Consider the following 57,671-nt stretch of genomic DNA (forward strand, 5'->3'; position numbering starts at 1 on the left):
GGCATTATTGCTATGACTGGGGCTTTACTAATACCAACGGATAACTACCAAAAGATTTATAAGCTATGGTTGGTCGTTGCATTTGTGCTTTTGATTGCAGTATTAATTCCACATATTGGACGTGAAGTGAATGGTTCAAGGCGTTGGATTCCCTTGTTTGTCATTAATGTTCAGGTATCAGAGCTTGTAAAGCTATGTGCAATTATGTATTTTTCTTCTTACTTGGTTCGTTTTGGTGATTTGGCCAGGGACACTTTAAAAGGTGTAATCAAGCCACTTATTATCTTAGCAGCTATTGCTGGATTATTATTAAGAGAGCCAGATTTTGGTGCTTGTGTTGTGATGTTTACCTGTGTGTTTGGCATTATGTTTATGGCTGGTGTTAAACTTAGGTGGTTCATTATTTTGATTGTATTAGGTGGCGTTGCTGCAACTTTTTTAGTGCTATTTGAACCCTATCGCTTGGCACGTTTAAATGGGTTTTTAGATCCGTGGGCAGATGCTAATAACACAGGCTATCAATTGGTTCAGGCGTTGATTGCCTATGGGCGAGGGGGGTGGCTTGGAGACGGACTAGGCAGTGGGATCCAAAAGCAGTTTTTCTTACCAGAGGCACATACCGATTTTATTGTCTCAGTCATCGCGGAAGAATTAGGTGTGGTGGGCGTTATAGTATTGTTAGCCGTTTATACTTACCTTATATGGAAAGGCATGAGAATTGCGAGTTTTGCCTATCAGCTGCAACGTTACTTTCAAAGCTATATTGCCTATGGCATTAGCTTTTGGGTTGCATTTCAGGTAATCGTTAATATTGGTGTTAATATTGGTGTTTTGCCAACTAAAGGTTTGACCTTACCATTAATTAGTTATGGTGGTAGTAGCTTATTGATTATGTGCTTTGCTCTAGGGATTTTGCTTAGGATTGACTTTGAAAATAAAGTTATTGCAGATGAGATTTCACCAAGATATGTTTATAAAAAAGTAAGAGGGAGTAGACAAGTTGATAGAGATATATGACAAAACAGATAACATACGCATTAAAGACAAGCGCAACTTGGTACCTTCTGGTGTCATCCATGACGAACATCCGATCACCAAGGAGGCAATTACAACAGTAATTGCAGCAAGAAAAGCCGTTTCAAATGTTTTGCACGATAAAGATGACCGACTTGTTGTGGTGGTAGGACCTTGCTCTGTACATGATGTGAAAGCAGCTAAAGAATACGCACAGTTATTGCTTAAAGAGGCTAAAAAACACAGTAATGAACTTGTGATTATCATGCGTGTATATTTTGAAAAACCTCGCACAACAGTTGGTTGGAAAGGGTTAATCAATGATCCTGATTTGGACAATAGTTTTAAAATCAATAAAGGTTTGCGTATGGCACGCCAATTGCTTTTGGATATTTCTGACATGGGATTGCCTTGTGCAACCGAGTTTTTAGATGTGATTAGTCCGCAATATATTTCTGATTTAATTGCATGGGGTGCAATTGGCGCGCGTACAACAGAAAGCCAAATACATCGTGAGTTAGCCTCTGGATTATCATGTCCAATAGGATTTAAAAATGGCACTAAAGGTAGTATTGGCATTGCAGTGGATGCAGTACGTGCAGCTAAATCCAAACATCACTTTTTGGGTGTGACAAAACAAGGTACCACAGCGATTTTTGAAACAACAGGTAACAGTGATGCACATATCATTTTAAGAGGTGGCAACGATGGTCCAAACTATGAGAAGGTACATGTGGACTATGCAGCAGAAGCCTTAAAACCTCATAATTTGCCACATAAGGTGATGATTGATTGTAGTCATGGCAATAGCAGTAAAGATTATAAGAAGCAAACGGTTGTTATTGAAGATATTTGTCAACAAGTCAATGCGGGTAGTGATAATATTTTTGGCGTGATGATTGAAAGCAATTTAAAAGAAGGCAACCAATCGATATTCGTTACACCTCTAGAATATGGTAAAAGCATTACCGATGCTTGTGTTGGTTGGCAAGAAACAGTAGAAATGTTGGACAAGCTTGCTCAAGCGGTTAAAGCACAACGTCATTTAGGATAAGTTTTATAAATCGTGAAAACCATCGCTCAAATTATCAATTTTTTTTCTAAGCAAGGACTTTTATCACAAGTGCACTTTAATCAACAAAATGCATATGTTCTTATAGAAAATTTATGCCAAGATCATAAAGGATGTCAAAAGGGTGATATTTTTATTGCATTAAAGGGTCAGCGTCATGATGGACACCAATATGTGTCAGCTGCATTAGAAAAAGACGCAAACCTCATTGTTGTAGAAGACATTCATTTAGTCCCTGATAGTGTCAATAAAGACGACTTATTAGAGGTTAGAGAAATAAAGCATCATTTATCTGAATTTGCTGGTTGGTTTTATGATTTTCCATCACAACACCTTCAAATTTATGCTGTGACTGGAACTAATGGCAAAAGCACTATTGCTCATTTTATTGGTCAGTTATTGACTAAGCTGGGATATAAATCAGGTGTGTTAGGCACAATTGGTAATGGTATTTACCCTAAGCTTTATGCTTCTTCCCTTACAACTTTGGACACAGTAAACTTAAATAAAGTATTGAAGGACTTTGTGCGAACTAAAGTAAAATCTGTCGCAATGGAAGTTTCATCACATGCAATTGACCAGAATCGGATTAAGGGAATCAACATTGAAATCGCAATTTTCAGTAATTTAGATGTTGATCACTTGGATTATCACCAATCGATGGTTGACTATTTTGAGGTCAAAGCACGCTTGTTTAGAATGCAAAACGTGCAAAAATGTATTATTAATATTGATAATGAATATGGTGTGAAACTCTACCAAGATCTTCTTTCGTTAAAAACTAAACAAGTGCTTACTTTCAGTATTCAAAATAAAAAGGCAGATTGTTTTATTGCAATTGAACGTTATCTGCAAACTGGTTTTGAAGTCAGTATTTACTGGAAAGAAGTTAAAATAACACAGATGTTATTGCCGATTATGGGAGAATATAATCTAAGTAATATCGCTGCTGCGATAACCGCATTATTGGCAAATGGTTATTCATTGGAAAGTGTGAAACACGCATTACCTTTTATTCAAAATGCTAAAGGACGTTTAGAGCAGCTAAAGTTCCGTAACAAAGCATTGGTTGTTATTGACTATGCACATACGCCTGATGCGTTACAAAAAGCTTTACAAGCCTTGCAATCACAGCTAAAAGGTAGACTTTATTGTGTTTTTGGCTGTGGTGGTGAACGTGAAACAAGCAAGCGACCGCTCATGGCAAAAGTCGCTCAAATTCATGCGGATTTTTGTATCATCACTGAAGATAATAGCCGTACAGAACCAATAGATAATATTATGGCGGATATTTTAAGAGGTTTTGATAAACAATTTAGCAAATATATCGTGATAAAGGATCGTAAAAAAGCAATTGAATATGTGCTTACACATACTACAGCAGACGATATTATTTTGCTTGCTGGTAAAGGGCATGAAACCTATTTAGATAAAAACAATTTTAAAATACATTTTGATGAACGTGAAGTTGTCATGAATTTATGGAGTAAAGATGCTTGACTCATTAAAAACTTTAGTAAGTGAAATATCAGGAGAGTACATCGGAGCAGATGTAAGTATTACAGGTGTACATATCAATTCAAGAGAAATTGAAAAAGGTCAATTGTTTGTTGCGATTAAAGCTGATCGTGATGGTCATGATTTTGTTCAAAATGCAATTGAAAATGGTGCATGTGCAGTTTTGGTTAGTGATAAACAACATAATCTAGCTGTACCACAAATCGTTGTTGGTGACACGCGTAAAGCATTGTTTGATTTAGCGCAAGCGTATAGAAGTAAGCTTAATATGCCGGTTTTATCACTAACAGGAAGTTGTGGCAAAACAACAACAAAAGAAATGCTGGTGTGTACATTGTCCGCTTTTGGTAAAGTTCACTATAGCAAAGGTAATTTCAATAATGACCTAGGTGTGCCCATCACGATTTTATCTACGCCAAACGATGCTGATTTTTTAGTTGTTGAAGCTGGAACCAATGCGAAGGGTGAAATTCCATATTTAGCAACCTTAATTCAGCCAGATATAGCAGGTATTACGAATGTATCAGCTTCACACCTAGAAAAGCTTCAATCATTAGAGGGAGTGATGTTGGAAAAAGGTGCTTTATTACAAGCATTGGTTAACAAAAATGGTTGCGCAATTATTAATCTAGATGACGGTAGAATCGTGCAATATGCTACAAGCCTTGCTGTTCAAAAAGTTAGTTTTTCTATGCAGCAGCAAGCTGATGTGCAATTAGTTAGCTATAAAGCAAGCAGTAATAAGTTGGATTATGAAGTTAGAGTTGATGATATTATTTACAGTGGTCAACTTAAAATAGTAGGAAAGCATAATATTCAAAATGCTTTAATGACATTAGCTTATATCAAGGCGTTAAAACTTGACATCCAAAAGTCTTGTATAGCGCTTTGTAATTTTAAACCCTATAAAGGACGTTTCTCTTTACATCAAGTAAATTCCTATTTATCTGTCATTGATGATACCTATAATGCAAGTGTACAATCGGTTAAAGCAGCGATTGAGGATTTGTCTTCTTTTGATGGCGTGAAATATATTGTACTTAGTAATATGGGTGAGCTTGGTGAGCATGCGGAGTTTTATCATCAACAAGTAGGAAGATGGATAAAGGAAGCCAGAATAGATCACGTTTATTTATATGGACATAAAGAGTGGATGGAAATTATGAAAGCAGAAGTTGATAGTCATGTGCAATATTTTGCAGCAAAGGAAAGCTTAATTTCGACTTTAATAACTCAACTAAAAAATATGATTAAGCAAAACACGCGTGTACTGATTAAAGGTTCAAATGCCAATAAAATGGGAGAAGTTGTAGTGGCAGTTTTGGAGCAATATCCTGCTATTCTATGACAACAAAAATTACATGTGACCCAAAATTGATGTTGTCACAAAATTTGCGTACGGTCATAGTATACTTTTGGTATGTACTCATGTATCGTTACATTTTTATTGAACTATGGAGGCTTTTGTATGCAAAAATCATTAGGTGGTGCATTTTTAGTAGTAGGGACTACAATTGGTGCAGGGATGTTGTCGTTACCACTTATCACCGCCGCATGTGGTTTATTGGTGTCAATTATATTAGTAATTATTTCATGGTCGGTGATGTATTTTACGGCTATACGCCTAATTCATGTTTGCTCTAGTCAACCTTTAGGTGTCAATTTTACAACACTCATTAAAGAACAAATGCCAAAAAGCTTACAAGCTATTTTTACCTTGATTTACCTATTATTGTTATACGCATTAATGGCTGCTTATACTACACAAGGAGCATCCCTTGTAAATTTAGTATCGCAAGCTGAACTACCAATCATCAGCGTAGATGCTATTGTATTTGTTATAATTTTTGGCTTAGTTATTTTAAGTACCCGATTAAGCGATTATGTTAATCGATCGTTTGTTTCAGTTAAGCTTGTGTTTTATGTTTTATGCGTAGTTAGCATGTTATTTGTCTTAAAGTGGGCAAATATGTTTAAAATGCCACTTTCGTTTTATGCACTTGTGTTCGCGTGGCCGACTTTATTACCATCATTTGGTTTTCAGAATATTATTCCTGTGTTGTATGAATATCAAAAAGGCGATGTGAAAGCGGTTAAGCGTAGTGTATTTATTGGTAGCAGTGTGGTGCTTGTGATTTATATTATTTGGTTGATAGTTTGTTTGACCATTTTGCCTCAAACAGGTATCCATAGTTATGAGACCATATTTAAAAACGGTAATACCTTAACGGCGCTTATCAATGCAATAAAAGAAGCAACACAGAGTGTAATGATCAATACTTTTTTATCGGTGTTTATTAATATCTCAATTATTACATCTTTTATTTGCGTTGGATTATCACTTTATCACTACATAAAAGACACTTTTAAGCGATTTGGTATTGAAATTAATAAAATAATTGGTTTTCTATTAACCTTTATTCCACCGTTTATATTTACTGTGTTTTACCCAAAAGGATTTATTCTTGCTTTGCAATATGCAGCTATTTTTGCTGTTATTATTTTTGTATTTACCCCCATTTACCTCGATAAAGACCATAGAAAAAAGGTTATCAATTGGTATCCATTGATTTTAGGTTCACTGGTGATTGTGGCTCAAATACTCAATTTGTTAGGAATAAGCGTACCATTTTAAAAGATTTTTTGAGTATTACCCTTAACATATAAACTGCGCTACTGAATCTACCTTATCTTTAAATAAGTAATTTGGCGCTAAGTTGAAATTGAAATTAACGAGGAGACTCAAGTAAGCAACAGCAAGTCAGGAAAACATCCATGTGAATTACGCTAGGGGGAGTGCGCTACTGCTTGTTCTGTCGCTTACTGGTTGTGAATAGTATAGTGTTTATGCTTGTAATGCAAGTTGTTGATCTCTAATTAGGTTGCAGATATTTCAGCGTGTGGGTGAGATATTTGCTCGTCATAGCTTGGGTTATTTCTATATAGATTTGCCAGCGATACTGATAAAAGTAATGATGATCTAAATCTTTAGATTTTTTAAAAAAACGATTTATGATAAACTTCTGAGTTTGTGTTAACAAACTAACAATAAAAGCAAAATGCTTATCGTTGCCTTATTTAGTTTATTAATGTTACAAATGCTTGGCGTGATGCTGCCTGGACCTGATTTCTTTATGGTGTTGCGATCATCGATTAAGTACGGGCGTAATTCTGCCGTTCTTGTTGCATTAGGTATTGCAATGGGTGTACTTACTTACGCAACCGTGGTTGTACTGTTACTAGATTCCCTTAGTGATAATTTTCTAATGATCGTGCATTGGGTATCATTCTTTGGTGGCTGTTATTTGCTTTATATTGCTTATAATTGTTATCGCTCTTCAAAAGGCAAGCACTCATTGGCTGAGGTAGATGTACAAATTGCGGTTGCATCTAAAAAACATTTATTTTTGTTGGGACTTTTTTGTAATTTATCCAATCCCAAGGTGATTATATTTTTTGTGAGTCTATTACCACTATTTGTTTTAAAATCAACCGCACTTTGGTACCATCTAGCTATTATTTCAATTATGTTCTTAAGTACATTTATTTGGTTTGGTTTTGTGGCTTATGTGATGGGATCACAACATATTCGAGGGCTTTTTATAAAGCATATGGCAAAGCTTGAAATTGTATTTTCAATTATCCTGACAATTTTTGCGTTATTATTGATTTACTCATTTTTTTCTACTTTATTTATTTTTAATTACGTTATTTGACGTAATTTTGACGTAAAAAAACTTTTACGTTTTGATTACAGTCATTTCAATCAAAGGTGTATAACTCCTAACTTTAATTGAAAATATAAAAATGTCCTAGTGCGTTAGGTGTGCTGATGTTATACAAAAGATTTGAAGCAAGTTGATGCAATTATTGTCGATAGCAAATTTCACTATACTAAAAATTGGAATCAATTAATCTTTCATGCAAGATAAAAAGAATTTACGTTATTTTGACGGGTTTTGGTGCTAAGTAGACATGTGAAAAGAGTTGAAATATTTTGGTTGCCCACGAGACCATAAACCAAAACAAATAAGAGATTTACTTGCACAGTTTGATAAAGTTCTTTATATTTTGGTCTCATTTAGTCTTATAGCAATATAAACAGGAAAATATGAATCAACAGGATAATGACATTATTACTATCAGTGACTTGCTGGTGACATTAGCAAAATATTTTAAATTATGGTTAGCACTAACCATCATTGGTGTCATAATGAGTATTGCGTATGCAGTCTATCATAAAAATAATTACCAATATAGTGCAAATATTGTTGGACCAAGCTACATTCAGAATGGGAGTTTGCATGAGATCATTCCTCAAAATCAATTATCTCAGTTAGTAAATATTTATTATCAGCAATTTCGACAACTTGAACAAAAGCAAAATACGTTAGTAGATCATCTTAATTATGAAAAAGAAAAGTCGATGCTAACAACTAATGCTAAAGGAGAGAATATGTCGCAGGTAGTATCTTTATTTTATAATTTTATTCAGTATGTGCAAAAGCAAGAACAGTATATTAATAGAATTCAAAATTGGCAAAACAGCGTACAATTTAACCTTGAGAAATTAGAAGAGCAAAACAAAATTTATGAGCAAAACGTGAAACAATTTCAGCATAATATCGACAGTCTAACTACAGCCAATGACTTGGCAAGCTTAAATGGTCAGGCATTACTGAATAATTTATCAAACATGATTACATCGTATCAACATCAAATGTTTACCAATAATATTCAGATTCAGAATTACCAATCGCAACTACAATCGCTAAACAAGAATATTACGATGTTGGGTGGAGTTTTAAAATCAATTAATCCGGTTGGGTTGACATCGGTTGTTATTATTATTTTGGGTATGATTTTAACGATTATTTTAGTAACAATTGTTGTGTTTATTATTGAGTTTATTCGTAACACAACGTTCGAAGTCAGGCAAAAGCTTAAAACTTATGACAGATAATTTTAACTTAATGGCGCAAACAAACTCATCAATTCGGTTTCACTTAGTTTAAATTCTGCTTGACCTTGTTTGTCATATAATCCACTAGCAAGTGTTGCTTTTTTCTCTTGTAGTTTTAAGATTTTTTCTTCGACACTGTCTTTGGCAATGAGTTTATAAACATTGACAGGTTTATTTTGACCTATGCGATAAGCGCGATCAGTTGCTTGCGCTTCAATTGCAGGATTCCACCACGGATCATAGTGAATAACTGTATCGGCAGCAACTAAGTTAAGCCCAGTACCACCTGCTTTTAAGCTAATAAGAAAGATATTGATTGTAGGATTGTGACTGAATTTGTCGATGAGTTGTTGACGGTTTTTAGTTTGACCAGTGAGTTGAACATAGTTGATTTTATGATTGTTAAGAGACTCAGCAATGATGTCAAGCATTTCAGCAAATTGAGAAAATACTAGGACTTTTCTATCTTCAGAGACAAGTAAATCAAGCATTTCAAGCAGATAATGTAATTTAGCAGATTCGTTGACCTTTTGCGCATTTTCAAGTTTAACAAGTTGTGGATGACAACAAGCCTGCCTTAACTTAAGAAGCGCATCAAGGATGTGGATATGGCTTTTTGCTAAACCTTGTGATTTCAAAATTTCACGTACTTTTTTCTCCATTCCCATGCGCACACTTTCGTAGAGTTGCTTTTGACCGGTTGGAAGTTCAATAAGTTCAATAGACTCAGTCTTTTCAGGTAAATCCTTAGCAACAAGTGCCTTTGTACGCCTTAACATAAAGGGTGCAATGCGACTTCTTAATAGCTTTAAACGTTCCGTATCTTGGGCACCTTCAATTGGATTTTTAAAGTATTTACGAAACTGCGCATCATTACCTAGAAAACCCGGCATCAAGAAATTAAATTGTGACCACAATTCACCTAGATGGTTTTCGATTGGCGTACCAGTTAGACAAAAGCGTTGTTTGGTAGCAAGGGAGAAAATTGTTTGTGCTTGTTTGCTTTTAGCGTTCTTAATTGTTTGTGCTTCATCTAGAATAATAGCGCTATAGCTATTTTGATTATGTATCTCTTCGTCTTTTAAAATTAATGGATAACTCGTGACGACAATATCGTATTGAAGTAATGTGTCATAGTTTTTAGCTCGATCGTTACCATGCAAAAGTAATATTTTTAAGTTGGGGGTGAATTTTTCTGCTTCACGCAACCAATTACCAATGACCGAAGTTGGGGTAATAATTAAGGCAGTTGTGAAATCTTTATTATTTTCTTTTTGTAGTTGTAACCAAGCTAAAGTTTGTAAGGTCTTTCCTAGTCCCATATCATCAGCAAGGAGCCCACCCATGCCATGAGTGGATAAAAATTGCATCCAACTAACTCCATGCTGTTGATAATCACGAAGCGTGGCCTTGACGTTTTTAGACACAGGGAGAGATGGTAGGTTTTGAATGTTTTTAAGTGAGTCAACGAAGGATTTAAGTGCTTTGGCTTTGCTGTAATTTATCGCACCACTCTTACCTAGCTGCTCTTCTAAGCTCATAAGTGAGCCAATCTGCCATTTTGGAAGTCTAAGTCTTGTGCCCCTATTATCGGATAATTCTAATAATGAATTAATTACAGGCTCAATGAGCTTATAATAGTCAAGTTTAAGTTTGTATTTGTTATCAAGTACGACCAATAAGTCGCTTTTGTTTTTGTCACCAGATCGCTGTAAATATTTGACAATAATCGGTTGTAAATCAATTGCTTGACCATTGTGATTTACACTTAAATGAACGTTAAACCAGTTGTTTTGTGGACCGTCTTCAATATCAATATGAATTTCATTTGGATGGATATAGTGACTATTAAAGTCATCGGCAAACGTTACCTGCCAGCCGAGAAGCTTTAGCTCTTCTAAATCATTTAAATAAAAATCTTGCCATTGATCTTCAGGTGTTTTAGGTGGCAATGATTCAAGCACATAACTAGCTATAGGTCGCGTGCGTTGACGTACAGATTGGGAATAAACAGGTTTTTGTTTTTTAAAGCCAAAGTTTGACAGGGTAAGTAATTTAATGTATTCAAACTCAATGTCTTTCTCAATAAGCTGACCTTTTAAATCTATCAAAGGACTGCTGCCATCATGTGGGGAAAAGAGTTGTCCTTCATAATTGAAACTGACATCACCAAAATAACCATAGTATGGCCATTCCATGCTAGCAGCACGATGAAACTCAATCATTGCAATAGGTGTCACCTTGTGTGGTTTGATCTGTTGAATATTTTTTGGAAAAGTAATGTTTTTGGCAAGTGGAGAATATTCAATTAGATTACGAACAAATAACATATCTTCTTTTGATATGTCATGTAGTTGAGATAACAACAATAATTGTGTTCCTGCAATATCACTTTTGAGCTGACCAATATTGTTGTAACTAATGTAAAAGGCAGGTGAAGTTGGGATGACCTTAATTTGGTCTTTACCATTTATTGTGATGTTAAAGCGAAATCGATTATTGATTTCTTGCCAATGAAATTCAGGAACTAGCTCTTCAGCGCGTATTAATTCACTAGTAGGTGAAACTTCAGCTTTATATAGGCGCTTTGTATCGATAAGAAGAGATAAGAGTTTAGAACCATTTTCACCCTCGAGTTTAAGGTTTTGTTTAGTTATATAATACCTATTATAATCCGCACTTTGGCGGATATGGCTTAAAATGATATGATCATCAGTAGTTGCACATTCTGGATATCGGGTATAGCCTAAAATGAGGTTGAGTAAATTAAGTTTTTGTGGTTTAGCAAGGCTATTATTTTTTAATATGCGTACGGTACTTGCATGTAGCTCATACCATGTTTGCCCTGATTGAGTGACTTCTTTAATCTGATAAGCAATAAACGTATCATGGATGTTTTGTTTTTCTTGAACTAGTTGATGTGTTACTTTACGTAAACTTTCTGCAAACTCACGTTCGAATTGATTACGATTAAAATGCGCAACAGAAAAAGTATCTTTATTTTTTATGCTTATGTTATTAATAGGAAAAGTGGTGGTTGTATCAGTAGGGTCTACTGTTTGCGGAGACGTTTCGAGCTTTTTAAGTTCTTCAAATAATGTTTTATTGAACATAAAGATAATGGCATAAGTATGCTTACAGAAATCGCCAAAAGGACAAGAGCACTCAGCATCCAGTACTTCTGTCAGTGTGTTTGTATTTTTATCAAACGCAAGTAGAATAGATTGTGAGTAAATATTTGTTCCTGAGCCAAAGACTTCACCTTCTACAGCAATAGCATTGTTGATGCTATCAGAACGTCTGGGTTTGATTGAGCGAATTGAGTGCTGGTTACAGTAAGTATGAGCTCGTGAAATCGTAGCCGATGTGAACTGTTTTGTAATAGTCTTCGGTAAAAGGCTTGACGAGTGTGTCATTTTCTAAAAATGCAATAAAAGTAAATCCGTCTAGTTTAGCATTTAATATGTGGAGTGGTTAAGTTAAATTTTCTATTGTTGGATAATAGTCTGGTACCTACTGAGCATGTGCCATGACTTTCTCGATAGCTTTGTCTTTTAATTTGATACTGGTTAATCCTTTTATCATGGTTTGTTTAGCAACAGCTGTGCTGACAATTTTGAGGTAACGCTTGATGGTCGTTAAAAGTAAGATGCGTCTTGGAATTTTAGTAAATAGATATTTATGGATGAGATGGATTGCTTAAGGTCAATAAGGTGTAAAAAAATTAATGGATAGTGAGAGAATTATTCAATAAATACTCTAAACCATAATCGTCATCAGTCATAAAATCACGATTTTGATTGGCTATAGTCATATCAAGTACCCATATAAACTGCTCGATTGTAATAGACTGGGTGCTAAGCATCATAATTTGATTGATCACAAACTCAAACTCATAGGCGTTGATATCACCACTAAGATAGAGCTCATTTAGAATCATTAATCCATTATCAGGAATAATCACTTTTTCGACATTGCTAAAAACTCGTATGGTACCTTTTTGATAGTCAAATGGGTCAACTTCATTCAGTTTGGCAAAGCCTTCAAGCCATAGCAGTGTGTTTTCAAGTGTAGACTCATCTAGACCTGCTTTTTTTAATTCACAAAAGAGTTCGTGTGAGTTGGTCATTTTAACAACATCCTCTTCTATTTGAGTCATGTTGTTAAATAAAGACATTAAAACTTGTAAAATGACAGGTTTACTACTCATATTGCCTTAATTAAATTCGTTGATAACCTCCAGGAACAGCACAAATAAGTGCCTCCATCTCAAGTTCAAATAGTATGCCAGTAATTTCCGCATATGTTAAGTTAGTATTTTCTATTATTTTATCTATGGTTGTGCAAGCTGAACCGATTGCGTCAAATACTCTTTGCTGGCACTCATTAAGTAAAAGTGATTGTTGATAAAATGGTTGCTTAAGTGTGAATTGTTGTGGAAGATTAAGTTCGGTAGCGATATCTAAAGCATTCCAGACTAACTTAGCACCCATCTGGATAAGCTTATTACAGCCTTGGCTTTCTGTGTGAAAAATGTTACCAGGGATTGCAAAAACTTCGCGATTTTGCTCAAGAGCATGCATAGCCGTGATTAAAGAGCCACTTTTTTCAGCAGCTTCAATTACAAGTACACCTAAACTTAGACCACTGATGACTCTATTTCTTTGTGGAAAGTGATAGCGCTTTGGTGCTTGACCAAGGAGAAACTCAGAGATAATTAAACCATTTTGTTGGATTTGTTGATATAGGTTACGATTTTGATTGGGGTAGCAAATATCAACACCTGTACCTAGAACAGCAATGGTTTTGCTTTGCAGGGCTAATGCCTTTTGATGGACTAGGGTATCAATACCTAATGCCATGCCACTGGTAATAGTGAGTTTAAGATCAATCAGTTTAGGTAAAAGTGCATCAACCACCTTTATTCCATAGTGACTCAATTTGCGCGTACCAACAACAGCAAGTTGTAGCGTTTGTAGTAGGTTAATATCACCTATACAGTACAATGCAAGTGGTGGGTCAGAAATTTGTTTTAGTTGCGGTGGATAAGCTTCATCATCAAAGCAAATTAACTGGTGGTTTGAACTTGATTTAAGCCATTGATCAATCTTTTTCAAGTAAGGCTGATAATTTGCATGAGTAATAAAATCAATTGTAGTTTCGCTAAGTCGAAGCATAGTTGCAAATTTATGTGGCTGGCTAATAAATAAGCCAAGATCAATATTAGAAGCAATCAATTGTTGATAATGCTTAAATTGAAAGTTAGGTATGTAATGCAAAATAGCGATATTACTGTTCATGATTTTTAGACAAGCAGGTGGATACTAGGCTTTCACTGGTGATTTCTTGTTTGGCATCTGTTATTAGCGCAATTGCATTATGGCTTGCCAAGCGATAAACAAAACCCTTCCCAATGTATTGTCCAGGAATAGCATAACCTTTTACTTTCATTTGTGGTGATTGAAAATAAACACGCATACCCATTTTAAGTCCATTGGCTTCGCCAATATTAATGAGTACAGATTGATAAGTGCCAGCAAAGTCTGCTTTAGTTTCCATGTGTGTAACAACACCTTCAATGTTTCTATCAGCAACGATTTCTTCTTCTGGGAGTTGATTATTGATTAAATCAAATGCCACAACGTGATCACCTATGTTAATCTCTTGCGTGGAATTTACTACATGCATGATCAAGGTGTTTTGATAAGTATTATTAAGCTGTGCTTCGCCTAAACGCCTAAAGACATAATTAAATTTGTTTTTAGCGTAGGGAGTGGGGATGCTGTTTACGTAAGAAAAGATATAATATTTAGAGCTTTCTTTTGTTTTAGAAACAAAAATGGTATTCGCCGTTGAAATAAGCGATGCTTTATTAGAGGAAGCGATGATTTTACCAGCTTCTGTCAAAGGAATGTCCAATAGGTAATAATTACTGAAAAAAATATCATATTGTTTTTCTAGAGTTTGCGCGTAAAGTTTGTGCCCAGACCACCCATTCAGTGTTAATAAAACAGTTAGAGATGCCCAAAAAAAACGGCATGGGTTATGTATCTGTGCTATAAACGAATGTTTGTACATTTTTTATAAATCTCGTAGAATATGCGTGTTAGTAACCTTAAAAACTCTAGCTGAATTGTTAGAGAAAAGCAAAAAAGACAACCTAGGATTTACATGAAAATAAAAGCAGATAGCTTTATAAAAATGCATTTTAAAATTCGACTTAAAGATGGTTCGATTGCAGAAGATACCAACACTTATGATCGTCCCTATATTTTTCAAATGGGAAAAGGTGTTTTTTCCGAGCGTGTCGAAAAAGAGCTTTGCGGACTTCAAATAGGTGCTAATCGCAAAATGATGTTAATGCCAGAAGATGCCTTTGGTGATAAGAATCCGGCAATGATTTATGAGGTACCTAAAAAAAGATTTCCTTCTGATATGGAGCTTGAAGAAGGTCTTATTGTTGCATTTTCACAAAAAGATGGTACCGAATTACCAGGTGTCATTACTTTGATTCAAGAGAATGATGTAACAGTTGATTTTAATCACCCACTTTCTGGGCAAGTGATTTTATTTGATGTTGATATTTTAGATGTTTCAGATAAGGATTTTGGATAATGAAAATCATTTTGGCGAATCCACGTGGTTTTTGTGCAGGAGTTTCTCGTGCAGTGGATGTTGTTGAGCGTGTGTTAGCGCTTGAACCTCATCCAATATATGTTCGTCATGAGGTTGTACATAATCGTGCAGTGGTTGAGAGTTTGAAGCAAAAGGGTGCTATTTTTGTCAAAGAGTTGGACGAAGTTCCAGATCATGCAGTTTGTATTTTCAGTGCGCATGGGGTATCTCAAAGAGTGAAAGAAGAAGCACAATGCAAATCTTTAAAAATTTATGATGCAACCTGTCCTTTGGTGACTAAGGTGCATAGAGAAGTACAAAAAGCAAGTAACACTGGAGTTGAATGTATATTGATCGGTCATAAAGGGCATCCTGAAGTGGAAGGAACTTTAGGTCAATATCAGAGTAGTTATGCACAAATTTATTTGGTTGAGAATCTTCAAAACGTGAAAGATTTGCAAGTTAAAAACCCAAATAAATTGGTATATGCTACCCAAACGACACTTTCGGTAGATGAAACGAAAGACATTATTCAGGCACTCAAAGAAAAGTATCCTAATGCAGGATCTCCCAAGAAAGAAGATATCTGTTATGCCACTCAAAATAGGCAAAATGCAGTAAGAGAATTAGCAAAAAAAGTCGACATCTTATTAGTTGTGGGTTCCAAAAATAGCTCTAACTCAAACCGGTTACGTGAACTTGCAGAGAATCATGGAGTGAATGCTTACCTTATTGATAATAAAGATGATATTGATTTAATGTGGTTTGAGAATAAGGCAAGTTGTGGTATTACAGCAGGTGCTTCTGCTCCCGAATATTTAGTGCAGGAAGTGATAGAGTTTTTAAAAAATCATTTTGAACATGCGCAACTAGAGGACTTTGAAGGAGTGAAAGAAGAGGTTACCTTTCCATTGCCAAAACTATTAAAGCAGATGCAGTTTGTTGATAAAGTGATACAACCGTAGGAAACGTTCAGGAATTTACATAATGAAAAATGAGCAATTACCCAATATACAGCGCAGTAAAGGTATTTATATTTTGCCTAATTTATTTACTTCAGCAAGTTTATTTGCAGGATTTTATTCAATTATTGCCGCTTTTAATAGTCACTTTGTGTTGGCATCTGTTTGTATTTATTTAGCAGCGATGATGGATTCACTAGATGGACGTGTAGCAAGATTAACCAACACACAAAGTGCATTTGGTGCTGAATATGATTCATTGGCTGATATTGTTTCATTTGGCGTGGCACCTGCATTAATTATTTATTTCTGGGCGGTGAAACATTTAGGTCAATTTGGCTGGGCAGTGGCATTTATTTATTTGGCATGTGTTGGATTGCGTCTGGCACGTTTTAATACCCAATTAGATGATAATTCACCAGAGAGTAAGCGTTATTTTACTGGGTTACCATGTCCTGCATCTGCAGCAACAGTTGCCGGTTTTGTATGGTTTTGTAATAGCTTAGGGCATACAATTGCAGAAGGTTGGGTGACGTTTTTTGCAACGATTATTACACTTTATCTATCTGCAATGATGGTGAGTAACATTAAGTTTAGAAGCTTCAAAGATTATGATTTAAAAGGTAAGTTTCTATTTACCCAAGCCGTCTTTGTTGTGTTTATAATCGCAATTATCTTTATCGATCCATCGATTACTTTATTTGTGTTGTTCATGATGTACGCGCTTTCAGGAACATGTACACGCTTATTTTTTAAAGGAAAAACTAAACATCAAGCTAATTCTTAAGTGTACGTATCTTCAGTTTGGAAAAGTGCGATAAAACTTGTTTTTGGCTGTTATTCATCATTCGATACTTGACAGTCGCAGTTCTAATACTTGAAAATGCTTTGTTTTGAAATTTACCACAAAACTATTTTGCAATTTTTTGAAAGTAAAAAAGTTGAATATTAAGTAAAAAAATAAAAAGCTGGAGTTAAAGAATGCCTGTTATTACTTTGCCAGATGGCTCAAAACGCACGTTTGATGGGCCAGTTTCTGTTTATAACATTGCTTTAGATATTGGTAGTGCCCTTGCGAAAGCAACCTTAGCGGGTATCGTTGATGGCAAAGAAGTTGATACAAGTTTTATTATTGAGAATGATGCAACGCTTACGCTTATTACGGCAAAAGATGAAAAGGGTTTAGAAATTCTACGCCATTCTTGTGCGCATTTGTTAGCACAGGCAGTTAAACAGCTTTACCCAACAGCACAAGTAACCATAGGACCTGTTATTGAGAATGGTTTTTATTACGATTTTTCTTATGAACGAGCGTTTACTCCTGAAGACTTAGAAATAATTGAAAAACGCATGACTGAGCTTACTGCTTTGTCACAACCTGTTACAAGATCAGTTAAGTCACGCGATGATGCAATTACTTATTTTGAAGCAATCGGTGAGAAATATAAGGCTGAAATTATTGCAGATTTATCAGAAGACGAAGTTTTAAGTTTATATAGTCAAGGTGATTTTACTGATTTATGCCGAGGTCCTCATGTACCAAATACGTCATATTTGAAAGCTTTTAAACTCATGCGGGTTGCAGGAGCTTATTGGCGTGGAGATTCTAATAATGAGACGTTGACGCGCATATATGGTACTTGCTGGGCAGATAAGAAGCAGTTAAAAGAATATTTAATACGTTTAGAGGAAGCTGAGAAGCGTGATCACCGTAAAATTGGCAAAGCATTAGATTTGTTTCACTTTCAAGAAGAATCTCCTGGAATTGCTTTTTGGCATCCAAAAGGGACAGCTATTTGGCGTGTGGTTGAGGACTATATGCGTGCATCAAATACAAAATTTGGTTGTAGTGAAATTAGAACGCCATTGATTGCCGATATCTCAATGTGGGAGAAATCAGGACATGCTGCGAAGTATTCCGAGAACATGTTTATGACTCACTCAGAAAACCGTCAATATGCAATTCGACCTATGAACTGTCCAACGTGTGTCCAAGTTTATAATCACAGTTTGCATAGTTATCGTGATTTACCCATTCGCATGGCTGAGTTTGGTGCGGTACATCGAAATGAGGCATCAGGAGCATTGCATGGGCTTTTACGTGTAAGAAGTTTCACCCAGGATGATGGTCATATTTTCTGTAGCGAAGCACAAATTGAGTCAGAAGTCACGCAAATGGTTGAGCAGTGTTTTGAGGTGTATCGCGATTTTGGTTTTACTGAATTTGATGTCAAACTTGCGCTTCGCCCAGATAATCGTGTCGGTTCCGATGAGATATGGGATAAGTCAGAAAAAGCATTGGCAGAAGCACTGAATAATCATGGAGTAAAATTTGATTATCTACCTGGTGAAGGCGCGTTTTATGGACCTAAAATTGAATTTCATTTAAAAGATGCAATTGGTCGTAGTTGGCAGTGTGGTACAATTCAATTGGATTTATCTATGCCAATGCGTCTTGGAGCAACTTATGTTGATGAAAACAGCGAAAAACAAGTCCCAGTTATGCTACATAGAGCGATCGTTGGTTCACTTGAACGTTTTATTGGGGTGCTGATTGAGCATTATGCAGGTAAACTTCCTGTGTGGTTGGCACCTATTCAGATCGTAGTAGTTGGAATCAGTAATAAGCAGGATGAATACCTACAAGAAGTCGAGCAAAAACTCATAAAATTTGGCATTCGCACACAAATTGACTTGAGAAATGAAAAAATTGGGTTTAAAATTCGCGAGCACACATTAGCACGCGTGCCATTTATTGGCATTGCTGGCGAGAAGGAACAATCTTTAGGGCAGATTACTGTAAGAAAACAAGACGGTACTGATCTAGGTGCATTGAGTATTGATGCATTATGTAAATTGTTGTTGGCAGAAATTGGCAAAAAATGCCGTGTAAATCTAAATAATTAGGAGTTCGAGATATTAGTAAGGTAGAACAAAAATCGCCGGTAAACGAGCATATCAAGGCGAAAGAAGTCCGTTTAATTGGACTAGATGGAGAGCAAATTGGCGTAGTCTCATTAAAAGAGGCGCTAGAAAAGGCTGAAGAAGCAGGTGTTGATCTGGTGGAAATGGTGTCACAAGCCACACCACCGGTTTGTCGAATCATGGATTACGGTAAGTATCTATTTGAGCAAGGCAAGAAAAAAGTAGCTGCGAAGAAAAAGCAAAAGCAGATGCAGGTCAAAGAAATTAAAATTCGACCAGGCACTGATGTTGGGGACTATCAGGTAAAACTACGCAACCTTATAAAGTTCCTAGAAAGTGGCGATAAAGTCAAGATCACAGTACGTTTTAGGGGGCGTGAAATGGCGCACCAAGAGCTGGGTGTAGATATGCTTAAGCGTTTGGAAGCGGATTTGGAACCTTATGGAGTGGTTGAGCACCGACCAAAAATGGAAGGTCGCCAAATGATTATGGTTTTAGGACCTAAGAAAAAGTAAATGCGTTGAAAGAAGTTCCTTTTAGCGTGAATAAAAATGGTGAAATGCGGAGTATATTATGCCAAAAATTAAAACAAATCGAGGTGCTGCTAAGCGCTTTAAAAGAACTGGTAAGGGTGGTTTCAAGCATCGTTCTGCAAACCGCGCTCACATTAACACTAAGATGACGACTAAGCGTAAGCGTCATTTACGTGGTATGTCTCAAGTAGCTAAAGTAGACGTGCCAAGTTTGATTCAACAAATGCCTTATGCCTAAGTGTTAATAAATTTTTAAAGTGGAGTAGATTATGCCTAGAGTAAAAAGAGGTGTGCAAGCACGCCGTCGTCATAAAAAGATTTTAAACCAAGCTAAAGGTTATTACGGTGCACGCTCGCGTGTTTATCGTGTAGCTAAGCAAGCGGTGATTAAAGCAGGTCAATATGCTTATCGTGACCGTAAGCAAAGAAAAAGACAATTTAGAGCACTTTGGATTGTGCGTATTAATGCCGCAGCACGTCAGCACGATATGAGCTACAGCATGTTTATAAATGGACTTAAAAAAGCCAATATTGAGCTTGACCGTAAGGTGTTAGCTGAATTAGCTGTTTTCAACAAGGATGCGTTTGCGCAATTAGTTGAAAAAGCAAAAGCTGCACTTGTTGCTTAATAAGCGTAAATTAAAGGGTTTTGTTAAAGGGCATATCTTTTCTTAAGATATGCCCTTTTTTATATGTTTTAATGAAAGCAATATGATTTTGTTACTGTTTATTTAGCTGAAAATGTGAATGTATTTGTTGTGGACAATTAAAGCTTTGAAAATATTAAAATAATTGTTAATGGGCTCAGCTATTTAAAGTTTTGAGTTTGCGTTATAGAGATAAAACTTTTTTGTAATGAAGATGGGAGAAAACATGCAGAAAAAACAGTATATGAATTTTTGGATGCTGGTAGCCTTGGTTTCTGGCAATATGGTAGGCTCGGGAATATTTTTATTGCCGTCAGGGTTGGCCAAATTTGGTACAATCAGTATTTTAGCATGGATTTTTACAGCGCTAGGGTCGGTGTTGTTAGCTTTGGTGTTTTGTAGTTTTAGTCGTCTTGTTCCTAAAGTGGACGGCGGACCTTACATCTATGTCCGAGTTGGCATGGGTAAGTTTATGGGGTTTCAAAGTGGTTTCGGTTACTGGATATCATTGTGGGTTGGAAATTGTGCGATTTCTTTGGCGGCAGTTGGTTATTTAAGTTTTTTCTTTCCAATTCTTGAAAATAGGACGGTTGCTGGAATTACTGCAATTGGTATTATTTGGCTATTCACCGGATACAATATGTTTGGTGCAAGGACAGTAGGGTGGTTACAGATTTTGTCAATGATTGGTAAGGGTCTTCCATTATTATTTATTATTTTTGTGGGTATTTGGTATATTCATCCTGAATATTACCTTGAGTTTAATCGCACAGAAAACTCAAGTTTAAATGCAATTAGTGCAGCAGCATCGCTAACGCTGTGGGCATTTATTGGGCTTGAGTCTGCCACAGTCACAGCCAGTAAGGTTAAAAACCCTAAAAAGACCATTCCTTTGGCAACGCTTACCGGGACATTGATTGCAGCATTTATTTATATTTTAAGCTCGACAGTTATTATGGGAATGCTGCCAGCAGCAGATTTGGTAAATTCAAATGCACCATTTGCGTTAGCTGCAAAAGAAATTATTGGTCAAAGTGGTGGTGTGATAATTGCTGTTGCCGCAGTTATAGCATGTTTAGGAACACTTAATGGCTGGATAATGGTGGCATCTATCGTTTCTAAATCAATTGCTGAAACAAATCTATTTCCAAAAATATTTGCTAAGCAGAATAGGTATGGTGCTCCAAGTTTTAGTTTAATTTTATCAGGTGTGCTTATGACAGTGTTGTTATTGTTGACAATGTCAAAAACATTGGTTGAACAGTTTGAGCTTATTATTCTAATGGCAGTTTTAACAGCACTTGTTCCTTACTTCTATACTACAATTTCAAACATTTTAGTTATTAAGCAACAAGATGCCAATAGCCCATTTTGGCAAACAGCAATTATTATTGCTGTATTAGCTTGTGGATATTCTTTTTGGACTATCGTAGGTTCAGGTCAAGAAGTTGTTTATTATGGTATGATTTTGTTCTTCTTAGGTACCCCAATCTATGCGATTGCCGAGTGGATGAATTTACAGAAAAAAACTCAAAGTAGCTTTTAGAGTTTTCCTTCATAGCGACATAAACAAGGTCTTTACTTGTGGAAACCTTTACTCAAGGGAATGGGTATGTTTTTTTGTTAAATTAAGCTTTGTTTTGATGTAAAGGTTGTCTTTTATCAGACGATTCGTTACACTTCAACGTTTATTAATCATAAGGAGTAAATATTATGGCACAAGCATCGGCTCGCCACATTCTCGTTCAAACTGAAACAGAATGTGAAGCACTTAAAAAAGAAATTGAAGCAGGTAAGGATTTTGCTAAAGCTGCTGCTGAGAAATCTCTTTGTCCCTCTGGACGAAATGGTGGTGAATTAGGTACGTTTAGTCCAGGACAAATGGTTCCTGAGTTTGATAGAGTCGTATTCAATGGAGAGGTTGGTAAAGTGCATGGTCCTGTTAAAACTCAATTTGGCTATCACTTGGTTGAAATTACTGCACGTTCTTAATTTAATCGTATTTGTAGTTAAATAAATTTTGCCAAATGACTGATTTATTCTTAAACAAATTATCTTAAAATAATTCTGTACCTTTTATTAAATTCAGGTACAATAACGACTTTGAATTTATCAACAGCATACTCGTCACGAATCATTTTTGATGGCTTAAAGCGCAGAAGGGGAGTGGTGGGTATACATTAACTTTTGGGTTTTAACTATATGACTACTGATTCTGAGCAATTAAGCTTTCATGATTTGGGCTTAAACGATAAACTTTTGGCTGCCATTGAGGGAATGGGGTACCAAACGCCGACACCGATTCAAGCAAATACTATTCCTTATGTCTTGCAAGGTCGTGATGTATTGGGTCAAGCGCAAACAGGGACCGGTAAAACGGCTGCATTTGCGTTGCCATTATTACATAATATGGATCTTTCTGGTAAAGAGCAGCTACCACAAGTATTAGTATTAACGCCAACGCGTGAACTTGCTATTCAAGTTGCAGAAAGCTTTGAAAATTTATCTAAAAATATTACAAAATTAGACGTGATATCGATTTACGGTGGTCAAGAGTATGGTCGCCAAATTCAAGCATTACGTCGAGGTGTTCAGGTCGTGGTAGGAACAGCAGGGCGGATCATGGATCATATGCGTAAAGGTACGCTTAAACTAGATGCGCTTAAAGCACTTGTGCTAGATGAAGCAGATGAAATGTTACGCATGGGCTTTATTGATGATGTGAAATGGGTATTGTCTCATACTCCAGAAGCTTGTCAGCGTTTATTGTTCTCTGCAACTATGCCTCGTGATATAATTGGCATTGTAAATGAATACTTACGTGAACCATGCAAGGTACAGATTAAAACAAAAACAGCAACTGCTAAAACCGTTCATCAACGCTTTTTAGTAGTCAAAGGATTATCTAAATTAGATGCACTTGATCGTATTTTAGAAGTAGAAGACACTGATGGTGTGATGGTGTTTGTTAAAACAAAAACTTCAACGATGGAAGTTGCTGATGGTTTAAAGGCGCGGGGGCACCTTGCTGTTGCTATAAATGGTGATATGCAGCAAAATCAACGTGAACATATTATTGATCAGTTAAAGTCATCTAAAATTAATATCCTTGTGGCAACTGACGTGGTTGCAAGAGGGTTAGACGTTGAGCGTATTAGCCATGTAATTAACTATGACTTACCGCAGGATAACGAAGCATACATTCATCGTATTGGACGAACAGGAAGGGCTGGACGCGAAGGAGATGCTATTTCGTTAATTTATATCAAAGACATGCGTCAACTTAGAATGTTAGAGCGTGTGATTCGTCATACAATAGAAGAAATGCAGTTGCCAAGTGCTACAGCTATTATTGAAAAGCGAGTCGCGCGCTTCAAACATGAAGTAGCAGAAGTGATTCGTCATAAAGACTTAAGTAAATTTAAGGCATTAATGCAAGACTTCCAAGTGGAATATGGTGCAGAAACAGAAGATATGTTAGCGGCACTTGCTTTACTTGCTCAAGGAGATAAAAAACTTTTTATTAAAGAAATCCAGGTTCAAGATCAGCGCAATGAGCGTCGTGGGCGAGATGATCAAGATGCAAGGGGCTTAAGAGGTAAAAGAACTGAGCGTGATCAACGTGGTTTTCGATCACAAAATCGAGGTGAGCGTGATTTAGATATGTCAATGAGAACGTATCGTATTGAAGTTGGTCGCAATGATGGCATTGAGCCGCGCAATATCGTCGGTGCAATTGCCAATGAAGCAGGAATTAATAGTCGTCATATTGGACATATTAAATTATTTGATAAATTTAGTACGGTAGATTTACCTGCTGATACACCAAAACAAGTTATTGAGCATTTGAAGAAAGTCTGGGTAGGAGGCAAAAAGCTTGATATAAAAGAAGATGGAAGGTAAGTGGAATTATCTATAGTATGTGGATATTATATAATTCCATTCGTGGATGATACCTAAGTAAACATCAAAATACACATCGTTATATATAGTCTATATATTTACAACTGCATTTTTAGGACAATCATGCAGTTGTCCCCCAAAACTTACACTGAAATGTTATGAACATTAATAAAGCGATTGCTATACCGTTAGATCGATTTGATGGTTTCGTTTATTTTCTAAATCAAGATGGCGTTATTCTTGACTGCAATGAGGAATTTTTACAATACATAAATAAAGAAAAACCGGATGTCATAGGGAGACGTTTTGAAGATTTTGACAAAGAAAGTGGTAAATTAATCGATAAAGTCAATGATATTATGCTTGGTCTACATAGCGATCAAGATAATTTCATTAAGAACTCCGTGCCTTATTTTAAAACTATGGAGTTTCTTAAATTACAAGAATTAAAAGGTGAGAAGCAACGTCAATATATATTTGACTCTCAAAAACGGTTAATAACAAATCAAAATGGACAAATTTTAGGTTTGCTTAATATTTCTTGGGATGTAAGTAGTGATAGAGTACAAACAAAGGGAAGTTTACCTGAAGAAATTGCCCATGAACTTAAACAGTTATTAGAGGTATTGTTTGGTAAAATTTTCTGTTTCTTTCATTCGATTAGGTTAGACGAAGGTGAAAAAAAAGAGCAGCAGAAACAGATGCTTGAAAAAATCACAGCAAATATAACAAAAGAATTTGATTCTATCTTTTCTAAATTGACGGGATTAACAGAAAATCGATTTATTCTGGCACCTAAAGTGAATGATAGGCATTATGCTTACAAAATGTTAATAGTATCGGATAGAGGTGGGTTTTCAAATTTTTTCAAAGCTATGTTACGGTGTGATTGCTTTGACATTTATGTTTGTAATATGTATGAGTTTGAGGGAGATATTGCTTTACAGTCTAAATTATATGATGGAGTTTTCCAGTTTGCAGTTTTTGATAATTTTGGCTCAAAAATGACAAATTGGTCATGGAAAATTCACTATACTACGATACCAATCATATTAGTTAAGAACGATGACTTTCTTCAAAATGACCTTGGCATATCTGAAGAGCGTATTAAACTTCATTTTATAGTAGATAAAGAGGATTCTGATGCAGCGAAAGATTATGTAAAGGAAATGTTTTCACTATGGTATGAGTTTAGGTTGAACTTTATACGAGCGCGGATAAAAAATACGGGTACCTTCAAAGTATTGCTGGTTGAGGATCATAAAGATTCTAAAGACACACTAAGTCAGTTAATTATATATCTATGCTCAAAACGACAAGTGACTAACTTAGAGGCCATTTCTGCAAGTAACGGTAGCGAAGCATTAAAGTATTTAATTAATATTGAGTTTGATCTTATTATACTTGATCTGGGGTTACCTGACATGACAGGTTATGATATAGTCTTACGTTTAAGGGCGATACAAGAAAAATTTAGGCGAATTTTTACTCCAATAATCGTAAATACTGGGCATGATTTCGAAACGTTTTATGCAACTGAATATGTACAGCAATATGGCTTCGATCGAATGTACCTTAAACCTCATATAGTTAATGATATCGAAGTAATTTTAGATGATTACGTGCCAGAAAAGAAGGAGCTTGTAGGAGAAGCATAAAGAGGAAGGGGGAGTGTTTGTGACCAGTTTATTGTCGGTTTATGAGGTTCTTATTCAATAGGAGATGTTATATACATATAGACGTTTTTTATGCAGAAAGGATGTAGTCATATTAGTTGAAGGCTTATAGTTTATATAGTTTACATTGTTAGCTTTCCATATTCTTGTCTTAAGTATCCCTATTCACCGTTGTATGAGTAAGTTTTGTAGAAGGTCATTTATTTATGAAATGTTTTCTAGCAGTTTGTCTGCTCTCTTTTACCGATAAGGATATGCAGTTATACTATGTCAGTATAAATACTAGGATCAAGGTGGGAGCGTTAAATGCTAAAAAACAAAAAAAGTATTATTTTATTAATGGATTCATTTGGAATTGGTGCAGCAAAAGATGCCAAAACTTTTGGTGATGAAGGTGCCGATACATTAGGACATATTGTGGAGTATCGTGCAAAAAATAATCTGCGACTCAACTTACCTCATTTAGCTAAACGTGGCTTGCAAAAGGCTGCTGAATTAAGTCGTGGACGTAAGCTTGCTATCGATTTAAGCACAAAAGAAGTAATAATATCCGCCAAATACGGCTATTGTGTAGAAACTAGTAAAGGTAAAGATACACCTAGTGGCCATTGGGAAATTGCAGGTGTCCCTGTTCATTTTGATTGGCATTATTTTACGCCATCACAACAAGACCCTCAAGCATCTGTGTTTCCAGAAGCATTTATGCGTCAGTGGATAAAGCGTACAAACCTCAATAAGGGAGTGATTGATGCAGGTCACGCATCAGGAACAGAAGTGTTAAAAGTGTATGGGATTGAACATTGCTTAAGTGGCAAGCCTATTGTCTATACTTCTGCTGATAGCGTGTTTCAAGTAGCTGCCCATGAAGAATATTTTGGTTTAGATCGATTATTAGAGATCTGTCAAATTGCACGTAAGCTTCTAGATGAGATGGGTTTAATCGTAGGAAGAGTCATTGCTCGACCATTTGTTGGTGAGTCAGCAAATGACTACGCGCGTACAGGAAATAGAAAAGATTATTCGATATTGCCGCCTAACCCCACTTTATTGGATAGACTTACCAAGGAAGGTGGTGAAGTGATCTCTATTGGCAAGATTGCTGATATTTATGCTAATCAAGGAATCACGCAAAAAATAAAGGCAACAGGATTAAATGAGTTATTTGATAAGACGTTAGAGGCATATAAAAATGCTAAACCTAATACACTTATTTTCACCAATTTTGTTGATTTTGATTCAAGCTTTGGGCATCGACGTGACGTTGAAGGTTATGCTAAAGCTTTAGAATATTTTGATACGCGTTTGCCTGAACTAGACCAGTTATTAGATGATGATACAATTGTTATCATTACTGCTGATCATGGTTGTGATCCAAGTTGGCAAGGAACAGATCACACGCGTGAGCATATTCCGTTTTTATTGTGGGGTAAAAAGATCAAACCAGCTTATATGGGTGAGCGTATGACTTTTGCAGACATTGGTCAAAGCATCGCTGATTTTATGGGTGTGAGTGCTTTAAATTATGGATTATCGGTTTTTAAAACGGAGCCTGTAAGTGTTGAAGTATAGTGATGACATTGTAAAAAAAGTAGTTTCACTAATTGATTTAACTTCTTTAAATAAAGAGGATAATGATCAGACTATTGATACTTTGATTAAAAAAGCACGTAATAAGCTTGGACAAGTTGCTGCGATTTGTATTTATCCTGAGTTTATTCAATATGCTAAATCAAAATTAGGAGCAGGAATTAGGATTGCAACTGTCATCAATTTTCCAATGGCAAATGCTTCTTTGGAAGTAGTTAAAAAAGAAGTGGAACATGCGTTGAAACTGGGCGCAGATGAGCTTGATCTTGTAATTCCATATCATGATTATATTAATTTGGGTGAGTCGCCAATATCCATAGAAATGGTTAAAGCTTGTAAAAGACTATGTCAAAATAAAGTGCTTAAAGTTATTATTGAATCGGGTGAATTAACTATTTCTCAAGTTGGCAAAGTCAGCCGTGACATGATTGAAGCAGGTGCTGATTTCCTGAAAACCTCAACGGGCAAAACAGCAACAGGTGCTACTTTAGATGCAGCTAAAGAAATGCTTATTGCAATTGCAAATAGTTCACGTGTTGTGGGTTTTAAAGCATCGGGAGGGATTCGCAGCCTAGAGGATGCGCTTGAATATATTGATCTGGCAAGAGTAATATGCGGTGAATCTTATATTAATGCTCAGTTTTTTCGATTTGGTGTAAGTGGATTGTTAGATAGTATTCTTCAATCTAATCCAATTATGAACAACTATTAGGAAGAATGGGAATGCAAAAAGGTAAATTGATTGCAATTGAAGGACTGGAGGGTGCAGGAAAGAGCACCGCAATTGAATTTATTAAGTCTTATCTATCAAGCAAACCAATTCAAGTTATTTATACTCGTGAACCAGGTGGGACATTTTTAGCAGAGAAAATTCGAACGCTTTTGATTACATCTTTTAAAGAAGAGAGCCTGTGTGCGGAATCTGAACTTTTGCTTATGTATGCAACGCGAATGCAACATATCGAAAAACTGATTAAACCTGCGCTTGATAGTGGTAAATGGGTTGTGAGTGATCGTTTTAATTGGTCAAGTTTAGCGTATCAAGGTGGTGGACGGAAACTTGGCTTTGATAAAGTTAAACAAATTAATGATTTATTATTAGGAAATTTTATGGCAGATTTGACAATATATATGGATATTGATCCTAAGCTTGGTTTGGCGCGTGCAAAATCCCGTCATGTTTTGGATCGAATTGAGCAAGAAAATATTGATTTTTTTAATTGTGCAAGAGAGGTATTTTTAAAACTTGTGACTATTTATTCTGATAATAGTGTATTGATTGATGGTGCAAAGCCAATCAAAGAAGTAGAAAGCAAATTAGTAAGTTTATTTAAAAAAATGTTATAAATAAAATATTCATTAGAGTTATAAAAATAGGTTTCCAGCTCAACTAAGTCAATAGTTTGTTAGAAATTTATTCATGCACTACCCTAAAGGTTTCTGACAATATTTCCTTAACATTAAATAGCCCGCAATACCGGATAAAAGGGATCCGCCTAAAACGCCAATTTTAACCATATTCATAAGTTCAGGTGTTGTAAAGGCAAGCGTGCCGATAAATAAGCTCATAGTAAAACCGATACCACATACTAATCCAATACCATACAGTTGAGCAGTATAGAGGTTGCGACCAATCGTGAAATACTTCGTTTTGCTAAATAAATATAAGCTTACGAAAATACCAATTTGTTTACCAAAAAATAGACCCAAGATAATCCCAAGCGAAATAGGATGAGCAAGGTCACCAATTGAAATACCACTAAAACTAATACCTGCATTTGCAAAAGCAAAAAGTGGTAAGATCATGAAAATGATCCAAGGGTTTAATCCATGCTCAAGTTTAAGTAAAGGAGAGTTTTTTTCAGTGTGCGGAATGCACATCGCAAGTGCTACACCAGCTAAAGTAGCATGTACACCAGACTCTAAAACGCAAAACCACATAATTACGCCAACGATCATAAAAGGTGCAAGTATTTTGATTCCACAGCGATTAAAGCATATTAATACAAAAAGGCAGATCAGAGCCCCTAGCAATGACAGTAAAGATAAACTGTTTGTATAAAATATGGCAATAATAACAATTGCAGCAATATCATCAAAAATGGCAATCGTTGTCACCAATATCTTAAGTGAAGTTGGAATGCGAGAGCCTAGTAGTGCTAAAATGCCTAGCGTAAATGCGATGTCAGTTGCGGTAGGAATTGCCCAACCGTCTATGTATTGAGGGTTATTATAGTTGAGTAAAAAATAGATTAAAGCAGGAACTAATAAGCCAAACAAAGCAACAAGAGCAGGAATAATAACGTTGGATTTACTTGCTAGTGTGCCGCCGACAAATTCACGTTTAATTTCTAAACCAACGATCAAAAAATATAGAGTCATAAAACCATCGTTAATCCAGTGGATAAGGTTTTTCTGTAGTACAAAATTACCAATTGAAATTCCTGCATAAACTGTTTCCAGCATGTGGTAATAGGGGCTTAACCAGGAATTATTAACAATAATTGCAAACACCGCTGCTGTAAATAGAATAATGCCACCAATGACTTCTATATTGAGTTTTTTACTTTGACTCATGTAGTGTTTCCCTTTTTTTAGATAAACTTTGAACGCGGTATAATATAATACTTAAATGGATTTTACAGCTTTTGAGGCAGCAGAATTATGTTTTATTCTTTACATTGCTTAGCTGGTAATATTGGGGGGTGAAATAAATACCATATTTAACGTACATCCACATTTTGCTTACAAAAGCTTGTAATGCTGGAGGATGCATATTTAAGGTGTACATTTTCTGAATCATTTCTTGAGTTGGGTTGACATTAGTGTCTTTGAATAGTTCATTCAGATATTGATGATTATTAATAACACCATTTGGTTGATAAATATAATTGCTGTTCATAGCTGCAATGTAAGGTTCCATATTGAAATTTAAAAATGCGTAAGCTGCATCCAAGTTTTTAACGCCCTTAGGAATCATCAGCATATCAAACCAAATATTGGTGCCTTCTTTTGGTAGTACATAGTGTAAAACCTCAGATGGGTTAATTTCCTTAGCACGCTCGACAGAGCGCACAACATCACCTGAATAACCCATAACAATACATAAATTACCAGCAGTAAAATCGTTTTGATATTTATTACTGTCAAAATATTTAACATATGGACGAACATTATGAATAAGATATAACGCTGCTTTTTCATATTCTGCTTTGTCGATTGTATTGGGGTCAATGCCTGCATAATAAAAATAATTACCAAACACTTGTTCGGGTTCATCAAGCAACGCAACTCCGCATTTTGAAAGTTTTTTTAAATATGTTGAATCGTATAAATATTTCCAGCCATTTGGGATAACGTCATCTCCTAAAACTTTGGCAATTTGATTAACGTTATAGGCAATGCCAGTTGTGCCATAGGTATAAACAATAGCATAGTTATTTCCTGGATCATTAATTTCAGAAATTTTGTCATAAATCGCTTTGTTACGGTATTCCCAATTTGGAAGCTTGTTTTTGTCGAGTTTTATGAGAGCGTTTGATTTGATTTCACTTGGCAGATAAAGTGCACCTTGTTCGATGACATCAAAGCCAGATGCCCCAGTCATTACTTTGGCACGTGTCATATTATCATCTGTAGTATAACTTAAACGCACACGTGTATTAGATAGTTTACTAAAACAAGGAATCAAATTAGGCAACATATAGTCAGCCCAATTAGTAAAGTTTAATGATTGTTGTTTTTTAAATGCCTTGATGGGAGTTGTTAATAATTTTTCACTGCATTCAAACTCATTGGTATAAGCTTGGCTTAAACTAATAAAGCTTAACGTTATAATAAAATAAAACTTTTTTGTAAACATAGCTACGGGCCTATATAACAAAAAAACACTAGTCATTATTGTACACATAACAAAAATAATGGGGAGACGTTTTTAATGGATTTTATACATCTAAGTGCAGATATTAAGCTGTGTTTAATTTTTCAGTTAAGTTGACAATTTTTTAGTGATTCATGTGTTAAACTTAAACGGTTATTATCTGCTGATATTAAGCCTTTAGGTCAATTTGATGATTTTTTGATTAACACTTCAAATAAACAACCCTTACCAACGAACAATACGACTATCGTTATGATAGTCAATATAAATGGTTTTTGTGGGGCGAGGTAAAAAATCACCACCTTTTTGTGGCCATTCGATCAAGGATATTGTGTCGTTATTGAAGTAGTCACGAATTCCAATCCACTCTAGCTCTTCAGGATCACTTAAACGATAAAGGTCAAAATGTTGCAGAATAATATTATTGATGGGGTAAGTCTCAACGAGTGTATAAGTTGGGCTTTTGACAGAACCTTTAAAACCTAAGCATTGCAATATGCCTTTACTTAATGTTGTTTTACCAGCACCAAGGTCTCCACATAAGTAAACAATGTCCCCCGCTTTGAGGCTTTGAGCAATTCGTATGCCAAGATCAAGCATTTCTTGCTCGTTATGTGTAGAAACCTTATTTTTTGTCATAATACTCAATAAATGCTCCAACTAAAACAAATGAGCCAAATACCACGATTAAATCGTCTAATTGTGCATTATGCTGAACGTATTTAAAAGCCTCAATATGATTATCAAAAAATAATGTGTTTTCAGAAAAATAATTAGTTTGCTGCTCATCTTTGAGTTGTTTAAAACGCACATCAAGCCCACTTAAATCAGGAATAAGCCACAAATCTATCATTCGCTGGGCATCTTCAAGAATTTGGCTGATGTCTTTGTTTTGATGTACGGTAAAAATAGCAATTGTGCGCTTGAATTTATTCTTAAGTTTTGCGATTTTCAGCATTAAATTTTGTACTGCTTGAGGATTATGAGCTATATCAGTAATAATGAGTGGATTTTTGCTTACTATACAAAATCGACCTGGTACCGCCAATTGATGTAGGTTGTTTGGCAGACATAAGGTTGGTGATATTTCCTTTATTGCAGTTAAGGCACAAGCAAGACTTGTGGGGTGAATGCCGCTACTTTCCATGAGGTGTTGACTGACTGGATTGGCAGCTATGATAGTTGCTTTGATTTCATTTAAATAATCCTGCGCTTTATATGGTAATGGTTCCCCCACAATAACAGGCTTATCGGATCGTGCAATATGTACTTTATTTAAAGCAATTTCCTCTAAACTATGACCCAATAGCTCACAATGATCAAGAGCCACTGTTGTAATTATAGCAATATCCGCATCAAAAAGGTTGGCTGGATCAAGCTTCCCACCAACACCAACTTCTAAAATTGCCCACTGTGGTCTTTGTTGTTCGATATGCAACCAAGCACATAAAAAAGCAATAAAGTGATAATGTAATTGAAGCTTTAGTTCAACACTTGCTTGATAGATTTTTTGTAAGTAAAAACAAAGTGCTTCATCATCGATAGACTTCTGATTATGACTAATGCGCTCATTAAAAACATGTAAATGTGGTGAAATGTGACAAATATGATCGATTTGATTATGTTTAAAAACTTCTGAAATAAGTGCCACCGTAGAGCCTTTGCCATTTGTTCCTGTCACAGTAATAATTTTGGGTTTATAGTGGATGTTTAGATGTGTCAGAAACGTTGAAAGGTTTTTAAATTCTGCACGCTTGAAATTAAGTTGAAGAATTTGATTAATATAGTTATCAATTTCTTGGGAAGAGGGTTTAGTTGTGACCATAGTGTGTTTACATAAGCGCTATGATTATAATTTTCTATACAGGCATAAGCTTGTCAAGTATATGGCTTATCTCATTAGCTAATTGCTGACGATGAACAATCCGATCAATCATGCCTTTTTCAAGCAAAAATTCACTGCGTTGAAAGCCTTCTGGTAGTTTTTCACGTACAGTTTGTTCAATGACTCTAGGGCCTGCAAAACCAATAAGCGCGTTGGGTTCGGCGATATGAATATCACCAAGCATTGCTAATGAAGCAGATACCCCACCTGTTGTTGGATCGGTCAATACAACAATATACGGCAGTTTATGCTCAGCAAGCTTAGCAAGGGAGGCACTTGTTTTGGCCATTTGCATTAATGAAAACAAAGATTCTTGCATTCTAGCGCCACCACTTGCGGTAAAGCAAATCAGAGGGAGTCTTTTTTCAATTGCAAGTTCTACTGCGCGTACAAACTTTTCCCCAACAACAGAACCCATAGAACCACCAAGAAAGCTAAAATCAAAGATAGCTGTAACAACAAGTCTGCCATTAATCGAACCATCAAAAACAAGTAAAGCATCATTTTCTCTGGTTTTCTTTTGAGCACTGCTTAGACGATCTTTATATGATTTGGTGTCTTTGAATTTTAAAACATCTTTTGGTTTCACATCGCTAAAGTATTCAACCTGAGAGTCTTTATCAAAAAAACAGTTTGCACGCTGGCGTGCAGTTAACCGCATATGGTGATCACAACTGCCGCACACCATCATGTTTTCAGTTAGATCAGGAAGGTATAATACAGAATGGCATGAAGAACATTTATGCCATACGCCTTCGGGTAGTTCTTTTTTTTCAGAATCCGAGCGCAATTGTGGAATAATTTTGGTTAGCCAACTCATTGTCAGAAGCGATCACTTTTGTGATTAAACATAACTAGTCATTATATCGTGCGATAGGTGTGATGCAATTATTTATCAACCTCGTAATCAAAAAGGTTATAAGCGATTGAGTCCATTTAATGCTGCGACTCGATACGCTTCTGCCATAGTAGGGTAATTGAATGTGGTGTTAATAAAATACATAAGCGTGTTGGCTTTACCTTTTTGGGACATAATTGCTTGACCGATATGAATAATCTCAGAGGCTTGACTCCCAAAACAGTGAATCCCTAGTAGTTGCAAGGTTTCACGATGGAAAATAAGCTTAAGCATTCCTGTGGTTTTACCTGAAATTTGAGCGCGTGCTAGGTCTTTAAAAAACGCATGTCCGATCTCATAAGGCACTTTTTCTGTGGTAAGTTCTTGCTCTGTTTTTCCAACAGAACTAATTTCTGGTAAGGTATAAATGCCAGTTGGAATGTCTTTAATCAAGTGGGTTGTGCATTTGCCTTCGGCAATGTGCGTTGCAGCAAAGCGCCCTTGATCAAAAGCCGCTGAAGCCAGCGATGGGTAACCTACCACATCACCAACTGCGTAAATATGTGTATGTTGTATCGTTTGATAATTTTCGTTTATTTCAATCGAGCCACGTATGTTAGGTTCAATGTCAATGTTTTGAAGTCCAAGCTTATCTGTGTTACCTGTCCGACCTTGCGCAAACAGTAAGTAATCAGATTTTATAATTTTGTTTGATTTGAGTTTAAGGCTCACCTCATAATCGTTAGCGATTATACTGTCATAGAATTCATTGTGGCGCGTACGAATACCTTGTTCACGGAAGTGATAACTCAAAGCATCAATGACTTCATTGTCCAAGAATGATAATAAGCGCTCACGATTATTGATAAGGTTGACACGAATTTTTAATGTGCGAAAAATCGAGGCATATTCACAACCAATTACTCCTGCCCCATAAATGGTGATAGTTTTAGGGTTATCCTTTAGCTTTAAAACGCTATCGCTATCGAGGATGCGGGGATGACTAAAGTCGATATCATTTGGATTGTATGGGCGTGAGCCTGTTGCGATCACAAAATATTTTGCACTGTACTGTTCACGTAGTAATTCACCCTCGCCTTGTTTACAGATACATATGGTATGTGGGTCGATGAATTTAGCAAAACCATGAAGCATATCAACATTGTTACGCTTGTAAAAACCTGTTTTGAGTTGAGTTTGTGCCTCGATAACACGTGTTGCATTTTCAAGCATTTGTGGATAGCTATAATCATGATATTTAGCATGAAAGGCGAAGTGAGATACCGTATGACGTAGTGCTTTACTCGGGATAGTGCCTTGATGTGTGCAATTACCGCCGATCAGGTTCGACTCGATGATTGCGACTTTAAGCCCAGATTTGGCAGCTTTAATTGCTGCTCCCTCACCACCTGGTCCACTGCCAATTACCATAACGTCATAGTCAAATTGCATAATGATTCCGAGCTTAAAAAATTTGGTGCAGATTGTATCACAGCAATCTAGATGTGTTGAGAAATATATGAAGTTAATTCAATTTATATGGGAGCTGTGTATTTTTCTATCTTGCTGTATAGATCCTAAAACAACTTTAAGATAAATTTTATTAGAAAATTTAAGGATGACATCACTATCCTTAATTTATTTTTCGGAGCTAAAAAATGTGTAATTTCAGGATTTAAAGCAGAAATTTTTAATCGAAAAACTAGCGAAACAAATTGAAATAAGGTAAAATTCGCCCGTTTTTGCATTTGCTTATTAATTTAAATGCAGATTCTAGAGCAACAATAATTAATTTTTATAAATTTGGAGAATATTATGGTCGTTATTCGTATGGCTAGAGGCGGCGCTAAGAAGCGTCCTTTTTATAGAATCGTGGTAACTGATAGCCGCACAGCACGTGATGGTCGTCCTATCGAGCGTGTTGGTTTCTTTAATCCGTTAGCAAAAGAGCATGAAGAGAAAGTGCGTGTTGACCTTGAGCGTGTAGACTACTGGTTGGGTACAGGTGCAAAAATGTCTGATCGTGTTACTTCTTTAGTAAAAGAAGCACGTAAATCAGGTACTGCACAAGCTTAATGTTTTTTGGGGTGCTTAAGTGCCCAATGATTGAAAACGCCAATTTACGCTTGCCGTAGTTGGCGTTTTTGTTTACGTAAAATTACAAAGGGTTAATTATGCTACAGCAAGATAATGACAGTATGGTTGTCATCGCTAAGGTAGGGGCGCCATATCGCTTAAAAGGTGAGCTAAAACTTTATGTATTAAGTGATTCCATCGAAACAGCATTATCCTATGGGCAGTGGTATATTAAAAAACCAAGTGATAGTATATGGCATAAGCTTGAAGGCGAAGTAGTTAGCCGTGTTGGTGATAAGATTTTGATTCAATTCCCAGATGCCAATATTAAAGAAATAGCTGCCAAGTATACCAATTCGTCTATTGGTGTACCACGATTAGCTTTAAAAGAAATTGCGGAAGATGATGAATATTATTGGGTAGATTTGATTGGTATGAGCGTGATTAATCAACAAGGCGATATTTTTGGTTGGGTAGAAGATATCTTAGATACTGGCGTCAATGAAGTACTTTGTTGTAAGCACGGTGACAAAAAATACCTTATTCCATTTGGGAAAGACTATATTGTTGAAGTCAATCAAAAAGTAAGGCAAATTATTGTCGATTGGCAATACGATTACTTATAAGGTGAGGGGTATGCGCTTTATTGTGATTAGCATTTTTCCTGAGATGTTTTCTGCATTGTCTGAGTTTGGGATTTCAGCACGTGCGGTCAACAACGAAAAAGTGCAATTAACAATAATTAATCCGCGTGAATTTGCTACTAATCGTTATCAAAGCATAGATGATAGACCATTTGGTGGTGGACCTGGCATGGTGATGATGTATGACCCTTTACAAAAAGCGATTATGGATGCCAAAAAAAGATTGAACAAATTAGCTAAGGTTGTATACTTGTCGCCCCAGGGGAAGCCATTAACACAAGCACGTGTTAAGGAGCTTGCCTGTGAAGATGCTTTAATCTTGCTTTGTGGTCGTTATGAAGGTATTGACGAACGTTTGATTGAGCGTCATGTTGATGAAGAAATCTCGATTGGTGATTATGTGTTAAGTGGTGGCGAGTTACCAGCAATGGTATTGATGGACAGTATTATGCGTCTGTTGCCGGATGTTTTAAACGATCAAGAATCAGCAGTTGAAGATTCATTTTATAATGGTTTGCTAGATTGTCCGCATTATACACGCCCAGCTCAACATAGTGAGGCAGGGGATGTGCCAGCAGTGCTGTTATCAGGTGATCATAGAAAAATTCAACAATGGCGACAGCAACAAAAAATAAAACGCACATTTATGCGGCGCAAAGATTTGATTGAGTGCCTATGTCTATCGGATGAAGATAAGCAATACCTTGCGCAAATAGCGCATGAAGAACAAAATAAAACGTGATAGAGAATGCACATTTAGGAGAAAAATAAATGAAAAGTAAATATTTAGAATTAGTTGAAAAATCACAATTACGTAGCGATATCCCAACGATGTATCCAGGTGATTCTGTTGTTGTTAATGTCTGGGTAAAAGAAGGTGATAAAGCACGTGTTCAAGCTTTCAAGGGCTTTGTGTTAGCAATTAAAAATCGTGGTATTAACTCAGCTTTTACCGTGCGCAAAATGTCATCTGGGGAGGGTGTTGAACGCACATTCCAAACACACAGTCCAATTATTGAAAGTGTAATCATAGAAAGACGTGCAAAAGTTCGTCGCGCTAAACTTTACTACATGCGTGGACTTACTGGTAAGGCTGCAAGAATTAAAGAAAAAGTATAATTTTAAAAGTACTCCCCAATATCAATATCAATATCAATATCAATATCAATATCAATACCACTAAACAGTAAAAGAGACATTTTTTATTGTAAAATTGGTTCACTTTTTAATGGTTCAAGACAGATCTTGTAATCTGTTGAACTCAGATAATAAAATCTATTTAATTTTGTTTACATCAATATTTTTATAGCTTGATACTGCTTAAGGTTGCGTTTAGCTTCTGCCATATCGGAATAGACTTTATAGTCTTTCAAATAAACCTCTTTATGTCATATGCTCAATAAAAATATGATCAAAAGCTGCCCATCTACGTTGATTTTAATATCATTGACAAAGCATATTTAAACGAAGTGCTGACTTCTATTCTAGACCTCATGGTTGGTGATGTTAAGGATGGTTTATTGGTTTTTTGATGGAGATTGAGTAAGTAAGATTGAGATGATGTGAAAATCTTAGTTTTTGGTGGTCAATCCGATATTTTGGTTTTATTATTAGCGGCAAATTAAGGTTTGATGATATAAAGATATAATCTTTTGATTCAGGGAGTATTTACTCAATGCCAATATTGCAATGGCTCAATAGAGAGGAAAGCATAAGAAAAAGCAGTAAGGTGCCGTATCGTTTGTTAGAGGTTGACGATAGTTTATCTTATGGTGACAAAGATACTGAAAATATGTTGATACAGGGAGATAACCTTGATGCGTTAAAGGCTTTGTTGCCTTATTATGCGGGTAAAGTGAAGTGTATATTTATAGACCCCCCATACAATACTAAAAGTGCTTTTGAGTATTACGAGGATAACTTAGAGCATACAAAATGGCTTGAGATGATGTATCCAAGGTTGGAGTTATTGCGCGAATTATTGAGTGAAGATGGAAGTATTTGGGTAACGATAGATGATAACGAAGCACATTATTTAAAAGTTATAATGGATGAGGTTTTTGGAAGAAAAAACTTTGTAACCAACATTGTTTGGCAAAAAAAATATACAACCTCAAATGATTCAAAAGGTATTCCTGATTCCCATGATCATATTTTAGTTTTTAAAAAATCAGAAAAATTTGAAAGAGGTCTTCTTCCAAGAAATGATAAGCAGAATTCAATGTATAAATACGATGATGGTGATGGAAGGGGTTTATACAGAACTGACAATATTCTTGTTAAAAGCTTTTCGCAAAGCGGTGTTTTTCCAATAATCAATCCTAATACTAGCAAAGAATATATGCCCCCCGAAGGTAAATGTTGGAGAACAAATAAGGAAAATATGGAAAAATGGATCAAAGAAAACAGGATTTACTTTGGGAAAGATGGGAAAGGATCCCCGCAATTAAAAAGATATCTAAATGAAGTTAAACAAGGAATAGTTCCCAATACTTGGTGGACATTTGAAGATGCTGGCCATAACGATCAATCAAAGAAAGAATTACAAAAACTTTTTACGAGAGATATTTTTGATACTCCGAAACCAGAAAAGCTTATTCAGCGAATCTTATCTTTGGCTACTAGTGAAAACGATTTAGTCCTTGATTCCTTTCTTGGATCAGGCACCACCGCAGCAGTTGCTCACAAAATGGGGCGTAGATACATTGGTATTGAAATGGGCGAACATGCTAAAATACATTGTGCAGATCGTTTAAAAAAAGTGATTGATGGTGAACAGGGAGGTATTTCTAAAAATGTAAACTGGCAGGGTGGAGGTGGCTTTAGATTTTATCATTTAGGCCAACCTATATTTGATGACAAAGGACACATAAACCCTAAGATTAAATTTGATCACTTAGCCGCTCATGTATGGTTTTGTGAAACGCATACGCCTTTTGAGAATAAAGATAAGTCTGCATTTTTAGGCATCCATAATGACGTTGCTTATTATCTTTTGTATAACGGAATTTTAGGCGACAAAAGACCACATGGCGGTAATGTGTTGACGAATAAAATATTGGAAACATTACCAAAGCATGATGGCATAAAAGTTATTTATGGTGAATCAAGCCGAATAAGTGATAAGAAACTTAAAGAGTTAAATATTACTTTCAAGCAAACCCCTTATGATGTTAAGAGCAGTTAGTTATGTTTAAATTAAGGCAATATCAGATTAACACAATTGAAGTATTAAAAAGTTATCTTTCTGGCGCAAGATTTTCAAACCCAAAAAGTGCCTATGATACAATCCAAAAAGCAAATTATGGTCAGGGGCAATATAAGCCGTTTAATAGTTTAGAGGGTTTACAAGATGCACCTTATGTTTGCTTAAGATTACCGACAGGAGGAGGTAAGACGTTACTATCAGCGCATACCATAAAATTAGCGAGTGAACATTATCTTGAAAGTGACTATCCCTTAACATTATGGCTTGTGCCAACTGATAAGATTAAGCAACAAACTTTAGAGACACTAACTGATGAAGATCACCCAAACAGGAAAGTGTTAAATGAAGCATTTGGTGGTAAGTTTCGAGTATTTGACATTGCTGATTTTAGACAAATACGCCCTGCTGATATTGATAGTGGCGCATGTATTATTATTTCCACATTTCAATCTTTGCGAGTAGATGACACCAATGGGCGCAAGGTATATGCACATGATGAAAACTTAGAGCCACATTTTAGTAAAATATCGGCAATAGAATCGATGGAGTTTTTAGAGGACTCCAACCAATTAAAATATTCTTTAGTGAATTTATTGCACTGGTATAGACCTTTAGTGATTATTGATGAAGCGCATAATGCAAAATCAGAATTAAGTATTGAAGTGTTAAGGCGCGTTAATGCAGCTTGTGTTATTGAATACACGGCAACACCTGCTAAAAATAGTAATGTTATTCATTTAGTCACAGCAGCAGAATTAAAAGCTGAGGAAATGATAAAGTTACCTTTAGTTGTTCAGCCTGCAAAAACGTGGCAAGTTGCAGTAGAGCAAAGTATACAGACACGTCAAAAACTAGAGGAGTTAGCCAATAATTCTAAACTTGAAGATCAATATATACGCCCTATAGTGCTATTTCAGGCTGAGAAAAAAGACCGAGATATAACAGTAGAAGTATTAAAACGACATTTAATTGAATCTGAAAAGATCAAAGAAGAAGAAATAGCCATTGCAACAGGTACACAAAAAGAGCTAGACGGCTTAGACCTTTTTAATCGCAACTGTAAGATACGTTACATTATAACGGTAGAAGCATTAAAAGAGGGGTGGGATTGTTCTTTTGCTTATGTGTTATGTTCAATTGCTAACACAACATCGGCAACAGCGATTGAGCAGTTAATAGGGCGCGTATTAAGAATGCCTTACGCACAAAGAAGAAAGCAAGAAGTGCTTAATAAGGCATATGCACATACAGCATCGACAAGTTGGCTCAATACCGTTGATAAATTAAAAGATTGTTTAGTTAAAATGGGCTTTGAAAAGCAAGAAGCAGAGCAAGTTATTTATCAGCAATCGTTAGATGGTTTTAATGATAATGTTGAAGATGTCATACAATTTTCATTAAGTGGGGATTTTGATTCATTCAGTCTTGATTTAGTTGAGCAGTCAAATATAACACTCACAAAAAATGATAAAGGTGTAACGCAAGTAACCTATAAAGGTGCTTTAGCTAAAGATACTATTGAGAATCTAGTTAATGCAATTAAAGACCCAGAAGAAAAGAAAAAAGTTGCACGTAAACTTGATGTAAAAATGCAGCATAAAGAGGAAAGACTAAGCCCATCACAGCGAGGTGAGCGTTTTATACTTCCTCAAATATGCCTATGCCTTGATGATGATTGGGATGTAGCCGAACCAGAATCTTATTTACATTTACAAGGTGATTGGCGAATTGCAGATTATTATAAGCCATTGACTAAAGATGATTTTTCATTAGATGAAGATGGTAAGCAATATATAATCGACATTGCCAATCAAAAAATGCAAGTAGGGTTTTTAGGTAAAAAAGAACAGTTGTCATTATACGGTATCAAAACGAATATCACAGTTAATGATTTATGTTCTTGGTTTGATCACAATTTACGTTCACATGATATTACATCACAACATCTACTTGAATATATACGAAAAACGATTGAAGCATTGCTTGAACGTGGTGACTTGGATATAGCCGCTTTAGTTCGAGGTAAATATATTCTTCAGAAGGTGCTAAAAGACAGAATTAATCAAGCTCGAAAAGAAGCGCAGAAGAAAGGCTTTCAGCTATGTTTACTGGATAATGACATAATGCAAGTAGACCTATCACAGTATGCGTTTGAGTTTCCAATCAATTACCCAATTAATCAATACTACGAGGGGAGTTACCAATTTAAGAATCATTACTACCCTCAGATTGCAGCTATGAATAAAGAAGAATTCGAGTGCGCTAAGGTGCTTGATATGCACGATAGTATCGAATATTGGTTAAGGAATATTGAAAATCAACCAGATAAATCGTTTTGGCTTCCAACAGATAGCAGTAGATTTTATCCTGATTTTATAGCCAAGCTTAAAGATGATCGTTTGCTGATTGTTGAATACAAGGGGCAACATTTGCTTACGAATGAGGATAGTAAACAAAAAGAGTTAATCGGTCATCGTTGGGCTGAACTTTCTCATAATTTATTTTTGATGGCTACTAATAAAGATGATAAAGGGAGAGGTGTTTTTGAGCAGATTGATTGCTTATTGAAGAATGAAAGTTTTATAGTACCTTAACAATTTTGAAGTCTTAAATTAGAGTGTTAAAATGGCTGAGTATTCTGAAATTATTGACCAATTTCTTGATGATGTATGGCTTGCTGAAGGCTTAAGTCAAAATACATTGTTATCTTATAAAACAGATTTGATCCATTTGACTAAAGCTTATGATAAAAGAGACTTATTAACATTGGGCTTAATAGAATTACAAAATTTTTTAGCTAAGCGCCTAAATATTGGTTATAGCGCGCGCTCAAATGCACGAATGATCTCAACTTTGCATAAATTTTATCAATGGTGTCATGCGCAAAACAAAATTATTGCTGATCCAACACAAAAACTCATTTTACCAAAATTACCAAAAAGTTTGCCAAAAGATTTATCCGAACAAGAAGTGGAAAAACTATTAGATGCTCCAGACTTAACGACAGAGATCGGAATACGTGATAAGGCGTTATTAGAGCTTATTTATGCCACAGGGTTACGTGTCAGCGAATTGGTTAATTTAACAGTTGATGATGTGAACTTGCGTCAAGGTGTGGTGCGGGTGATGGGAAAAGGTTCAAAAGAGCGTCTAGTACCAACAGGAGAATATGCACTTGAGTATTTGAATAAATATATTGATGAGGTTCGAGAAGACTGGCTGCAAGGATTAAAGCTCAATAAGCTTTTTATTTCACATCATAGAAAAGGGATTACACGTCAAACATTTTGGCATCGCATTAAATATTATGCAAATTTAGTCGATATTAAAAAAGAAATATCACCTCATACCTTGCGCCATGCGTTTGCAACACACTTACTCAATCACGGTGCTGATTTGCGCTCAGTGCAAATGCTTTTAGGTCACAGTAGCGTCTCTACCACAACAATTTATACCCACATATCCCAAGTGAGACTAATGAATCTATATAAGGAACATCATCCACGCGCTTGAGCAAAAGTCTATCATAATAATGAGCTTTTAATATTTAAACTTTATTCTATATTCAACTAAAGGAGTGGATAGGATTTATTGGAGTATATTGTGCAGTCATATCAACAGGATAGTGGTATTTTAGCATTTGTTCAGGTGGCTAGTTTATATCAAATTGCACTTGATCCTAAAACGATTCATCACCAATTTGCAACGACTAATCAAGCGTTAGATTGTCAGACGTTGTTGCGCGCAATCAAACGAAATGGCTTTAAAGCAAAGCTTGTCAAAACAGAACCAAGTACTATTCATTCATCTGCTTTACCTGCAATTGCATGTGGGAAAACGCATTATTTTGTAGTGGTTGGTATTAATGATAAGCATGAATACTTGATTATCTCACCACACAATACAGAGCTTGTTCGTTTGTCTTATGAAGAATTTAGTGAACTGTTTGCCAATAAAATAATTTATTTAAATCCACAGGGGCAAGGATCAAACAAGAAAAGTTTTAATATCAAATGGTTTATTCCAGTGTTTTGGAAGTATAAACATGTATTTAAGGATGTGTTGATTGCTTCATTCTTTTTGCAATTATTTGCTTTAGTCACACCATTATTTTTTCAGGTGGTGATGGATAAAGTTGTTGTGCATCAAGCACTCACTTCACTTGAGATTTTAGCCATTGGATTTGTTGCAGTGAGTATATTTGAAATGCTGTTGGGCTCAATTAGAACGTATTTATTTGCGCATACAACAAGTCGGGTGGATGTAGAACTTGGGACAAAGTTGTATCAGCATTTACTAAGTTTACCCTTGGCTTATTTCGAAGCACGACAGGTAGGACAAAATGTAGCACGCGTGAAAGAGTTAGATAATATTCGTCAATTTTTAACCAGTAGCGCATTAACGCTTATTATTGACTTAGGGTTTACTTTTATCTTTTTTGCAGTGATGTGGTTTTATTCTGCTAAATTGACCTTGATTGTTTTAGCGACAATTCCTTGTTATGTTTTATTATCTTTGTTTATTACACCGATTTTAAAATATCGTCTAGACAAGGCATTTAAGGAGGGGGCGAAGAATCAAGCTTTTCTAACTGAATCTTTAACAGGTATTCAAACCATTAAAGCCGCTGCAATTGAACCACAAATGCAGCATAGATGGGAAGATAATCTATCCAATTATGTACGCACGAACTTTCGTGCGTAAAACTTAAGCAATATTACTTCTCAAATTGCTCAATTTATCAATAAACTCACCATTTTGCTAATCATCTTTTTTGGCGTGAATTTAGTAATTATGGGAAGCTTAACCATTGGTCAGCTCATCGCTTTTAATATGTTAGCAGGGCGTGTTACAGGACCGATTTTGAAAGTAGTACAATTATGGCAGGATTTTCAGCAGGTCAGTATTTCCTTAAAGCGTTTAGGGGATATCTTGAACAGTAGACCTGAGGAAGAGCCAACGAATATGCAGCATAAGCTTACCAAAGTTGAAGGTGAGATTGAATTTAAAAATGTGCATTTTCAATATCAGATTGATACTCCAGCGGTATTAAATAATATTTCATTTATCGTAAAACCTGGTCAATCGATTGGTATTGTTGGTCGTTCAGGGTCAGGGAAAAGCACGCTAACTAAGCTTATTCAAAGGCTTTATGTTTCGCAATCTGGTAGGATTTTACTTGATGGTGCTGATATATCATCCTTAAGTGCCGTGTGGTTAAGGCAGCAAATTGGTGTGGTATTGCAAGAGAACTTTTTGTTTAACCATAGTATTCGTGACAATATTGCATTAACTTGTCCTGGTATTGCACTTGATTTAGTTGTGCATGCCTCAAAGCTTGCAGGTGCGCATGAGTTTATTGTGAAACTTAAAAATGGTTATGACACTATTGTTGAGGAGCAAGGTGCAAATTTTTCAGGAGGACAAAAGCAGCGTATTGCAATTGCTAGAGCCTTGATTAATGAGCCAAAAATTTTAATTTTTGATGAGGCAACTTCAGCCCTTGATTATGAATCAGAGTATATTATTCAACAAAATATGGCTGCAATTGCTAAAGACAGAACACTTTTTATAATTGCACATCGATTATCGACTGTTAAGCATTGTGATCAAGTTCTTTATTTAGATCAAGGTCAGATTGTTGAACATGGAACACACGATGAACTTATTGCCCAAAATGGGCACTATGCGAAGTTGTATCAAGCACAATTTGTAAAAGTGGGTGTGAATCAGGAGGATAGTCAATGCAAAAAGTATGGATAAAATTTAAAAGATTTTGGCAAAATAGAGCAAATTTGAATGAGAAGCGACACCAGCAAAGAGATGCTTTAAATTTTCTGCCAAGTGCGTTAGAAATACAAGAGCATCCTCCACATCCTGTTGCGCGTGTGATGATGTGGATTTTGGTAAGCATCATCGTATTTACCTTGCTTTGGGCATGTATTGGCAAAATGGATGTGATTGTGATAGCGCAGGGAAAAATTGTCCCACAAGCACAAGTGAAAATTATTCAACCATTGGAAAAAGGTATCGTTAAAGCGATTTACGTTAAAGATGGTCAGTTGGTCATGAAAGAGGAATTATTGCTAGAGTTAGACCAAAGTGTTACCCAAACTGATATTGAGAATTTGGCACATCAATTAAAGGTTGCTCAACTTATGTTGGCACAACACCAAACGGTCTATAATTTACTCACCTCACATGAGTTTATTGAAATGCGTTTTGATGAGGTTTTGATTCAAAGTCATGGCTTTTCTGAAATGGAACAAGAATCGCTTAAACAATTGGTATGGCGTAAATGGCAGGTATATGTTGCCGAGATTAATCGTTTAGAAGCAAATGTAAACGTTGCAAAAGCTGAGTTAAATGCAGCACAAGAACAAATAAAAATGCTAACTCAAACTGTACCTATCATCCGTGAACAAAATAAGATGTATCACGCGTTACATCAAAGTGATTTTGCGTCAAAAGCAGAGTATCTACAAAGTCAAAAAGATTTGATTGAGAAAGAGCAATTGTTAGCGCAATCAAATGCAACTTATGCTCAATTACAAGCAAATTTGGCGAGTCATATCAGTGAGCTTAAGCGAGTTAAAGCTGACTATTTTGCCCAAAGTTTAGAATCTATTGAAATGGCAAAAAAGGACGTTAACATACTCTCAAAGGAACTCACTAAATATGAGCTTATGCAAAGAGAGCAAAGTTTAAAAGCTCCTATTACTGGCTATATCCATAATCTAGCTGTTCATACATTAGGAGCAGTTGTAACGTCCGCGCAAATGCTGATGCAGATTATCCCTAAAGCCAGTCCATTAGAAGTAAATGCTACAATCCCAAATAAAGACATTGGCTATTTGCATGAAGGGCAAAAGGTAAGAATAAAAGTCGATACCTATCCTTTTACCGAGTATGGATTTTTAACGGGTAAAATACTTGAAATAACTGATGATGCAATTGAAGATGAGCGTTTGGGATTAGTGTTTAAGATCATGGTAAGCCTTGACCAAAACACACTTCAAAAAGGCAATAGCAGTTTTGCTATTCGTCCAGGTATGTCGGTGATAGTTGAAGTTAAAACACATGAAAGGCGTATTATAGAATATTTTTTAAGCCCATTAGTTAAAGCGTTTAAAGAGAGTTTGCATGAACGATAATGGCTTGACTATTTATCAAGAGCGTAATGTTTTGAGGGCTTTTTCAAAAACATTGACATTTGCATCATATCGTGTTGCATTTTCGCTTAAAAATCGACGATATAGGCGGGCGTTAGGGTAGCCATTAAATAAATTAAGCGTATGTCTTGTAATATGATTTAGCTTAGTTCCTGGGGTTTTGAGTTCATTTTCAATATACTGAATTAAGTTTTCAGCAACATCAAATGGTGTTATGTGTCTAAGCTTCTCGTTGTAAAAAAAATGATCAACATCTTTAAACAACATCGGATTATGATAAGCTTCACGACCGATCATAACACTATCAACTTTTTCTAAATGTGTTTTCGCCTCATTGAAGTTGGTAATGCCACCGTTAATACCGATTTGGTTATTAGGAAAAAGCTGTTTAATTCGGTACACCGTATCGTATTTCAAAGGTGGAATCGTTCGGTTTTCTTTAGGACTTAGCCCTTTTAACCAACCTTTTCGTGCGTGAATACAGATAAAGTCTACTTTAGCATCGACAATGCTTTGGATAAAATAAATAAGTTCATCAAAACTATCCTTATCATCTACTCCAATTCGGCATTTGACAGAAACAGGAATATTAACGGCTGTTTTTAAAGCAACAACGCATTCTTTGACTAATTGAGGTTTATACATCAGTGATAATCCAAACTCACCTTGTGATACACGGTCACTTGGGCAACCGACGTTTAGATTGATCTCACTAAATCCAAGCTCTTTAGCCAGTTTGGCACAAAAAGCTAGATCTTTTGGATTATTACCACCTAGTTGTAAGGTCAACGGATTTTCTTGTGGTGAATATTGTAATAAATGTTCGCGTGAACCATGAATGATTGCATTTGTGGTAATCATTTCAGTATAAAGAATAGTACGTTTTGTAATTAGTCTCATCATGTAACGATAGTGACGATCTGTCCAATCGATCATAGGTGCAATGCAAATTTTACGTGCTAAGGCGTGTGACATGAATGTCTATAAAGTCATATTTATTTTAAATGTACAGTATAACAAATGTTCTTGATTGCAGCTATTGCTAGTTTCATAACTGAAAAATGATAAAACTTCAAAATTTTAAGGTTGTAATTTGTCACAATCAGATTATTATGGCGATACTTAGTGAGCTTTTAATAAGTAAAAGTCTTTATGCTACGAAAAATTATTAAATCATTAATCCCAAGTCGCGGAGAAATTTTCTTTGATCTATTTGTCCAAGCTGCCGAAAATGTACATACTTCAGCGAGTTTTTTAGTTGACATTGTTAAAGAAGAAAATGCTAAAATAGCCAATGAGCTTATGACCAATCTCAGGCAACAGCGTCAAAATGCAGTCGATATTAATAAGAAAATCATCGTTGAACTAAATGAGCAGTTTATTACGCCAATTGATCGTGGTGATATCTTCTATTTATCTGGACTGATGCTGAAGTTGACCAAACGTATCATTAAAATCAATAAAAAAATGCAAATTTACGCAATTGATAGCAAGGTAGACGATTGTTTGATTCGTAGCGTTGTGACTTTGCAAGACATTACAAAATCGCTGTGTGATTTATTCATTGCATTTAAAAATAAAGATGGTCAAAAAATTAAACTGGCCTCGCAACATGCAACAGAGCTTGATGAAAATGTCGTCGAAGATTTAGGTGATGCTATTGATCAGATCAAAAAAGCAGATTATGACACCTTGACTACAATTAAATTAAAAGAGGTTTTTAAAGCGGTTGAATCAGCAGTCGACACTAGTGCTACCCTATGTGATTCAGTGATGCGCATTTATGTTAAGGAAATTTAGTTATGATGATAGTCCTTATTTGTATTATCATTATTGCTTTGTTTTTTGAATTTATTAATGGATTTCACGATGTTGCAAATGTTGTGGCAACTCCGATTGCGTCAAAGTCACTTTCACCATATCAAGCAATTATTATTGCTGCAATTTTTAATTTTATTGGTGCCTTTATGGGTACTGCCGTTGCAACCACAATTAGTAAAGGTTTAGTAGATGCTAATGTTATCACCCATTTAGTGCTTGTTGCGGCACTTATTGCTGCAATAAGTTGGAATTTATTTACTTGGTATTTTGGTATCCCTTCTAGTTCATCACATGCTCTAATTGGTTCTTTAGTAGGAGCTGCTATTGCGGTAAGTAATATCCATACCATTCACTATAGTGTCTTAATTGGTAAGGTTATTGTGCCGATGGTGTTATCACCGATTGTGGCATTTTTCTTAGCACTCATTTTAGTTGTTATTTTATTTCGTATCCTAAGCAAAAGAAAAACGCCGCGTAAATCTAATGCACGTATTCGAGAGTTGCAAGTGATCTCAAGCAGTTTATTGGCATTAAGTCATGGTTCAAATGATGCTCAAAAAACCATGTCAATTATTACTTTGGCTTTGTTTGGTTTTGGGCTTGTTTCTACCGTTTCCCATGTTCCAATATGGGTGATTTGTGTTTGTGCATTAACAATGGCTTTAGGGACTTTAGCAGGTGGTATGCGCATTATTAAAACGCTTACCACTCGAGTAGCTAAAATTGGACCTGCAAATGGATTTGCTGCTGAGATGAGCTCAGGATTATTGATTTTAGGTGCTTCTCATTTGGGCTTGCCGGTAAGTACAACGCAAGCTGCTTCTGGTTCGATTATGGGAGCAGGGTATCCTGAAAGTGGTGGCGTAAATTGGAAAGTGGTGCGTACAATGGCAACTGCATGGCTTTTAACTTTACCATGTTGCATGCTACTGAGTTTTATTGCCTACAAATTATTATTTGTATTATTTGGAGAGCTTGGAACTTCTGTCAATATTTAGGTTGCGGTCATGTTATTAAAATTAGAAAGAAAATCAACGCTCAGTATTGCTACTATTTATGTTTTTAGAATGCTGGGACTTTTTATTATCTTGCCTATTTTTAGTTTATATGCTGATAAAATTATTGATGCAACACCAACACTTATGGGGGCTGCGCTGGGTATTTATGGTTTAACGCAAGCATTATTACAAATTGTACTTGGTGTGCTATCAGATAAATATGGTCGCAAGCCAATCATTTTATTTGGGCTAATTATTTTTATCTTAGGTAGTGTTGTCGCTGCGATGTCACATACTATTTATGGTATTATCATAGGGCGCGCTTTACAAGGTGCCGGGGCAATAGGTAGCACTTTAACTGCATTAATTGCGGATACAACAACTGAAGAAAACAGAATGAAAGCGATGTCTGTGATTGGCATGGCGATTGGTTTGTCATTTATTGGTGCAATGGTGATCAGTCCAATTTTAAATTCAATCATTGGACTAAGTGGTATTTTTTGGCTTACCGCAATGCTTGGTGTGATTGGTATTGTGATTCTAATATATGGTGTACCAACACCGACTAAGATCATTTTTCATCGTGGTACAGAGACCACACCAAGTCAAATTAAGAATGTGCTGTGGAAATCTGAATTGCTGCGTTTAAATTATGGTATTTTTAGTCTGCATACAATGCTAACAGCATTATTTTTAGTTATCCCAATTATCTTGATTGATTATATTGGTATTAGCATATCGAAGCAGTGGATAGTATATTTACCTGTGTTGTTTATTTCCTTTTTACTTATGATTCCATTTATTTTCATTGCGGAAACTAAAAATTTAATTAAACCAATTTTTATTGGAGCAATAATTGTTTTAACTGCAATACAATTTTTATTAGTTGAATTCTACCAACATATTATCATTATGAGTGTATTGCTTGTTTTGTATTTTGCAAGCTTTACATTTCTAGAGGCAGCACTGCCTTCCCTTATTTCCAAAATGGCATCAATTACAAGCAAAGGCACAGCAATGGGGGTCTACTCAAGTACACAATTTTTGGGTATTTTTTTTGGTGGTGTAATGGGTGGTGTGGTACTTCATCAGACAAATATTAAAGGTATTTTTATCTTCAATGGAATGCTTGGATTGATATGGATTATAATTGCCGTAACGATGCAAAAACCAAAACAAGTGAGTTCAAAGTTGTATAGCTTAAAAAACCTAAAGCAAAAAATAGACGCTAAAGCACTGCAACAACAGATCATCAAACTGCCTGGTGTTGAAGAAGCAATGGTGTGTATGGATGAATGTGTGGCTTATCTTAAAGTTGATAAAAAATATTTCGATGAAAAGAAGTTAAAAATGCTTTTTAATTGAGTCTGTAACGTCTGAATTTTGTTATCTGTTTGATTCATAGAGATGGGTTCAATTTTTTCTGCGAATATTCTTCTGTGATTAAGTGTTTCTTTTCTAAGCTGCAATGCTTTTGCAGAGTTTTTCTAGATTTGACAAAATAACGATGAGTTTCAGTGGGTTTTTGCACATTGCGGGAAGTTTGAGATAGTTACGGTAAAAAATGGTTCACAGAATCTAGATTACAGTGAGAGCTTTAAATTCTTTTTTCTAAAAACTTTCCTTTGAAAAAAGACAGTAGATCTTCAACAAAATAATCAATCTCCGAATGTGTCATAAATCTTGCATGAGCAGTATCGTCTGCGTTAACAAGTACCGTAGTCATTCCTAGTTGTTTGGCGGGAATTAAATTATGTGATGAGTCTTCAAAAAAACTGCTTTGTTTGGTGTAATTTTTAGCACATCAAAGCAATACTGATATGCTTTTATATTTGGTTTTGGAATCAATCCAGTACATTCCAAAGTCACAACATCTTGAATCACTTGATGTAATCCAAGCTTATTGATAACGCGTCCTGCATGATAACGTGAACCATTGGTAAATATCGATAAATGTTTACCATTTTCTTTTAATACATTCAAAAATGTCAAAAGTTCATTATCTAGTTGTAAGCTTTCCAATGGTACGTTATCAACTACCTTTAGAAATTCATATGGATTAATGTTGTGATGGTACATAAGACCGTGCATCGTCGTGCCAAAGCTGCGATAATATTTCTCTCTTAAAAAATCCGCCTCTTTACGAGGAACCTTTAACTTAATTTACAATAAAATTAGACATATTGCGCAGTTGCAAATCAAAAAAGGCAGAACTTGCCGAATAAAGGGTATTATCTAAATCAAATACATAATGCTCAAAATTCAAGTGCATCTTAGTTTTTCTTAATCCTTAATCACATATAGCGCAAGCTTAGTGAGTTTAGCCAATATTTGAAAGTAGTTTTTCAGTCTCTATTTTAATGCAAGTTTAATTTATAAAGGATGTGATCATAACGGTTACCGCTCACTTGCTGGTGATTTGGCAAAAGCATGTCAAACTGAAAACCCAAGCGCTTAGCTACTTTTTGACTTCTTTTGTTTTCAACTGCGCAACTTATCGATACGTCTAATAAATCAAACGCATGAAATCCGTAATCAATCAATGCTTTAACAGATTTTGTCATAATTCCTAATCCAAGATAATCTTGAGCTAACCAATAACCAATTTCAGCACTTTTAGTTTGTTGGTGGATAGAATTAAAACTCACTATCCCGATAAGCTTATTTTCAATAAAAATACCTAAAATTAAGCTTTTCTGCTCCAAGAATCCCTGATGGGTAAAATAGATAAAATCGACCGCATCTTGCAGTTGCATCAGTACATTTGCCCATTCAAACCACATCTGTAGATGGTTTTGATTGTATAACTTTAATTGATGTAAGCTTTCTGCATCACATGGTCGCAATAACCTAAGCTTAATAACACCATCCACAGGAATAATAAGCTTTTCTAATCTTTCCAATTGTTGGTAAATTACTTGCGTAACAGGTACCTTGATATTTTTCTTTTTGGCCATTTCAATGAAGTTATGGTAAATACTGCCAAGTTCCATTGGTTTGCCTTCATTATAGTCATACCACATACTAAAGTAAGCTCCTCTATATTCAGATCTGGTCAATGCATGGATAAGGTTATTTATCTTGTCCGTTGATAAGAAAACGTTATAGGCTTTCGCAACCTCAATGACTTCATTGCCAACATCGGTTATTATCTTAACTGTTTTTATGTCTTTTGCCATGCTGGGCATGTCTTGCTGAGATATGACTGATACACCGTTACAAGAAGCACTAATCAATAATTTTTGAAAGCGTAAATCCAGCACACTTTTTTCTTTAATAACTTCATCAAATATATACTTTAACACATATTCAATGTGCGTATTTTCACAATTAGTGCAAAACGCATAATTTAAGTTAGACAAATGATTATGCCATGTGATCACATTAGCATGTTTACTGACTTTAATGTGACTAATTGCCCCAATTATAACATTACTCTTATGAATTAAACTTAATAATTTTTCCTCTTCACCAATTCCATTTTGGATCATTACAATAGTTTTATTTTTGAGCTGCGCTAACTGGCTAAAAACAACATCATTTGCCGTTGATTTTGTACAAATAAAAATGACCTCTCCATTTATTTCTGCAACGTTTGTTACAATGTCATCGAAATTTGCATAAGCCTCTATATTACCAACAATTTTCAAATTTATAGAAATATGATTTTGACTCATTTCTTTAAATACTAGTTGCACAGGAATACCTGCGCATTTTAATTTCACTGCAATAAACCCACCCACTGCGCCTACGCCAATAATGCTGACTTTCATGTGCACTTCTTCCTGGTTATGCTCAATTTATGTTATATTGCCATGATATTAATAAAATAAGAATTACGTTTATGCCAATTCGAAGCTTTAATGAGATTACGCCCAAAATTGATAATAGTGCCTTTATTGACCCTATGGCAACTGTAACCGGTGATGTAATTATTGGTAAACACAGTTCCATATGGACAAATGTTAGTATTCGAGGAGATTTACTGAACATTACCATAGGCAATAAAAGCAATGTTCAAGATAATAGCAGCATTCATACCACACAGTTCTTTGATCGCCCTGGGTGTGGCTTTGATGTGAAAATTGGTGATGAAGTCACCATTGGGCATGGTGCGATTATTCATGGCTGCCATATTGGCAATCAAGTCTTAATTGGCATGGGAGCAATTATATTAGATGGCGCTATTATCGAAGATGAGGTTATTATTGGTGCAGGTGCTGTCGTTTCTCCTGGCAAAAAACTAGAATCAGGTTTTTTATATATAGGTGCTCCAGCTAGACAGGTGCGCCCATTAAAAGAAAGTGAGAAACAATATATTCGTGCAAATGCTCAAAATTATTGCGAAATTATGCAACAGCATAAAAAAGGATTAAACCAGTAATATGTCTATTTTCACTCACACCTTACAGCTTATTGAATCAAAATATATATCTCTTTTGGGCTTTCCCTACGAAAAGCGAATGAATAAAAATATGTGGCAAAATTCAACTTGTCAAAAACACACAAAATGCAAGGCGAGCAAGTCTGTGAAATGGTCTATCGGTGTATATGCCTTGCGAAACTTAAGTTATTTTATTAGCGTTAGTTTTATGGCTATTTTTATTAGTTCTTGTACGACTATCAGCATACCTAAATCACCATTATTGACAAGTCAAAACCCAGAAAGCCAATGGCAAAACTATCAAAGAATCTTAACCACTCTAACCACTTGGCAAGTTTCTGGTGTGGTTGGTGTTGTAATGAATCAAAAAGGTGAATCTGCCAATTTTATTTGGAAACAAAACAAAAATTCTTTCTGGATCCAAATTTATGGTCCGCTTGGCTTAGGTGCAACAACGTTTGAAGGAGATACTAATACTCAAGAAGTAACTTTAAAGCGTAGTAATGGTGAAACTGTTAAAGCTAAAAGCTTACAAATATTAATGCAATCTCAATTAGGTTGGAGCATCCCTATTGCTGGGCTTTACTACTGGGTACGTGGTTTATACATCCCTAATGCTGCACATATACTTACACTTAATGAATATGGATTAATCCAAAATTTACACCAACAAGGCTGGATGATTGATTACAGTCGTTATATGTTATTTGCCCATAAATATCCACTTGCTGAAAAAATGATATTTCGTTATGGTGAGGACTTAAAAATTACCTTGATTATTAAAATATGGCAACTCAATCCTTAATTTATCCTTCATTTGCTAAAATAAATCTATTTTTACACATTACAGGTAAGCGTCACGATGGTTACCATGATCTGCAAACGTGGTTTCAATTTATCGATTTAAAAGACTATTTGCATTTTACACCACGCCAAGACAATGAGATCTCGATTTTAAGCAACATTAAAATCACAGAGCTCTATAACAATTTAGTTTATAAGGCTTCAAATGCACTCAAAGCCTTTGCTCAGAATCCAATTGGTTTTGACATTTTTATTGAAAAGAATATTCCACTAGGGGCTGGTCTTGGCGGTGGCAGCAGTAATGCTGCTACCACCCTTATTGCACTTAACACACTGTGGCAATGCAATTTATCAAATGAAATGCTCCATGCAATTGGTGTCAAGCTTGGTGCCGATGTTCCTATATTTTTATTCCAAAAAGCAGCTTGGGCAGAAGGCATAGGTGAATTACTTACTGAGAAACCCTATATTGAACAATATGCTTTGATTATAAAACCCAATTTTCATGCCTCAACTGCTAAACTTTTTAATCACCCAAGTCTCAATAAACATAAGCCACTATTAGATAAAAATGCTGAAATAGACTTGTCGCAACAAGAAAATGTATTTTTAATCGCTATATCGAACCTCTATCCAGATGTTTGCCAAGAGTTAAATAAATTGCCTGATGCTAATCAACTAAAGCTGACAGGAACAGGTGCTTGTTTTTACCTATTGAATCCAGATCTTGATCGCCTTTTACAAAATAAGAAAAACTTAAAAAAAGATATTGACAGTTGGATAGTTAAGACATTAAACTTTGCTCCTGTCGAAAGATGACAACCCTTGAAGTTAAAGGGTTTTATCGTCAAGATTGGGCTGTCGCCAAGCGGTAAGGCAACGGGTTTTGATCCCGTCATACCTAGGTTCGAATCCTAGCAGCCCAGCCATAAACTCCTATAATACTCCTTATATTTCGGGTTACAGTTAGAGATGTAAAATAAGTCTAAAAAATGTCTCTTTTTACTGTTTAGTGATCTTGATATTTGAGAGTTCTTGCAAGTAGACAAGATTGATCAAAGGTTTTAATATAAACTGATAGACTTAAGTTATTTTTGAGACATTACTAAGCTTTAAATTAAATTATGTAATGTTGAAATTTTAAGTTTTTATTAAGCTTTAGCTTTTAATTTTGTGTTGTCTTTGTTCACTTATCTTGAGTGAATTTATTTAACTTCAACTTAAAAATGAGGAAAAGCAATGAAAAAATTAGTATTAGTATTAGGTTTAGCTGCTGCTTCAACAACTATTTTTGCAACTGGTTATCAGGTCTATAGTGAACCAAATAAAAATTCACAAGTTATTTCTCAATTAACAGACCAAAACCAAAATCAATATATCCAATTTTACCAGCAAGATGACTGGGTGAAGGTAGCAAATACTCAAACAGGAGCAGTTGGCTGGGTAGATACGGCAAAAATGCAACAATCACAAGCTAAATATCAAAATGCTATTAATGCATTAACTGCTGAGCAAAAGCAACTTGAAGCGCAACGACAATTATTTGAGCAAAACTATCAACAAGCCGTTTCTCATTTGCAACAAAAAGTGCAACGATTACAGCAACAAATGAATGCAAAAACTGAGCAACCAATTCCAAATGTGCAAGTAAACGATCAACCTGTAGTACAGAATCAAACCCAAACAAATATTCAACGTTCATTTAATGCGATAAGTATAAAAACGAATTCAGACGGAAAAACAGCGACAGTGACAAAAGAATGGTTAGGGAATGATGGTAAAATTCATAAGGAAACTAAACAAGTTACTTTAAGTGACTTACAAAATACATCTTTGAATTTCTGAGTTTTGACAATATCTGACAAAGTCAATTTTAAGGATCAATTTTTAATGTTTCTATTGAGTTGAATGCGATGAGTTAGAATAATGCTGACAAGCGCGCATATTGCCAATGTGGATAAAATAATAGACAGTGGTAATTGACTTTTTAGTGGTATAAAAGCAGCAAGAGCAGTTAAGATTCCAGCACCTAAATTTTGTGTACCTCCTAAAACTGCTCCTGCCGTTCCTGCAATATTGGGAAACGCTTCTAATGCCTTAGTTGTTGCAGTTGGAAAAATAATGCCACAGCCTAGAAAATAAATGCAACCAGGTAAAATAATACCTAAGCTTGTGATCCCAACTAAGTAATAAGATAAAATCATAGTAATTCCACTTATGAATAAAGTAACACAGCCAATCAGTAACAAATGATCTAAGCTATATACGCGAGCAAGTCTAGCTGAAAGAAAGCTACCAAACATATAAAATGGTAAAGGAATAATAAACAACAAACTTGTGATTGCTGGAGAAAATTGCAAAATAGAAGTAAAAAGTGCACCAGAGCTCACTTCAAATATGGCGATACCACTATTAGCAACAATCAAAAGAATCAGATTTATGATAAAGTTGGAATTGCAAAACACAAGTTTATATTTAGAAAATACATTTCCACGGGCAGATCTTTGTAAGTTTGTTTCAGGGAAGAAAGCCCACTGGATAATAAA

Annotated in this window: 52 protein-coding genes and 1 tRNA gene (2 of these 53 only partly in view); 39 read left to right on the plus strand and 14 right to left on the minus strand. The window is 35.5% G+C overall.

Annotation, left to right across the window (positions count from 1 at the left end):
- The 7 genes from ftsW to DNJ77_RS02105 all read left to right on the plus strand — a co-directional run.
- Window positions 1-1,017: the 3' portion of a putative lipid II flippase FtsW gene (gene ftsW, locus DNJ77_RS02075; RefSeq protein WP_116963344.1), read on the plus strand. It extends 216 nt beyond the left edge of the window; 1,017 of the gene's 1,233 nt are visible here — the last part of the coding sequence; its start codon lies off the left edge, out of view; the stop codon is at window positions 1,015-1,017.
- Window positions 1,001-2,068, plus strand: coding sequence for a 3-deoxy-7-phosphoheptulonate synthase (locus DNJ77_RS02080; protein ID WP_275667750.1), 1,068 nt, complete (start codon window positions 1,001-1,003; stop codon window positions 2,066-2,068). Before ftsW ends, DNJ77_RS02080 begins: the two co-directional genes overlap by 17 nt.
- 69 nt (window positions 2,069-2,137) lie before the next feature.
- Entirely contained in the window at window positions 2,138-3,586 is a 1,449-nt protein-coding gene (locus tag DNJ77_RS02085) for a UDP-N-acetylmuramoyl-L-alanyl-D-glutamate--2,6-diaminopimelate ligase (RefSeq protein ID WP_157966555.1), read from the plus strand.
- Window positions 3,579-4,952, plus strand: a complete 1,374-nt coding sequence (locus DNJ77_RS02090; RefSeq protein ID WP_116963346.1) for a UDP-N-acetylmuramoyl-tripeptide--D-alanyl-D-alanine ligase — start codon at window positions 3,579-3,581, stop codon at window positions 4,950-4,952. Before DNJ77_RS02085 ends, DNJ77_RS02090 begins: the two co-directional genes overlap by 8 nt.
- A gap of 120 nt (window positions 4,953-5,072) precedes the next feature.
- Window positions 5,073-6,239, plus strand: a complete 1,167-nt coding sequence (locus DNJ77_RS02095; protein ID WP_116963347.1) for an amino acid permease — start codon at window positions 5,073-5,075, stop codon at window positions 6,237-6,239.
- A gap of 424 nt (window positions 6,240-6,663) precedes the next feature.
- Window positions 6,664-7,320, plus strand: coding sequence for a LysE family translocator (locus DNJ77_RS02100; protein WP_116963348.1), 657 nt, complete (start codon window positions 6,664-6,666; stop codon window positions 7,318-7,320).
- Window positions 7,321-7,715: 395 nt separating this feature from the next.
- On the plus strand, window positions 7,716-8,567 hold the full coding sequence (locus DNJ77_RS02105) for a GumC domain-containing protein (RefSeq protein WP_116963349.1): 852 nt from the start codon (window positions 7,716-7,718) through the stop codon (window positions 8,565-8,567).
- A gap of 2 nt (window positions 8,568-8,569) precedes the next feature.
- Here the strand turns inward: DNJ77_RS02105 and DNJ77_RS02110 are convergent, their stop codons facing one another.
- From DNJ77_RS02110 to DNJ77_RS02125, 4 genes are all read right to left on the minus strand, one after another.
- Window positions 8,570-11,983, minus strand: coding sequence for a DEAD/DEAH box helicase (locus DNJ77_RS02110; RefSeq protein ID WP_116963350.1), 3,414 nt, complete (start codon window positions 11,981-11,983; stop codon window positions 8,570-8,572).
- 308 nt (window positions 11,984-12,291) lie between these two features.
- Window positions 12,292-12,777, minus strand: a complete 486-nt coding sequence (locus DNJ77_RS02115; RefSeq protein ID WP_116963351.1) for a DUF494 family protein — start codon at window positions 12,775-12,777, stop codon at window positions 12,292-12,294.
- Window positions 12,778-12,787: 10 nt separating this feature from the next.
- On the minus strand, window positions 12,788-13,867 hold the full coding sequence (gene dprA, locus DNJ77_RS02120; RefSeq protein ID WP_116963352.1) for a DNA-processing protein DprA: 1,080 nt from the start codon (window positions 13,865-13,867) through the stop codon (window positions 12,788-12,790).
- The gene (locus tag DNJ77_RS02125) at window positions 13,857-14,645 is read right to left on the minus strand and encodes a hypothetical protein (protein WP_116963353.1); all 789 of its coding nucleotides are present in this window, start codon (window positions 14,643-14,645) and stop codon (window positions 13,857-13,859) included. Before DNJ77_RS02125 ends, dprA begins: the two co-directional genes overlap by 11 nt.
- A gap of 93 nt (window positions 14,646-14,738) precedes the next feature.
- Here DNJ77_RS02125 and fkpB point away from each other — a divergent pair, with 93 nt between their 5' ends.
- The 14 genes from fkpB to tmk all read left to right on the plus strand — a co-directional run bounded on the left by fkpB (window position 14,739) and on the right by tmk (window position 28,762).
- Complete coding sequence (gene fkpB, locus DNJ77_RS02130) at window positions 14,739-15,182, plus strand: FKBP-type peptidyl-prolyl cis-trans isomerase (protein WP_116963354.1); 444 nt, start codon at window positions 14,739-14,741, stop codon at window positions 15,180-15,182.
- Window positions 15,182-16,147, plus strand: coding sequence for a 4-hydroxy-3-methylbut-2-enyl diphosphate reductase (gene ispH / locus DNJ77_RS02135; RefSeq protein WP_116963355.1), 966 nt, complete (start codon window positions 15,182-15,184; stop codon window positions 16,145-16,147). Before fkpB ends, ispH begins: the two co-directional genes overlap by 1 nt.
- Window positions 16,148-16,169: 22 nt before the next feature.
- A complete protein-coding gene (gene pssA, locus DNJ77_RS02140) occupies window positions 16,170-16,931 on the plus strand; it encodes a CDP-diacylglycerol--serine O-phosphatidyltransferase (protein WP_116963356.1) in 762 nt (253 codons plus the stop codon).
- Window positions 16,932-17,125: 194 nt separating this feature from the next.
- Window positions 17,126-19,051, plus strand: coding sequence for a threonine--tRNA ligase (gene thrS / locus DNJ77_RS02145; RefSeq protein ID WP_116963357.1), 1,926 nt, complete (start codon window positions 17,126-17,128; stop codon window positions 19,049-19,051).
- 11 nt (window positions 19,052-19,062) lie between these two features.
- Window positions 19,063-19,584, plus strand: coding sequence for a translation initiation factor IF-3 (infC, locus tag DNJ77_RS02150; protein ID WP_116963358.1), 522 nt, complete (start codon window positions 19,063-19,065; stop codon window positions 19,582-19,584).
- A 58-nt stretch (window positions 19,585-19,642) separates the two neighbouring features.
- Window positions 19,643-19,840 carry a 50S ribosomal protein L35 gene (gene rpmI, locus DNJ77_RS02155; RefSeq protein WP_116963359.1) on the plus strand — a complete coding sequence of 66 codons (198 nt, stop codon included), beginning with the start codon at window positions 19,643-19,645 and terminating at the stop codon, window positions 19,838-19,840.
- A gap of 31 nt (window positions 19,841-19,871) precedes the next feature.
- Window positions 19,872-20,231, plus strand: coding sequence for a 50S ribosomal protein L20 (gene rplT / locus DNJ77_RS02160; protein ID WP_116963360.1), 360 nt, complete (start codon window positions 19,872-19,874; stop codon window positions 20,229-20,231).
- Window positions 20,232-20,475: 244 nt separating this feature from the next.
- Entirely contained in the window at window positions 20,476-21,795 is a 1,320-nt protein-coding gene (locus DNJ77_RS02165) for an amino acid permease (protein ID WP_157966556.1), read from the plus strand.
- A gap of 167 nt (window positions 21,796-21,962) precedes the next feature.
- Complete coding sequence (locus tag DNJ77_RS02170; RefSeq protein WP_116963362.1) at window positions 21,963-22,241, plus strand: peptidylprolyl isomerase; 279 nt, start codon at window positions 21,963-21,965, stop codon at window positions 22,239-22,241.
- 210 nt (window positions 22,242-22,451) lie between these two features.
- Window positions 22,452-24,152, plus strand: a complete 1,701-nt coding sequence (locus tag DNJ77_RS02175) for a DEAD/DEAH box helicase (protein WP_116963363.1) — start codon at window positions 22,452-22,454, stop codon at window positions 24,150-24,152.
- Window positions 24,153-24,310: 158 nt separating this feature from the next.
- The gene (locus DNJ77_RS02180) at window positions 24,311-25,810 is read left to right on the plus strand and encodes a response regulator (RefSeq protein WP_116963364.1); all 1,500 of its coding nucleotides are present in this window, start codon (window positions 24,311-24,313) and stop codon (window positions 25,808-25,810) included.
- A gap of 324 nt (window positions 25,811-26,134) precedes the next feature.
- Entirely contained in the window at window positions 26,135-27,397 is a 1,263-nt protein-coding gene (locus DNJ77_RS02185; protein ID WP_116963365.1) for a phosphopentomutase, read from the plus strand.
- A complete protein-coding gene (gene deoC / locus DNJ77_RS02190; RefSeq protein ID WP_116963366.1) occupies window positions 27,384-28,127 on the plus strand; it encodes a deoxyribose-phosphate aldolase in 744 nt (247 codons plus the stop codon). The genes DNJ77_RS02185 and deoC overlap by 14 nt, the downstream gene beginning before the upstream one ends.
- 11 nt (window positions 28,128-28,138) lie before the next feature.
- Window positions 28,139-28,762, plus strand: a complete 624-nt coding sequence (tmk, locus tag DNJ77_RS02195; RefSeq protein ID WP_116963367.1) for a dTMP kinase — start codon at window positions 28,139-28,141, stop codon at window positions 28,760-28,762.
- Window positions 28,763-28,840: 78 nt separating this feature from the next.
- Here the strand turns inward: tmk and nhaA are convergent, their stop codons facing one another.
- From nhaA to sthA, 6 genes are all read right to left on the minus strand, one after another.
- A complete protein-coding gene (gene nhaA, locus DNJ77_RS02200; protein WP_116963368.1) occupies window positions 28,841-29,992 on the minus strand; it encodes a Na+/H+ antiporter NhaA in 1,152 nt (383 codons plus the stop codon).
- An 85-nt stretch (window positions 29,993-30,077) separates the two neighbouring features.
- A complete protein-coding gene (locus DNJ77_RS02205; RefSeq protein ID WP_116963369.1) occupies window positions 30,078-31,277 on the minus strand; it encodes an extracellular solute-binding protein in 1,200 nt (399 codons plus the stop codon).
- Window positions 31,278-31,520: 243 nt separating this feature from the next.
- Window positions 31,521-31,934, minus strand: coding sequence for a tRNA (adenosine(37)-N6)-threonylcarbamoyltransferase complex ATPase subunit type 1 TsaE (gene tsaE, locus DNJ77_RS02210; RefSeq protein ID WP_116963370.1), 414 nt, complete (start codon window positions 31,932-31,934; stop codon window positions 31,521-31,523).
- Window positions 31,921-33,120: a bifunctional folylpolyglutamate synthase/dihydrofolate synthase gene (locus DNJ77_RS02215; RefSeq protein ID WP_116963371.1), complete on the minus strand. Its 1,200-nt coding sequence runs from the start codon at window positions 33,118-33,120 to the stop codon at window positions 31,921-31,923. The genes tsaE and DNJ77_RS02215 overlap by 14 nt, the downstream gene beginning before the upstream one ends.
- A gap of 34 nt (window positions 33,121-33,154) precedes the next feature.
- Window positions 33,155-34,000 (minus strand): acetyl-CoA carboxylase, carboxyltransferase subunit beta, encoded by an 846-nt coding sequence (gene accD / locus DNJ77_RS02220; protein WP_116963372.1) that lies wholly within the window; start codon window positions 33,998-34,000, stop codon window positions 33,155-33,157.
- Window positions 34,001-34,096: 96 nt separating this feature from the next.
- Window positions 34,097-35,470: a Si-specific NAD(P)(+) transhydrogenase gene (sthA, locus tag DNJ77_RS02225; protein WP_116963373.1), complete on the minus strand. Its 1,374-nt coding sequence runs from the start codon at window positions 35,468-35,470 to the stop codon at window positions 34,097-34,099.
- Window positions 35,471-35,833: 363 nt separating this feature from the next.
- Here sthA and rpsP point away from each other — a divergent pair, with 363 nt between their 5' ends.
- From rpsP to DNJ77_RS02270, 10 genes are all read left to right on the plus strand, one after another.
- Window positions 35,834-36,094, plus strand: coding sequence for a 30S ribosomal protein S16 (rpsP, locus tag DNJ77_RS02230; protein WP_116963374.1), 261 nt, complete (start codon window positions 35,834-35,836; stop codon window positions 36,092-36,094).
- A gap of 98 nt (window positions 36,095-36,192) precedes the next feature.
- Window positions 36,193-36,720 carry a ribosome maturation factor RimM gene (rimM, locus tag DNJ77_RS02235; RefSeq protein WP_116963375.1) on the plus strand — a complete coding sequence of 176 codons (528 nt, stop codon included), beginning with the start codon at window positions 36,193-36,195 and terminating at the stop codon, window positions 36,718-36,720.
- 10 nt (window positions 36,721-36,730) lie between these two features.
- The gene (gene trmD / locus DNJ77_RS02240) at window positions 36,731-37,480 is read left to right on the plus strand and encodes a tRNA (guanosine(37)-N1)-methyltransferase TrmD (RefSeq protein WP_116963376.1); all 750 of its coding nucleotides are present in this window, start codon (window positions 36,731-36,733) and stop codon (window positions 37,478-37,480) included.
- 29 nt (window positions 37,481-37,509) lie between these two features.
- Window positions 37,510-37,857, plus strand: coding sequence for a 50S ribosomal protein L19 (gene rplS, locus DNJ77_RS02245; protein WP_116963377.1), 348 nt, complete (start codon window positions 37,510-37,512; stop codon window positions 37,855-37,857).
- A gap of 556 nt (window positions 37,858-38,413) precedes the next feature.
- Window positions 38,414-39,925, plus strand: a complete 1,512-nt coding sequence (locus DNJ77_RS02250; protein WP_116963378.1) for a site-specific DNA-methyltransferase — start codon at window positions 38,414-38,416, stop codon at window positions 39,923-39,925.
- 2 nt (window positions 39,926-39,927) lie between these two features.
- Window positions 39,928-42,540 (plus strand): DEAD/DEAH box helicase, encoded by a 2,613-nt coding sequence (locus DNJ77_RS02255; RefSeq protein ID WP_116963379.1) that lies wholly within the window; start codon window positions 39,928-39,930, stop codon window positions 42,538-42,540.
- A gap of 31 nt (window positions 42,541-42,571) precedes the next feature.
- On the plus strand, window positions 42,572-43,459 hold the full coding sequence (gene xerD / locus DNJ77_RS02260; protein ID WP_116963380.1) for a site-specific tyrosine recombinase XerD: 888 nt from the start codon (window positions 42,572-42,574) through the stop codon (window positions 43,457-43,459).
- A 90-nt stretch (window positions 43,460-43,549) separates the two neighbouring features.
- Window positions 43,550-44,650, plus strand: coding sequence for an ABC transporter transmembrane domain-containing protein (locus tag DNJ77_RS10060; protein ID WP_239986713.1), 1,101 nt, complete (start codon window positions 43,550-43,552; stop codon window positions 44,648-44,650).
- Window positions 44,651-44,725: 75 nt separating this feature from the next.
- Window positions 44,726-45,709 carry a peptidase domain-containing ABC transporter gene (locus DNJ77_RS10065; protein WP_239986715.1) on the plus strand — a complete coding sequence of 328 codons (984 nt, stop codon included), beginning with the start codon at window positions 44,726-44,728 and terminating at the stop codon, window positions 45,707-45,709.
- The gene (locus tag DNJ77_RS02270; RefSeq protein ID WP_116963381.1) at window positions 45,691-47,100 is read left to right on the plus strand and encodes an HlyD family type I secretion periplasmic adaptor subunit; all 1,410 of its coding nucleotides are present in this window, start codon (window positions 45,691-45,693) and stop codon (window positions 47,098-47,100) included. Before DNJ77_RS10065 ends, DNJ77_RS02270 begins: the two co-directional genes overlap by 19 nt.
- Before the next feature lie 15 nt (window positions 47,101-47,115).
- Here the strand turns inward: DNJ77_RS02270 and dusA are convergent, their stop codons facing one another.
- Window positions 47,116-48,093 (minus strand): tRNA dihydrouridine(20/20a) synthase DusA, encoded by a 978-nt coding sequence (gene dusA / locus DNJ77_RS02275; RefSeq protein WP_116963382.1) that lies wholly within the window; start codon window positions 48,091-48,093, stop codon window positions 47,116-47,118.
- Between the two features lie 177 nt (window positions 48,094-48,270).
- Here dusA and DNJ77_RS02280 point away from each other — a divergent pair, with 177 nt between their 5' ends.
- From DNJ77_RS02280 to DNJ77_RS02290, 3 genes are read left to right on the plus strand one after another with little or no spacing between them, the layout of a single operon-like run.
- On the plus strand, window positions 48,271-48,918 hold the full coding sequence (locus tag DNJ77_RS02280) for a DUF47 domain-containing protein (RefSeq protein ID WP_116963383.1): 648 nt from the start codon (window positions 48,271-48,273) through the stop codon (window positions 48,916-48,918).
- A gap of 2 nt (window positions 48,919-48,920) precedes the next feature.
- On the plus strand, window positions 48,921-49,937 hold the full coding sequence (locus tag DNJ77_RS02285; RefSeq protein ID WP_116963384.1) for an inorganic phosphate transporter: 1,017 nt from the start codon (window positions 48,921-48,923) through the stop codon (window positions 49,935-49,937).
- A 9-nt stretch (window positions 49,938-49,946) separates the two neighbouring features.
- Window positions 49,947-51,302, plus strand: a complete 1,356-nt coding sequence (locus DNJ77_RS02290) for an MFS transporter (RefSeq protein WP_116963385.1) — start codon at window positions 49,947-49,949, stop codon at window positions 51,300-51,302.
- 381 nt (window positions 51,303-51,683) lie between these two features.
- On the opposite strand, the gene DNJ77_RS02295 is transcribed toward DNJ77_RS02290, so the two are convergent.
- Window positions 51,684-52,028, minus strand: a complete 345-nt coding sequence (locus DNJ77_RS02295) for an HAD family hydrolase (RefSeq protein WP_116963386.1) — start codon at window positions 52,026-52,028, stop codon at window positions 51,684-51,686.
- A 266-nt stretch (window positions 52,029-52,294) separates the two neighbouring features.
- Complete coding sequence (locus DNJ77_RS02300) at window positions 52,295-53,710, minus strand: GNAT family N-acetyltransferase (RefSeq protein WP_116963387.1); 1,416 nt, start codon at window positions 53,708-53,710, stop codon at window positions 52,295-52,297.
- Window positions 53,711-53,781: 71 nt separating this feature from the next.
- Between DNJ77_RS02300 and DNJ77_RS02305 the strand changes: the two genes are divergently transcribed.
- The 5 genes from DNJ77_RS02305 (at window position 53,782) to DNJ77_RS02325 (ending at window position 56,970) form a co-directional block, all read left to right on the plus strand.
- Window positions 53,782-54,321: a gamma carbonic anhydrase family protein gene (locus tag DNJ77_RS02305; protein ID WP_116963388.1), complete on the plus strand. Its 540-nt coding sequence runs from the start codon at window positions 53,782-53,784 to the stop codon at window positions 54,319-54,321.
- 1 nt (window position 54,322) lies between these two features.
- Window positions 54,323-55,126 (plus strand): lipoprotein insertase outer membrane protein LolB, encoded by an 804-nt coding sequence (lolB, locus tag DNJ77_RS02310; protein WP_116963389.1) that lies wholly within the window; start codon window positions 54,323-54,325, stop codon window positions 55,124-55,126.
- Entirely contained in the window at window positions 55,108-55,944 is an 837-nt protein-coding gene (ispE, locus tag DNJ77_RS02315; protein WP_116963390.1) for a 4-(cytidine 5'-diphospho)-2-C-methyl-D-erythritol kinase, read from the plus strand. The genes lolB and ispE overlap by 19 nt, the downstream gene beginning before the upstream one ends.
- Window positions 55,945-55,979: 35 nt before the next feature.
- A tRNA-Gln gene (locus DNJ77_RS02320) sits at window positions 55,980-56,054 on the plus strand.
- A gap of 310 nt (window positions 56,055-56,364) precedes the next feature.
- Window positions 56,365-56,970 (plus strand): hypothetical protein, encoded by a 606-nt coding sequence (locus DNJ77_RS02325; protein ID WP_116963391.1) that lies wholly within the window; start codon window positions 56,365-56,367, stop codon window positions 56,968-56,970.
- A 35-nt stretch (window positions 56,971-57,005) separates the two neighbouring features.
- Here DNJ77_RS02325 and DNJ77_RS02330 read toward each other — a convergent pair whose 3' ends face one another.
- On the minus strand, window positions 57,006-57,671 hold the 3' portion of the coding sequence (locus DNJ77_RS02330) for an MFS transporter (protein WP_116963392.1). It continues 531 nt past the right edge of the window; the window shows 666 of its 1,197 coding nt (coding positions 532-1,197); the start codon falls outside the window, past its right edge; its stop codon occupies window positions 57,006-57,008.

This window comes from Fastidiosibacter lacustris, assembly GCF_003428155.1.
GTDB lineage: Bacteria > Pseudomonadota > Gammaproteobacteria > Francisellales > Francisellaceae > Caedibacter > Caedibacter lacustris.

What these genes read in the sequence shown, in the direction of transcription:
- DNJ77_RS02090 (WP_116963346.1), top strand. Translation starts at nt 3,579, where the DNA reads ATGCTTGACTCATTAAAAACTTTAGTAAGTGAAATATCAGGAGAGTAC.
- DNJ77_RS02095 (WP_116963347.1), top strand. Translation starts at nt 5,073, where the DNA reads ATGCAAAAATCATTAGGTGGTGCATTTTTAGTAGTAGGGACTACAATT.
- DNJ77_RS02100 (WP_116963348.1), top strand. Translation starts at nt 6,664, where the DNA reads ATGCTTATCGTTGCCTTATTTAGTTTATTAATGTTACAAATGCTTGGC.
- DNJ77_RS02105 (WP_116963349.1), top strand. Translation starts at nt 7,716, where the DNA reads ATGAATCAACAGGATAATGACATTATTACTATCAGTGACTTGCTGGTG.
- DNJ77_RS02110 (WP_116963350.1), bottom strand. Translation starts at nt 11,983, where the DNA reads ATGACACACTCGTCAAGCCTTTTACCGAAGACTATTACAAAACAGTTC.
- DNJ77_RS02115 (WP_116963351.1), bottom strand. Translation starts at nt 12,777, where the DNA reads ATGAGTAGTAAACCTGTCATTTTACAAGTTTTAATGTCTTTATTTAAC.
- dprA (WP_116963352.1), bottom strand. Translation starts at nt 13,867, where the DNA reads ATGAACAGTAATATCGCTATTTTGCATTACATACCTAACTTTCAATTT.
- DNJ77_RS02125 (WP_116963353.1), bottom strand. Translation starts at nt 14,645, where the DNA reads ATGTACAAACATTCGTTTATAGCACAGATACATAACCCATGCCGTTTT.
- fkpB (WP_116963354.1), top strand. Translation starts at nt 14,739, where the DNA reads ATGAAAATAAAAGCAGATAGCTTTATAAAAATGCATTTTAAAATTCGA.
- ispH (WP_116963355.1), top strand. Translation starts at nt 15,182, where the DNA reads ATGAAAATCATTTTGGCGAATCCACGTGGTTTTTGTGCAGGAGTTTCT.
- pssA (WP_116963356.1), top strand. Translation starts at nt 16,170, where the DNA reads ATGAAAAATGAGCAATTACCCAATATACAGCGCAGTAAAGGTATTTAT.
- thrS (WP_116963357.1), top strand. Translation starts at nt 17,126, where the DNA reads ATGCCTGTTATTACTTTGCCAGATGGCTCAAAACGCACGTTTGATGGG.
- rpmI (WP_116963359.1), top strand. Translation starts at nt 19,643, where the DNA reads ATGCCAAAAATTAAAACAAATCGAGGTGCTGCTAAGCGCTTTAAAAGA.
- rplT (WP_116963360.1), top strand. Translation starts at nt 19,872, where the DNA reads ATGCCTAGAGTAAAAAGAGGTGTGCAAGCACGCCGTCGTCATAAAAAG.
- DNJ77_RS02165 (WP_157966556.1), top strand. Translation starts at nt 20,476, where the DNA reads ATGCAGAAAAAACAGTATATGAATTTTTGGATGCTGGTAGCCTTGGTT.
- DNJ77_RS02170 (WP_116963362.1), top strand. Translation starts at nt 21,963, where the DNA reads ATGGCACAAGCATCGGCTCGCCACATTCTCGTTCAAACTGAAACAGAA.
- DNJ77_RS02175 (WP_116963363.1), top strand. Translation starts at nt 22,452, where the DNA reads ATGACTACTGATTCTGAGCAATTAAGCTTTCATGATTTGGGCTTAAAC.
- DNJ77_RS02180 (WP_116963364.1), top strand. Translation starts at nt 24,311, where the DNA reads ATGAACATTAATAAAGCGATTGCTATACCGTTAGATCGATTTGATGGT.
- DNJ77_RS02185 (WP_116963365.1), top strand. Translation starts at nt 26,135, where the DNA reads ATGCTAAAAAACAAAAAAAGTATTATTTTATTAATGGATTCATTTGGA.
- tmk (WP_116963367.1), top strand. Translation starts at nt 28,139, where the DNA reads ATGCAAAAAGGTAAATTGATTGCAATTGAAGGACTGGAGGGTGCAGGA.
- nhaA (WP_116963368.1), bottom strand. Translation starts at nt 29,992, where the DNA reads ATGAGTCAAAGTAAAAAACTCAATATAGAAGTCATTGGTGGCATTATT.
- DNJ77_RS02205 (WP_116963369.1), bottom strand. Translation starts at nt 31,277, where the DNA reads ATGTTTACAAAAAAGTTTTATTTTATTATAACGTTAAGCTTTATTAGT.
- tsaE (WP_116963370.1), bottom strand. Translation starts at nt 31,934, where the DNA reads ATGACAAAAAATAAGGTTTCTACACATAACGAGCAAGAAATGCTTGAT.
- DNJ77_RS02215 (WP_116963371.1), bottom strand. Translation starts at nt 33,120, where the DNA reads ATGGTCACAACTAAACCCTCTTCCCAAGAAATTGATAACTATATTAAT.
- accD (WP_116963372.1), bottom strand. Translation starts at nt 34,000, where the DNA reads ATGAGTTGGCTAACCAAAATTATTCCACAATTGCGCTCGGATTCTGAA.
- sthA (WP_116963373.1), bottom strand. Translation starts at nt 35,470, where the DNA reads ATGCAATTTGACTATGACGTTATGGTAATTGGCAGTGGACCAGGTGGT.
- rpsP (WP_116963374.1), top strand. Translation starts at nt 35,834, where the DNA reads ATGGTCGTTATTCGTATGGCTAGAGGCGGCGCTAAGAAGCGTCCTTTT.
- rimM (WP_116963375.1), top strand. Translation starts at nt 36,193, where the DNA reads ATGCTACAGCAAGATAATGACAGTATGGTTGTCATCGCTAAGGTAGGG.
- trmD (WP_116963376.1), top strand. Translation starts at nt 36,731, where the DNA reads ATGCGCTTTATTGTGATTAGCATTTTTCCTGAGATGTTTTCTGCATTG.
- rplS (WP_116963377.1), top strand. Translation starts at nt 37,510, where the DNA reads ATGAAAAGTAAATATTTAGAATTAGTTGAAAAATCACAATTACGTAGC.
- DNJ77_RS02250 (WP_116963378.1), top strand. Translation starts at nt 38,414, where the DNA reads ATGCCAATATTGCAATGGCTCAATAGAGAGGAAAGCATAAGAAAAAGC.
- DNJ77_RS02255 (WP_116963379.1), top strand. Translation starts at nt 39,928, where the DNA reads ATGTTTAAATTAAGGCAATATCAGATTAACACAATTGAAGTATTAAAA.
- xerD (WP_116963380.1), top strand. Translation starts at nt 42,572, where the DNA reads ATGGCTGAGTATTCTGAAATTATTGACCAATTTCTTGATGATGTATGG.
- DNJ77_RS02270 (WP_116963381.1), top strand. Translation starts at nt 45,691, where the DNA reads ATGCAAAAAGTATGGATAAAATTTAAAAGATTTTGGCAAAATAGAGCA.
- dusA (WP_116963382.1), bottom strand. Translation starts at nt 48,093, where the DNA reads ATGTCACACGCCTTAGCACGTAAAATTTGCATTGCACCTATGATCGAT.
- DNJ77_RS02280 (WP_116963383.1), top strand. Translation starts at nt 48,271, where the DNA reads ATGCTACGAAAAATTATTAAATCATTAATCCCAAGTCGCGGAGAAATT.
- DNJ77_RS02285 (WP_116963384.1), top strand. Translation starts at nt 48,921, where the DNA reads ATGATGATAGTCCTTATTTGTATTATCATTATTGCTTTGTTTTTTGAA.
- DNJ77_RS02290 (WP_116963385.1), top strand. Translation starts at nt 49,947, where the DNA reads ATGTTATTAAAATTAGAAAGAAAATCAACGCTCAGTATTGCTACTATT.
- DNJ77_RS02295 (WP_116963386.1), bottom strand. Translation starts at nt 52,028, where the DNA reads ATGCACGGTCTTATGTACCATCACAACATTAATCCATATGAATTTCTA.
- DNJ77_RS02300 (WP_116963387.1), bottom strand. Translation starts at nt 53,710, where the DNA reads ATGAAAGTCAGCATTATTGGCGTAGGCGCAGTGGGTGGGTTTATTGCA.
- DNJ77_RS02305 (WP_116963388.1), top strand. Translation starts at nt 53,782, where the DNA reads ATGCCAATTCGAAGCTTTAATGAGATTACGCCCAAAATTGATAATAGT.
- lolB (WP_116963389.1), top strand. Translation starts at nt 54,323, where the DNA reads ATGTCTATTTTCACTCACACCTTACAGCTTATTGAATCAAAATATATA.
- ispE (WP_116963390.1), top strand. Translation starts at nt 55,108, where the DNA reads ATGGCAACTCAATCCTTAATTTATCCTTCATTTGCTAAAATAAATCTA.
- DNJ77_RS02325 (WP_116963391.1), top strand. Translation starts at nt 56,365, where the DNA reads ATGAAAAAATTAGTATTAGTATTAGGTTTAGCTGCTGCTTCAACAACT.